Origin of the sequence: Vibrio sp. Isolate34, from assembly GCF_022397915.1 — a bacterium.
Taxonomy (GTDB): domain Bacteria; phylum Pseudomonadota; class Gammaproteobacteria; order Enterobacterales; family Vibrionaceae; genus Vibrio.
Window position 1 is genome coordinate 115,344 of record NZ_JAKEUO010000008.1, and the last position, 57,671, is coordinate 173,014.

General features: G+C 44.3%; 50 protein-coding genes (2 of these 50 cut by a window edge). 28 read left to right on the forward strand and 22 right to left on the reverse strand.

All coding sequences use genetic code 11. The annotated features are described in order from the left end of the window. Positions 1-307: the 5' end (the start) of a hypothetical protein gene (locus L1D22_RS10945; RefSeq protein WP_239829784.1), read on the reverse strand. The gene continues 509 nt to the left of window position 1, outside the view; only the first 307 of its 816 coding nucleotides appear in the window; its start codon is at positions 305-307; its stop codon lies off the left edge, out of view. A gap of 330 nt (positions 308-637) precedes the next feature. Between L1D22_RS10945 and potA the strand changes: the two genes are divergently transcribed. From potA to L1D22_RS10975, 6 genes are all read left to right on the forward strand, one after another. Next, a complete protein-coding gene (gene potA / locus L1D22_RS10950; RefSeq protein ID WP_239829785.1) occupies positions 638-1,753 on the forward strand; it encodes a spermidine/putrescine ABC transporter ATP-binding protein PotA in 1,116 nt (371 codons plus the stop codon). Further along, complete coding sequence (gene potB, locus L1D22_RS10955; RefSeq protein WP_239829786.1) at positions 1,737-2,594, forward strand: spermidine/putrescine ABC transporter permease PotB; 858 nt, start codon at positions 1,737-1,739, stop codon at positions 2,592-2,594. Before potA ends, potB begins: the two co-directional genes overlap by 17 nt. Next, positions 2,594-3,364, forward strand: coding sequence for a spermidine/putrescine ABC transporter permease PotC (potC, locus tag L1D22_RS10960; RefSeq protein WP_004742279.1), 771 nt, complete (start codon positions 2,594-2,596; stop codon positions 3,362-3,364). Before potB ends, potC begins: the two co-directional genes overlap by 1 nt. Positions 3,365-3,513: 149 nt before the next feature. Further along, positions 3,514-4,548: an extracellular solute-binding protein gene (locus tag L1D22_RS10965; RefSeq protein ID WP_239829787.1), complete on the forward strand. Its 1,035-nt coding sequence runs from the start codon at positions 3,514-3,516 to the stop codon at positions 4,546-4,548. A 180-nt stretch (positions 4,549-4,728) separates the two neighbouring features. Next, the gene (locus L1D22_RS10970; RefSeq protein ID WP_239829788.1) at positions 4,729-5,766 is read left to right on the forward strand and encodes an extracellular solute-binding protein; all 1,038 of its coding nucleotides are present in this window, start codon (positions 4,729-4,731) and stop codon (positions 5,764-5,766) included. A 95-nt stretch (positions 5,767-5,861) separates the two neighbouring features. Then, a complete protein-coding gene (locus tag L1D22_RS10975; RefSeq protein WP_239829789.1) occupies positions 5,862-6,650 on the forward strand; it encodes a GGDEF domain-containing protein in 789 nt (262 codons plus the stop codon). A gap of 120 nt (positions 6,651-6,770) precedes the next feature. Here the strand turns inward: L1D22_RS10975 and cobB are convergent, their stop codons facing one another. The 11 genes from cobB to L1D22_RS11030 form a co-directional block, all read right to left on the reverse strand. Further along, positions 6,771-7,505 (reverse strand): Sir2 family NAD+-dependent deacetylase, encoded by a 735-nt coding sequence (gene cobB, locus L1D22_RS10980; protein ID WP_239829790.1) that lies wholly within the window; start codon positions 7,503-7,505, stop codon positions 6,771-6,773. A gap of 259 nt (positions 7,506-7,764) precedes the next feature. Then, on the reverse strand, positions 7,765-8,985 hold the full coding sequence (locus L1D22_RS10985) for an ammonium transporter (protein WP_239829791.1): 1,221 nt from the start codon (positions 8,983-8,985) through the stop codon (positions 7,765-7,767). A 378-nt stretch (positions 8,986-9,363) separates the two neighbouring features. After that, positions 9,364-9,780 (reverse strand): hypothetical protein, encoded by a 417-nt coding sequence (locus L1D22_RS10990; protein ID WP_048658737.1) that lies wholly within the window; start codon positions 9,778-9,780, stop codon positions 9,364-9,366. Continuing rightward, on the reverse strand, positions 9,764-10,837 hold the full coding sequence (locus L1D22_RS10995) for a formate dehydrogenase subunit gamma (RefSeq protein ID WP_239829792.1): 1,074 nt from the start codon (positions 10,835-10,837) through the stop codon (positions 9,764-9,766). The genes L1D22_RS10990 and L1D22_RS10995 overlap by 17 nt, the downstream gene beginning before the upstream one ends. A 13-nt stretch (positions 10,838-10,850) precedes the next feature. After that, positions 10,851-11,459, reverse strand: a complete 609-nt coding sequence (gene fdh3B / locus L1D22_RS11000) for a formate dehydrogenase FDH3 subunit beta (RefSeq protein ID WP_004742271.1) — start codon at positions 11,457-11,459, stop codon at positions 10,851-10,853. A gap of 11 nt (positions 11,460-11,470) precedes the next feature. Next, the gene (locus L1D22_RS11005; protein ID WP_048665029.1) at positions 11,471-14,326 is read right to left on the reverse strand and encodes a formate dehydrogenase subunit alpha; all 2,856 of its coding nucleotides are present in this window, start codon (positions 14,324-14,326) and stop codon (positions 11,471-11,473) included. Between the two features lie 10 nt (positions 14,327-14,336). Further along, positions 14,337-14,537, reverse strand: a complete 201-nt coding sequence (locus L1D22_RS11010; RefSeq protein WP_239829850.1) for a twin-arginine translocation signal domain-containing protein — start codon at positions 14,535-14,537, stop codon at positions 14,337-14,339. A gap of 78 nt (positions 14,538-14,615) precedes the next feature. Continuing rightward, positions 14,616-15,254, reverse strand: a complete 639-nt coding sequence (locus L1D22_RS11015; protein ID WP_239829793.1) for a molecular chaperone TorD family protein — start codon at positions 15,252-15,254, stop codon at positions 14,616-14,618. 9 nt (positions 15,255-15,263) lie between these two features. Next, a complete protein-coding gene (locus L1D22_RS11020) occupies positions 15,264-16,931 on the reverse strand; it encodes a 4Fe-4S dicluster domain-containing protein (RefSeq protein ID WP_239829794.1) in 1,668 nt (555 codons plus the stop codon). A 301-nt stretch (positions 16,932-17,232) separates the two neighbouring features. After that, the gene (locus L1D22_RS11025) at positions 17,233-17,901 is read right to left on the reverse strand and encodes a DUF3306 domain-containing protein (RefSeq protein WP_239829795.1); all 669 of its coding nucleotides are present in this window, start codon (positions 17,899-17,901) and stop codon (positions 17,233-17,235) included. After that, positions 17,891-18,355: a DUF3305 domain-containing protein gene (locus L1D22_RS11030; protein ID WP_239829796.1), complete on the reverse strand. Its 465-nt coding sequence runs from the start codon at positions 18,353-18,355 to the stop codon at positions 17,891-17,893. Before L1D22_RS11030 ends, L1D22_RS11025 begins: the two co-directional genes overlap by 11 nt. 398 nt (positions 18,356-18,753) lie before the next feature. On the opposite strand from L1D22_RS11030, the gene fdhD reads away from it, so the two are divergent. Continuing rightward, positions 18,754-19,578, forward strand: a complete 825-nt coding sequence (fdhD, locus tag L1D22_RS11035) for a formate dehydrogenase accessory sulfurtransferase FdhD (protein WP_239829797.1) — start codon at positions 18,754-18,756, stop codon at positions 19,576-19,578. Positions 19,579-19,906: 328 nt separating this feature from the next. After that, the gene (locus L1D22_RS11040; protein WP_239829798.1) at positions 19,907-21,796 is read left to right on the forward strand and encodes a methyl-accepting chemotaxis protein; all 1,890 of its coding nucleotides are present in this window, start codon (positions 19,907-19,909) and stop codon (positions 21,794-21,796) included. Positions 21,797-21,929: 133 nt separating this feature from the next. Here the strand turns inward: L1D22_RS11040 and L1D22_RS11045 are convergent, their stop codons facing one another. Then, positions 21,930-23,513, reverse strand: a complete 1,584-nt coding sequence (locus L1D22_RS11045; RefSeq protein WP_239829799.1) for an ABC-F family ATPase — start codon at positions 23,511-23,513, stop codon at positions 21,930-21,932. 461 nt (positions 23,514-23,974) lie between these two features. Between L1D22_RS11045 and L1D22_RS11050 the strand changes: the two genes are divergently transcribed. Beyond that, positions 23,975-26,320 (forward strand): AAA family ATPase, encoded by a 2,346-nt coding sequence (locus tag L1D22_RS11050; RefSeq protein ID WP_239829800.1) that lies wholly within the window; start codon positions 23,975-23,977, stop codon positions 26,318-26,320. A gap of 1 nt (position 26,321) precedes the next feature. Then, positions 26,322-27,209: a mechanosensitive ion channel domain-containing protein gene (locus L1D22_RS11055; protein ID WP_239829801.1), complete on the forward strand. Its 888-nt coding sequence runs from the start codon at positions 26,322-26,324 to the stop codon at positions 27,207-27,209. Positions 27,210-27,344: 135 nt separating this feature from the next. Here the strand turns inward: L1D22_RS11055 and L1D22_RS11060 are convergent, their stop codons facing one another. The 3 genes from L1D22_RS11060 to L1D22_RS11070 all read right to left on the reverse strand — a co-directional run bounded on the left by L1D22_RS11060 (position 27,345) and on the right by L1D22_RS11070 (position 32,718). After that, positions 27,345-28,964: a methyl-accepting chemotaxis protein gene (locus L1D22_RS11060; RefSeq protein ID WP_239829802.1), complete on the reverse strand. Its 1,620-nt coding sequence runs from the start codon at positions 28,962-28,964 to the stop codon at positions 27,345-27,347. A gap of 273 nt (positions 28,965-29,237) precedes the next feature. Then, positions 29,238-31,265 (reverse strand): cache domain-containing protein, encoded by a 2,028-nt coding sequence (locus L1D22_RS11065; RefSeq protein WP_239829803.1) that lies wholly within the window; start codon positions 31,263-31,265, stop codon positions 29,238-29,240. Continuing rightward, positions 31,255-32,718 (reverse strand): sigma-54 dependent transcriptional regulator, encoded by a 1,464-nt coding sequence (locus tag L1D22_RS11070; protein WP_239829804.1) that lies wholly within the window; start codon positions 32,716-32,718, stop codon positions 31,255-31,257. Before L1D22_RS11070 ends, L1D22_RS11065 begins: the two co-directional genes overlap by 11 nt. Before the next feature lie 302 nt (positions 32,719-33,020). On the opposite strand from L1D22_RS11070, the gene L1D22_RS11075 reads away from it, so the two are divergent. From L1D22_RS11075 to L1D22_RS11100, 6 genes are all read left to right on the forward strand, one after another. Continuing rightward, positions 33,021-33,827, forward strand: coding sequence for a substrate-binding domain-containing protein (locus tag L1D22_RS11075; RefSeq protein ID WP_150878019.1), 807 nt, complete (start codon positions 33,021-33,023; stop codon positions 33,825-33,827). A 223-nt stretch (positions 33,828-34,050) separates the two neighbouring features. Then, complete coding sequence (locus tag L1D22_RS11080; RefSeq protein WP_239829805.1) at positions 34,051-34,749, forward strand: ABC transporter permease; 699 nt, start codon at positions 34,051-34,053, stop codon at positions 34,747-34,749. 10 nt (positions 34,750-34,759) lie between these two features. Further along, a complete protein-coding gene (locus L1D22_RS11085; protein ID WP_239829806.1) occupies positions 34,760-35,479 on the forward strand; it encodes an energy-coupling factor ABC transporter ATP-binding protein in 720 nt (239 codons plus the stop codon). Further along, complete coding sequence (mobA, locus tag L1D22_RS11090) at positions 35,457-36,041, forward strand: molybdenum cofactor guanylyltransferase MobA (protein ID WP_239829807.1); 585 nt, start codon at positions 35,457-35,459, stop codon at positions 36,039-36,041. Before L1D22_RS11085 ends, mobA begins: the two co-directional genes overlap by 23 nt. Further along, positions 36,041-37,858 (forward strand): bifunctional molybdopterin-guanine dinucleotide biosynthesis adaptor protein MobB/molybdopterin molybdotransferase MoeA, encoded by a 1,818-nt coding sequence (locus tag L1D22_RS11095; RefSeq protein ID WP_239829808.1) that lies wholly within the window; start codon positions 36,041-36,043, stop codon positions 37,856-37,858. The genes mobA and L1D22_RS11095 overlap by 1 nt, the downstream gene beginning before the upstream one ends. A 300-nt stretch (positions 37,859-38,158) precedes the next feature. Continuing rightward, complete coding sequence (locus tag L1D22_RS11100; protein ID WP_017063882.1) at positions 38,159-38,425, forward strand: DUF2960 family protein; 267 nt, start codon at positions 38,159-38,161, stop codon at positions 38,423-38,425. Between the two features lie 194 nt (positions 38,426-38,619). Here the strand turns inward: L1D22_RS11100 and nagK are convergent, their stop codons facing one another. Together nagK and L1D22_RS11110 are read right to left on the reverse strand one after the other, a co-directional pair. Next, entirely contained in the window at positions 38,620-39,528 is a 909-nt protein-coding gene (gene nagK, locus L1D22_RS11105; RefSeq protein ID WP_239829809.1) for an N-acetylglucosamine kinase, read from the reverse strand. A gap of 163 nt (positions 39,529-39,691) precedes the next feature. Beyond that, positions 39,692-40,432, reverse strand: coding sequence for a tRNA-uridine aminocarboxypropyltransferase (locus L1D22_RS11110; RefSeq protein WP_239829810.1), 741 nt, complete (start codon positions 40,430-40,432; stop codon positions 39,692-39,694). A gap of 78 nt (positions 40,433-40,510) precedes the next feature. Between L1D22_RS11110 and L1D22_RS11115 the strand changes: the two genes are divergently transcribed. Next, entirely contained in the window at positions 40,511-41,314 is an 804-nt protein-coding gene (locus L1D22_RS11115) for a sterol desaturase family protein (protein WP_239829811.1), read from the forward strand. A gap of 71 nt (positions 41,315-41,385) precedes the next feature. Here L1D22_RS11115 and L1D22_RS11120 read toward each other — a convergent pair whose 3' ends face one another. After that, positions 41,386-43,440, reverse strand: coding sequence for a methyl-accepting chemotaxis protein (locus tag L1D22_RS11120; protein WP_239829812.1), 2,055 nt, complete (start codon positions 43,438-43,440; stop codon positions 41,386-41,388). A gap of 104 nt (positions 43,441-43,544) precedes the next feature. Here L1D22_RS11120 and L1D22_RS11125 point away from each other — a divergent pair, with 104 nt between their 5' ends. Then, positions 43,545-44,030, forward strand: coding sequence for an NlpC/P60 family protein (locus L1D22_RS11125; RefSeq protein WP_017057292.1), 486 nt, complete (start codon positions 43,545-43,547; stop codon positions 44,028-44,030). 87 nt (positions 44,031-44,117) lie between these two features. Here the strand turns inward: L1D22_RS11125 and L1D22_RS11130 are convergent, their stop codons facing one another. Next, on the reverse strand, positions 44,118-44,462 hold the full coding sequence (locus L1D22_RS11130) for a DUF3802 family protein (RefSeq protein WP_017629902.1): 345 nt from the start codon (positions 44,460-44,462) through the stop codon (positions 44,118-44,120). Between the two features lie 812 nt (positions 44,463-45,274). Between L1D22_RS11130 and L1D22_RS11135 the strand changes: the two genes are divergently transcribed. Both L1D22_RS11135 and L1D22_RS11140 read left to right on the forward strand, forming a co-directional pair. After that, entirely contained in the window at positions 45,275-46,141 is an 867-nt protein-coding gene (locus L1D22_RS11135; RefSeq protein WP_239829813.1) for a fructosamine kinase family protein, read from the forward strand. A gap of 63 nt (positions 46,142-46,204) precedes the next feature. Beyond that, positions 46,205-46,408 (forward strand): CPXCG motif-containing cysteine-rich protein, encoded by a 204-nt coding sequence (locus tag L1D22_RS11140; RefSeq protein WP_017059600.1) that lies wholly within the window; start codon positions 46,205-46,207, stop codon positions 46,406-46,408. 100 nt (positions 46,409-46,508) lie between these two features. Here L1D22_RS11140 and L1D22_RS11145 read toward each other — a convergent pair whose 3' ends face one another. After that, positions 46,509-47,123, reverse strand: coding sequence for a riboflavin synthase subunit alpha (locus tag L1D22_RS11145; protein WP_239829814.1), 615 nt, complete (start codon positions 47,121-47,123; stop codon positions 46,509-46,511). A gap of 161 nt (positions 47,124-47,284) precedes the next feature. Between L1D22_RS11145 and L1D22_RS11150 the strand changes: the two genes are divergently transcribed. Further along, positions 47,285-48,655, forward strand: coding sequence for an MATE family efflux transporter (locus tag L1D22_RS11150; protein WP_176681209.1), 1,371 nt, complete (start codon positions 47,285-47,287; stop codon positions 48,653-48,655). 124 nt (positions 48,656-48,779) lie between these two features. On the opposite strand, the gene L1D22_RS11155 is transcribed toward L1D22_RS11150, so the two are convergent. Next, entirely contained in the window at positions 48,780-49,625 is an 846-nt protein-coding gene (locus tag L1D22_RS11155; RefSeq protein ID WP_345772807.1) for a DNA ligase, read from the reverse strand. 333 nt (positions 49,626-49,958) lie between these two features. Here L1D22_RS11155 and L1D22_RS11160 point away from each other — a divergent pair, with 333 nt between their 5' ends. The 7 genes from L1D22_RS11160 to L1D22_RS11190 form a co-directional block, all read left to right on the forward strand. Further along, positions 49,959-50,288, forward strand: coding sequence for an STAS domain-containing protein (locus tag L1D22_RS11160; protein WP_239829816.1), 330 nt, complete (start codon positions 49,959-49,961; stop codon positions 50,286-50,288). 61 nt (positions 50,289-50,349) lie between these two features. After that, the gene (locus L1D22_RS11165) at positions 50,350-51,183 is read left to right on the forward strand and encodes an OmpA family protein (RefSeq protein ID WP_239829817.1); all 834 of its coding nucleotides are present in this window, start codon (positions 50,350-50,352) and stop codon (positions 51,181-51,183) included. Next, entirely contained in the window at positions 51,180-53,279 is a 2,100-nt protein-coding gene (locus tag L1D22_RS11170; RefSeq protein ID WP_239829818.1) for an SLBB domain-containing protein, read from the forward strand. Before L1D22_RS11165 ends, L1D22_RS11170 begins: the two co-directional genes overlap by 4 nt. Next, positions 53,279-53,968, forward strand: coding sequence for a chromosome partitioning protein ParA (locus tag L1D22_RS11175; protein WP_239829851.1), 690 nt, complete (start codon positions 53,279-53,281; stop codon positions 53,966-53,968). The genes L1D22_RS11170 and L1D22_RS11175 overlap by 1 nt, the downstream gene beginning before the upstream one ends. A 553-nt stretch (positions 53,969-54,521) precedes the next feature. Continuing rightward, positions 54,522-55,514: an ABC transporter substrate-binding protein gene (locus tag L1D22_RS11180; protein ID WP_239829819.1), complete on the forward strand. Its 993-nt coding sequence runs from the start codon at positions 54,522-54,524 to the stop codon at positions 55,512-55,514. A 160-nt stretch (positions 55,515-55,674) separates the two neighbouring features. Then, positions 55,675-56,574: a proline/glycine betaine ABC transporter permease gene (locus L1D22_RS11185; RefSeq protein WP_239829820.1), complete on the forward strand. Its 900-nt coding sequence runs from the start codon at positions 55,675-55,677 to the stop codon at positions 56,572-56,574. Beyond that, positions 56,567-57,671 carry the 5' portion of a glycine betaine/L-proline ABC transporter ATP-binding protein gene (locus L1D22_RS11190; RefSeq protein ID WP_239829821.1) on the forward strand. 128 nt of this gene lie beyond the right edge of the window, so the window shows 1,105 of its 1,233 coding nt (coding positions 1-1,105); it begins with the start codon at positions 56,567-56,569; the stop codon falls past the right edge of the window. The genes L1D22_RS11185 and L1D22_RS11190 overlap by 8 nt, the downstream gene beginning before the upstream one ends.

Genomic DNA, 57,671 nt, shown 5'->3' on the forward strand with positions numbered 1-57,671 from the left:
TGATCACTTCATAGCTGAAGTTGGCAATAAAAATGGACTCAACGATTTGTGGCGTAAACGCCTCAGGGTCGATAACCGCGTCTAAGATAACCGCAGGGTCACCCAGTTGCAGTTTTAATGCGATATAAAAGATAGCCAGTTGCACGAACATCAGAGCAACAATCGCAGGGGAAAACGAAAGAAAGTGACTTATCGTATGTTTCCAAGCTTCTTGGAATACAGCCGTTGCTTTGAGCTCATAATCGCCAGAAAGTGCACGGTCGATACTACCGCCCAAATTAAAATCTTTTTCGATGTCGTTGTTCATAGTGATACCTAGGTGCGCCAATTAAACTGAGCCACCTAACTTATTGATAAAAAATTACCTTCATTATACTCATATGTCGGATACAAACTAAAATATGAATCTGTAACAAGGCTTGCTTTTGCGTCTTAATGGTTAATAATTAGACACTTGTTGGGGCGTAAACCCAGTAAATAACAGTATGGTAAAGGATGTTTACTTTTACCTGCGAAATTTTTTATCTTCGAATGGTAAAAAATGCTTTGATTTCACGTTTTTGGTGATTATGATGCGCGCCTCAAAGGTGTATAGCAACAGGTTCTCAAACAGAACCAAGGTGGAGAAAAACAGACGTTGAACGCTAAAAAATCAGTAGGAAAACCAGTAGTACAGCTAACTGGTATTAGTAAAAGCTTCGATGGTAAGGAAGTCATCGGCAATCTTGATCTAAACGTAAATCATGGTGAGTTTATCACGATTTTAGGGCCATCAGGTTGTGGTAAAACAACGGTACTAAGAATGATTGCGGGTTTTGAAACGGCAGATAGTGGTCAAGTACTGCTAGCTGAACAGAACGTAACCCACGTCCCTGCTGAACAAAGGCATGTTAACACTGTATTCCAAAGCTATGCGCTATTCCCACATATGACCGTTTTCGACAATGTGGCATTTGGCTTACGCATGCAGAAAGTTCCAAACAGCGAGATTGAACCTCGTGTATTGGAAGCTTTAAAAATGGTGCGCCTAGAGCAGATGGCACAACGAAAACCACACCAGCTTTCTGGTGGTCAACAGCAACGTATCGCAATCGCTCGTGCTGTCGTTAATAAGCCTAAAGTTCTTTTGTTGGATGAATCTCTGTCCGCTCTGGATTACAAACTTCGTAAACAGATGCAAATCGAGCTGAAACAACTTCAGCGCCAACTTGGTATCACGTTCATTTTTGTAACGCACGACCAAGAAGAAGCACTGTCTATGTCTGACCGTATTATTGTGATGCGTGATGGCGTGATTGAGCAAGACGGAACACCAAGAGAGATTTACGAAGAGCCTAAGAACCTTTTTGTAGCTCGCTTCATTGGTGAAATTAACGTATTCGATGCGACAGCGGCATCTCGTTTAGATGAGAAACGCATTGTTGCGACAATTGAAGGTGAAGAGTCGGTTATCTACCATGATAAAGACATCACCTCTGGTCAAAAACTGCAGGTATTGCTTCGTCCTGAGGATCTTCGTATTGAAGAGATTAAAGAGTCTGAGCAACGCGGTATTGTTGGCCACATTGTCGAGCGTACCTACAAAGGCATGACTTTAGATTCAGTCGTAGAACTAGAATCTGGCATGCGCGTAATGGTAAGCGAATTCTTCAACGAAGATGACCCTGATGTTGATCACTCGCTGGGCCAAAAAGTTGCAGTAACTTGGGTTGAGAGCTGGGAAGTGGTATTAGAAGATGAGCAAGAAGTTTAATTTACAAAACGCGATTGTTGCTTTAATCACAGGTTGGTTAGTGCTGTTCGTGATGATTCCAAACATCATGATCATCGGGACTAGCTTCTTAACTCGTGACGAAGCGAACTTGATCGAGATGACCTTCACTCTCGACAACTACGTGCGTTTGGCTGACCCGTTGTATTTTAAAGTGCTGATGCACTCTTTCTATATGGCGATTGTCGCAACCCTACTTTGTTTAATTATTGGTTACCCGTTCGCTTACATCGTGGCAAAAATGCCTGCGAAATGGCGTCCAATCATGTTGTTCTTAGTGATTGTGCCATTCTGGACAAACTCTTTGATCCGTACTTACGGACTAAAAGTGGTGCTGGGTACTCAAGGTGTGTTGAACAAGGGCTTGTTAGCATTAGACATTATCGATAAACCACTACGTATCATGTACTCAGAAACAGCAGTGATGATCGGTTTGGTGTATATCCTACTGCCATTCATGATTCTGCCGTTGTATTCAGCGATTGAAAAACTGGATGATACGTATTTAGAAGCCGCGAAAGATTTAGGTGCGAACAAACTGCAAACGCTATTGAAAGTGGTACTACCCCTAACGATGCCTGGCATCATCGGTGGTTGTTTATTAGTACTTCTTCCTGCGTTAGGCATGTTCTACATCTCTGACTTGCTAGGCGGCGCTAAGAACTTGCTGATTGGTAACGTGATTAAGAGCCAAGTACTCAACGCCCGAGATTGGCCGTTTGGCGCGGCAACGAGTATTGCGCTGACGGTTGCGATGGCAATTATGCTTTATGCCTACTACCGAGCAGGCAAGCTATTGAATAAGAAGGTGGAGCTAGACTAATGGGTCGCACAGTTAAGTTCAGCTTTATGGCGCTGGTATACGCTTTTCTATACCTACCTATTATCGTATTGATTGCGAACTCATTTAATGCCAATAAGTTTGGTATGAAATGGGGTGGCTTCACCACTAAGTGGTATGACGCGCTGATTAACAACGACAGCCTAATGCAGGCTGCGTGGCACTCGATTAACGTAGCGGTGTTCTCAGCAACAGCTGCAACGATTGTCGGAAGCCTAACAGCAGTAGCCCTATTCCGTTACCAATTCAAAGGTAAAGGCGTAGTCAATGGCATGCTGTTCATCGTAATGATGTCACCAGATATCGTAATGGCGATTTCTCTTCTTGCGCTGTTCTTGGTAATGGGTGTTCAACTTGGGTTCTTTACCCTACTTGCAGCACACATTACGTTCTGTCTGCCGTTTGTTGTTGTAACGGTCTACAGTCGCTTGAATGGCTTTGATGTGAAAATGCTAGAAGCAGCAAAAGATTTAGGTGCAAGCGAGTGGACGATTCTAAAACAGATCATCCTTCCCCTTGCTAAGCCAGCGGTGGCTGCGGGTTGGTTATTGAGCTTCACTCTGTCTTTGGACGATGTGATCATCAGTTCTTTCGTAACCGGTCCAACGTATGAAATCTTGCCACTGAAGATTTACTCTATGGTTAAAGTAGGTATCTCTCCAGAGGTCAATGCCCTAGCAACAGTGATGTTAGTGGTGTCGCTAATACTGGTGATTATTTCTCAGTTACTAGCGAGAGAGAAGATCAAGTAAGTCTCCTACTCTTTAACGAGGTTGACTTGATAAGAAGTTGAGAAACTTCATGTTCTATAAAAAGTGTTAATCATAAACAGAATGGTAAATCGCCATTCTGTTTTTCTATCTACTGCCTTCGGGCAACGTTTAGTTTGGAGCTAACGTCAATGAAAAAATGGGCTACTCTATTAGCTGGTAGTGCATGTGCGCTTTCAATGTTATCTGCACCGTCTTTTGCAAAAGATAACAAAGAATTGGTATTCATGAACTGGGGACCTTACATCAACAGTGAGATCCTAGAAAAGTTCACCGATGAAACTGGCATCAAGGTGATTTACTCGACTTACGAGTCGAACGAAACCCTGTACGCAAAGCTAAAAACACACAACAAAGGCTATGACCTAGTTGTGCCGTCGACTTACTTCGTATCTAAGATGCGTGATGAGGGTATGCTTCAAAAGATCGACAAGACCAAGCTGAACAACTTTAAGAATCTAGATACAAACTACCTAGATAAGCCTTACGACCCAAATAACGACTACTCTATTCCACACGTAGTTGCTATTACTGGTTTGGCTGTTAACACAGACATGTACGATCCAGAAGCTTTTCAAAGCTGGGCTGACTTATGGAAGCCTGAGCTTGAAGGTCAGCTGATGATGATGGACGATACTCGCGAAGTGTTCCACATTGCACTACGCAAGTTAGGTTACTCAGGTAACACAACTAACGAGAAAGAGATCGACGAAGCTTACGCTGAGCTGCAAAAGCTAATGCCGAATGTTCTAGTATTTAACTCAGACAACCCTGGCGCACCATATATGTCTGGTGAAGTTGGCCTTGGTATGCTTTGGAACGGCTCTGCAGCAGCGGCTCAAAACGAAGGTCTACCAATTAAACTGGTATTCCCTAAAGAAGGCGGTATCGGTTGGGTTGATAACTTCGCAATCAGCTCTGGTGCAACAAACGTAGAAGCGGCTCACAAGATGATCGACTTCCTACTGCGCCCTGAAATCGCTGAGCAAATCTCTCGTGATACTGGTTACCTAACCGCAGTGAAAGCGTCTAACGAGAAGTTCAAAGACAGCCCTGCTCTGTTCCCGTCTCAAGAAGACCTTGATCGTGTTGAATGGCAAGCTGCAGTCGGCGATAAGACCGTGAAGTACGAAGATTACTTCATGAAGCTTAAAGCGGGTCAATAACTGGCTTATTTGACGAGTCTTACTCGACAATCAATTGCTTAAAAACAACAATATCAATGAATAGGCAGCTTAGGCTGCCTATTTTATTATATCGCTGCTATAATATATCGCGATTTTTAGGAATCCTTTTACTTTGGGCTCACTACCCAACTTCAAATCAAACAAATGAACGGAACAGTAATGAAAAAAACACTGTATACCGGCGCATTGTGTGCTGCTACTTTACTTTCTACACCCTCTTTCGCAGCTGACCAAGAACTGTATTTTTACAACTGGTCTGAATATATTCCAAATGAAGTATTAGAAGACTTCACAAAAGAGACGGGCATTAAGGTTTATTACTCTACTTACGAGTCGAACGAAAGCATGTACGCTAAGTTAAAAACTCAAGGTACGGGTTATGACTTAGTGGTTCCTTCTACTTACTTCGTTTCTAAGATGCGTAAAGAAGGCATGCTTCAAGAGCTTGATAAAACCAAGCTAAGCCACTTTGCTGATTTGGATCCAAACTACTTAGATAAGCCATTTGACCCAAGCAATAGCTACTCTATCCCATACATTTGGGGTGCAACGGGCATTGGTATCAACTCAGACATGCTAGACAAATCTTCAGTGAAAAACTGGGGCGACCTGTGGGATACACAGTGGGAAGGTCAGCTGATGATGATGGACGACTCTCGTGAGGTTTTCCATATTGCACTATCTAAACTGGGTTACTCTCCAAATACAACTAACCCAGAAGAGATCAAAGAAGCGTACGAAGAACTTCGTAAGCTAATGCCAAACGTATTGGTATTTAACTCAGATTTCCCAGCTAACCCTTACCTAGCGGGTGAAGTGTCTCTTGGTATGCTTTGGAATGGCTCTGCTTACATGGCACGCCAAGAAGGTGCAACCATTGATATCATCTGGCCAGAGAAAGGCGCTATCTTCTGGATGGACAGCCTAGCGATTCCTACAGGTGCAAAGAACATCGAAGCGGCTCATAAAATGATCGACTTCCTTCTTCGTCCAGAGAACGCAGCAAAGATTGCTCTAGAGATCGGTTACCCGACTCCAGTTAAAACAGCTTACCCTCTTCTTCCAAAAGAATTTGCTGAAGATAAGAACGTTTTCCCACCACAATCAGTGATGGATAACGGCGTTTGGCAAGATGAAGTTGGTGAAGCGAGCGTTATTTATGACGAGTACTTCCAAAAACTTAAAGTAAACAACTAGGTTGTTACTGATAGGTTAACAAAGCGGCGCAAGCCGCTTTATTTTTATCTACACTTATAGAAGATTAAAGGACGCAATACGGAGGATTATTTGTTATGCCAACAAACGCTACTCTACTTGTTTTGATCTTAATGCTTCTAACGTCACTCCTTTTGTTTGGGCTGACCTCACTTATTCAGGTTGATTCTAATTACGATCTGTTCTTTGAAACTAATACGCTCGTCATTACGACGTATATCTGCTTTGTTGCTCGCCGCTCTATTCGCCGAAATAGAACACTTATGCTCGGCTCACTGCTACTTATCTTTAATCTATTTTATGATGTATCGAGTGAAGTTCAATATCTCGAAGAATGGGCTGACCGAAATGAACTCATTGATACCTTTCTCGAAGATGGCTTACTTCAAATTGCTTTTCTGTTAATCGCCGTCGGTATCACTAAATTAAACTCCCACTTAAAAGATCAAAGCAAGAAGGATGAGCTGACAGGCCTATATAATCGTAAAAAGTTAGATGCGATTAAGCTTGAAGAGTTTGAGTTGATTTATTTCGACTTAGATGGGTTAAAACAAGTGAATGATCGCCAAGGGCACCAAGAGGGTGACCTAATGATTGTCCGTTTCTCTCAAGCATTAAATCAGGTGGTACTTGAAGATGAAATGGTGTTTCGTGTTGGCGGCGATGAGTTTGTAGCAACCGTTCAACTTGGTCGCGGTGGGGAGTTTATTAAACAAGTTACTAACCTACTCCTCGATGAGGACATATCATTTTCATACGGTATTGAAGTTGCACAACGAGAAAACTTTAAACAAGCATTAATTGAATCTGATAAAGCGATGTATGTAATGAAAAAAGCCCAGCGATCTGACACAGACGAGTTTTAAGTGTTTTGTATGGATGTACACAAAACGATAACTACTTTTTTAACCTAAATGGTTTCAGGTAGACGCGACTCGGATAGAACTGGCTGAGCAACTCTCAGCCTGTCATCGTTTTATACTTTATTAAGCCGTTAAAGATCCTTGCTCCGTGCTCAGCAGTTCCTTAACGAGCTTGGGTACTTCGATGCTCGCTTTACCGTAACGCTTCTCTTCAAATTCGCTCTCTACTGCACTTGGCTCAAGGTTGATTTCGATCGTATGTGCGCCATGCATTTTCGCATCATGCACAAACCCAGCAGCTGGATACACCACCCCCGATGTACCTATTGAGATAAATAGATCCGCCTCTTCTAGTGCAGAATAGATGTCGCCCATTCTCAATGGCATCTCACCAAACCAAACAATGTGTGGACGCATTTGCGCGGGAATCTGACAGCAGTGGCAAAGCTCGCCTGTCTCGATGTTCTCTTTATGGTCGATAACCTGATTCGACTCGCTGCAGCGTGCTTTAAGGAGTTCACCATGCATGTGGATGATATTGTTGCTACCGCCTCTCTCATGCAGGTTGTCGATGTTTTGAGTAATGATGGTAACTTTGCCATCAAGCTTGTCTTCAAGCTCTCCTAGCGCCTTGTGAGCTGAATTTGGCTGGATGCTCTCGCTTTGCAGACCGCGACGACGTTTGTTGTAAAACGCTTGTACCAAGTCAGGATCTTTTGCAAAGCCCTCAGGTGTCGCGACATCTTCGATTTTATGGTTTTCCCATAATCCGTCTTGTGCTCGGAATGTTTGAATCCCCGACTCTGCAGAGATGCCAGCGCCAGTAAGAATTACGATATTTCGATATGGGAAATGCATATAACGTCCTTTTAGATATGTCACTTTGTAACAGCTTAGCACTGTTCAAATTCCAACAATAGTTTTAGGGATTAGACCATAGTCTTAGGCAACTGAATTCATTGGCTATTTGTGACATAACTCGCTTGATAGCTGTGACCGTTCCTACGCAAACTCTCTGTTTTACCATTCATAGAAACCAAAAAAGCGACCGAAGCCGCTTAGTTTTTATTTGAATGTTTTCTACTTGAAGAGCTTTAACTCTTCAAAGTGAACAAGGTTAGTCTTCGTTGATAGAAGAGATCTTATGGATTGAAAGATCCGCACCGTTGAACTCGTCTTCTTCACTCAAACGAAGGCCTGTTAGTTTGCTCAGCACACCATAAACAATGAGTGCACCAACCAAAGCTACAGTGATACCCGCCAAAGTACCGACAATCTGAGCAGCAAAGCTGACGCCCCCTAGCCCCCAGAATGCTTGTTGGCCGAAGATTCCGGCTGCAATACCACCCCAGGCACCACATACGCCGTGTAGAGGCCATACACCCAATACATCATCAATCTGTGTTTTGTTTTGCATGTAAGTAAATAGGTAAACAAACAAAGCGCCCGCCACGCCGCCAGTAATCAGAGCGCCTAATGGGTGCATTAAGTCTGACCCTGCACAAATTGCTACTAAGCCAGCCAAAGGACCATTATGAATAAAGCCCGGGTCATTCTTACCTGCAACAAGCGCCGCTAGAATACCGCCGACCATTGCCATCAGAGAGTTCATCGCTACCAAACCGCTGATACCATTGATCGCTTGTGCAGACATCACGTTAAAGCCAAACCAACCCACACATAATATCCATGAACCTAGAGCTAGGAAAGGAATGTTCGATGGTGCAAAGTTAGTGTGTTTACCCGCGCGGATACGACCTTTACGCATACCAAGGAAGTAAACCGCAACCAATGCAATCCAACCGCCAACACCGTGAACTACAACCGATCCTGCGAAGTCATGGAATCCATAGCCAAATTGACCTTCTAACCAATCTTGGAAGCCAAAATTACCATTCCAAATGATGCCTTCGAAAAATGGATAGATGAAACCGACCGTAAACAGTGTCGCAATCAAAATTGGATAGAAACGAGCACGCTCTGCGATACCACCAGAAACAATCGCAGGAATTGCGGCTGCGAAGGTCATTAGGAAGAAGAACTTAACCAGTTCGTATCCATTACCTTGTGAGAGCGTTTCAGCGTCGGCAAAAAAGTGAGCTCCGTAAGCAACCCAGTAACCGATAAAGAAATAAGCGATGGCGGAGACACCAAAATCGGAAAGGATTTTAACCAGTGCGTTGACTTGGTTCTTCTTTCGTACGGTACCGACTTCGAGAAACGCAAAGCCAGCGTGCATCAGGAAGACCATGATTGCGCCGAGTAATAGGAATAAAGTGTCTGAACTTTGGGTAAGGGTTTGTACTGCACTATGAACTTGAGTCACCGTTTCACTCATTAAAGCATTCTCCTTCGCTTTATCTGATTTGCACTGGTATCGTGCGATTCAATGTTGTAATTAATTAAAGACTCAACAGTAAACGCAAGATGCGTTCCAAGTGCGAAGGGTAATTTTCGTGCAACAGGTTTTCTTTTTAACTTATTGATTTTTTAGAGTCTAAATATTTAGGTGCACTTTTATGGTTCTTGAAAATAGAAAAGATCACACCGACAATTGCACCAAATAAGGGAGTTGCACCATATTGAAGCGGCGAATGAGTTAGTTCTGATACAGAGAGTGACTGACGACTATTTACTGCTCTAAAGGCTCAAAAACAAAAAGCCCAGTGAAATAAATCACTGGGCTTTCTTTAGGTATGTCGTTAAAGGGTTAGCGCTACAGGTTTGGTCCTGTAGACGGGTTTTGCGGTAGGTTTTGACTTAAACGCTGCATACCTTGATACATGCGGATAAACCAAACCACAATCGCAACACCACCGAACAACATGCCGACATATGGAATGTAGTAAGCGATGTCATCGATAATATGGTTTTGATACCAGTAATCGTTCACGCCAATTAACACGCCGTTTGAGGTTGCTACCGTTACGATAAGCACCACGAAGAAGGTCAGGTTCAAGAAGAACGAGCGAATCAAGCCGTAGTAATGGGTATCTACTACTTCGCCGTCTTCGCCTTTATCTAAACGATAGCCCGCGTAGATAATGGCAACCACACCAGAGAGAAGGCAAGTAAATGGTGTAAAGCAACTTAATATGTAAGCGACCCAAATACCTTTATGAGGTTTGTTCATTCTTATTCACCCCTTCCGTTTTCTCTGTTGTTGCGTTAGCGCTTTGTTCAACGCCATTTTTCTCTTGTTCCATCACTTCTTTGTACCAAAGGTCATGGTGCTCTTTAGCCCAAGTCTCATCAACTTCGCCTGTTACCATGCCTTCTAGTGCCCCTTCCATACCGAATAAGCCGATGTAGATGTGGAACACGAAACCACAGATAAGGATCAAAGCAGCTAACATGTGGACTAGGTTTGAAAGCTCCATATCTCGACGCGTTTGACCGAAGATTGGGAAGTCTAAAACCAAGCCACTGATCGCAGCCACACTACCCATAACAATCAATAGCCAGAACAGTGCTTTTTCACCTGCGTTCGAAAACTCTGCCGATGGATGAGAACCTTTATGTTTCCCGACCATGCCACCCAGTTTCATGAACCACTGGATATCAACCATCTTGAAGATAGACTTGCGCCACCACTTGATAAGAACAGCCATCAACAGCACATAGAAAATCGGGCCGATGTAGTTATGGTACTGCTTAGCCAGTAGAACGATAAAGCCCCATAGATCCGTTGGGATATAAGGTTTCAAGAAGTGTTTACCGTAAACCAACATCAAACCACTGAACGCCAGTGTTAAGAAGGTAAACGCCATGCTCCAGTGCAATGCACGATCAAGTCGAGACCAACGTTTGATCTTACGGCCTGTTCTTGGTGCACTTAGCATTAGCGGGCCAATCACAACGTACATCAAAGTCACAAAAGCAATACTGCCAAAAATAGCGACAGCACCGGCTGGTGACATCCACTTCTCTTTCAATATGTACCACGTTTGACCTGGAGCACTGATTAACACACCGTGCTCAGCCGATTGAGATGTGGTGTAACCTTCCTCTCCATTTCTTACTTGTCGCCAAAAATCGGCACCGGCAAGTTGTGTGATTTCTCGTTGAGCAGAGCTCGATTGAGTTTGTGATGAGTTCGTCTCAGATGCATGACTCATAGGAGAAAGCATTATTAGTGCTGCCAACATCGGCAGCACAACAAGGAAGAGACGCTTAAACATTGTAAGCATATGTCTCTCCTACTTAGCTCTTAGTCGCATCGTAAGAAAGGTCGTTGCCGTCTGTCCAACCTGCACCTTTCGCACCACGTTCAACAACACGCTGACGGAAAACATCAGAAACTTTCTCTGCGTCACCCGCTAGCAGTGCTTTGGTTGAACAAAGCGAAGCACACATTGGCAGTTTGCCTTCAGCAATACGGTTTGCACCGTACTTTTGGCGCTCTTCAACAGAACCTGGCTCTGTCTCTGGACCGCCAGCACAGAAGGTACATTTGTCCATCTTACCGCGCTCACCAAACGCTTCCTGTTTAGGGAATTGAGGTGCACCAAATGGACAAGCAAACAAGCAGTAACCACAACCGATACAAAGATCTTTATTGTGAAGTACGATGCCGTCTTCTGTATGTTCAAAACAGTCTGCAGGACAAACTGCCATACAAGGTGCATCAGTACAGTGCATACACGCTACTGAGATTGAGTTTTCACCCGGCTCGCCATCGTTCAGTGTGACAACGCGACGACGTTGAATACCCCATTCCAAAGCATCATCATTTTCATTCTTACATGCAGTGACACAACCGTTACATTCGATACAACGCTTGGTGTCACAAAGAAATTTCATTCTAGCCATTTTAAGACTCCTTACGCTTTACGAATATTACAAAGGGTTACTTTCGTTTCCTGCATCAACGTGACAGGGTCGTAACCATATGTGGTTGCTGTGTTAGCAGCTTCACCAATAACGTAAGGATCAGTGCCTTCTGGGTATTTAGAACGCAAATCTTCGCCTTGGAACTTGCCACCGAAGTGGAATGGAATGAACGCCAGCCCCGGTTTCACACGACGTGTAACCATCGCTTTCACCTTAATTCGGCCCTTCTCAGCACCCTCAACCCAAACATCATCACCGTCTTTAAAGCCGATGTCGTTCGCGTCTTTCGGGTTTACTTCAACGAACATCTCTTGTTGAAGTTCTGCTAGCCAAGGGTTAGAACGTGTCTCTTCACCACCACCTTCGTACTCAACCAGACGACCAGAAGTCAGGATAATCGGGTATTCACCAGATTTGTCTTGCTCTTGAATCGACTTGTAAAGCGTAGGTACACGGAAGATCGCCTCTTTGTCATCCCATGTTGGGTAGTCAGCAACTAGGTCGCGACGTGGTGTGTAAAGCGGCTCACGGTGCAGTGGCACGCGGTCTGGGAATGTCCAAACAATCGCACGCGCTTTTGCATTACCAAACGGGATACAACCGTGCTTGATAGCCACACGTTGAATACCGCCAGAAACGTCGGTCTTCCAGTTTTTACCTTCAGCAGAGGCTTTCTCTTCTGCTGTTAGGTCATCCCACCACCCCAGTTGTTTCAGTAGTTTGTCACTGAACTCTGGGTAGCCATCTTTGATTTCGCTGCCTTTCGAGTAGCTGTCTTCAGCCAGTAGGTTTTGACCTTCAAACTCAACACCGAAACGAGTGCGGAAGTTACCACCACCTTCAGCGACAGTCTTAGACGTATCGTAAAGGATATGTGTGCCTGGGTGTTTCATTTCTGGCGTACCCCAACATGGCCAAGGAAGACCGTAAGTCTCACCATTTGCAGGCCCGCCCTCTGCTTCCAGAGACGTTTTGTGGAATGTATGCCAGTTCTGTTGGTGCTCTTTCAAACGTTCTGGGCTTTGACCTGTGTAACCGATCGTCCACATACCTTTGTTGAATTCACGAGTAATGTCTTCAATCAATGGTTGGTTGTTCTCAACACGGATGTTTTTGAACAGCTGATCAGAGAAACCAAGCTTCTTAGAAAGAAGGTACATGATTTCGTGGTCAGGCTTAGATTCGAACAGAGGATCTACCACCTTGTCACGCCACTGTAGAGAACGGTTTGATGCCGTTACACTGCCGTAGGTTTCAAACTGAGTCGTCGCTGGTAGCAGGTAAACGCCGTCAGTACGATCATTCATTACCGCTGCAACCGTTGGGTATGGGTCAACAATAACCATCATATCCAGCTTCTGCATCGCTTTCTTCATCTCTGGACCACGAGTCTGAGAGTTCACTGCGTGACCCCAGTAGAACATGGCGCGGATGTTTTCACGTTGACGAATCTTGTCTTTGTCTTCAAGTACACCATCAACCCAACGAGAGACAGGAATACCTGCACTGTTCATTGGTTTTTGACCGCCGTATGCGTTGTCGTCGAAACGGCCTTTGATCCAATCAAAGTCGATATCCCAAACTTTCGACCAGTGACGCCAAGAGCCTTCAGACAAGCCGTAGTAGCCTGGAAGTGTGTCAGATAGTACGCCAAGGTCAGTTGCGCCTTGTACGTTATCGTGACCACGGAAGATGTTTGCACCGCCGCCTGATTTACCGATGTTACCTAGCGCAAGCTCAAGTACACAGTAAGCACGTGTGTTGTTGTTACCTGTCGTGTGCTGAGTACCACCCATACACCAAACGATACAACCCGGACGGTTTTCAGAAAGCAGTTTCGCTGTGTGGTAAACGTCTTCTTCGCTTACGCCTGTTACACGTTCAACTTCAGCTGGGCTCCACTTCGCGACTTCTTCACGGATTTCGTCCATGCCGAATACACGTTGGCGGATGAATTCTTGGTCTTCCCATTTGTTAGCAAAGACATGCCATAACACACCCCAGATAAACGCAACGTCAGAACCTGGGCGAAGTGATACATAGTGATCAGATTTCGCAGCAGTACGCGTACGACGCGGATCCGCAACAACGATCTTACAGTTGTTCTTCTCTTTCGCGATCAAGATGTGTTGCATCGCTACTGGGTGAGCTTCTGCAGGGTTTGAACCAATGAACAGCATCGATTTACAGTTGTGCATGTCATTGAACGAGTTTGTCATTGCACCGTAACCCCAAGTGTTTGCAACACCGGCTACTGTGGTTGAGTGACAAATACGCGCTTGGTGATCAACGTTGTTGGTGCCCCAAAGCGACGCCATCTTACGGAATGCGTAAGCTTGCTCGTTGCTGTGTTTCGCACTGCCTAGGAAGTAAACTGAATCAGGGCCAGACTCTTTACGAAGTTCTAGCGCTTTGTTACCGATCTCTTCAATCGCTTGTTCCCAAGAAAGCTTCTTCCACTTACCGCCTTCCAATTTCATTGGGTACTTAAGACGACGTTCACCGTGGCCGTGCTCACGAAGTGCTGCACCTTTCGCACAGTGTCCACCAGCGTTAAATGGGTGATCGAATGCAGGCTCTTGACCTGTCCATACACCATTTTGAACTTCAGCGTAGATACCACAACCCACAGAACAGTGAGAACAGATAGTGCGTTTCACTTCTGTTTTCGCTTCTGGATCGACTGATTTAGCCTGTGCTTTCTTCATCATGCCCGGTGCGAATAGACTTGCGCCTACCACTGCGCCACCAGCAGCTAATGAAGTGTTTTTCATGAAGGCACGTCGAGACACGCCTAGCTGATTGGTTTCTTTGCTCACACTATCGGAGCGTTTGACAAGTTTCATCCGTTATCTCCTAAAGTGTGTCGTAGTAATCGCGAATATGTTGCGTTTCACGATACCCAGTCTTCTTCACGTCTTCTTTCGAAATTTCAACAGTTTCTGAAGCGGTTGCCACTTTAGTTGTACCAGCGACAACGGCACCAGTTACGGCTGCAGTCGTCAAGCCTTTGAGTAAGTCCCTACGGCTTGTATTTATATCTTTATTATCTTTCATCATTGCTTCCTTACCTTACGGTAGATCTTTTTTTGGAGGCTTAATGCCCCTCTATCGATATAATCGCGTACTGCTCGATTACTCGTAATCAGTGACGTTTTTCACATCAATCTTTAATTTGTGCTTACTGCTTTTTGTATTCACGCTAAAACGCACTTGCTCTAGCGTTAGGAATGCTTCACATAGCTGAGCGGCCGACTTGTAGAAGTTCGCGCCTTCTGCCCCTTCAAGCTGACGCGTGAAAGAGTTAAACCAAGGGCCAAGGTGTTTATTGAATACCGCTTGTTGCAGGGCTTCTTCTTCAGCCGTTAGCATGGCCATCACTTCACACAATGCTGCGATGTGATCTTCTGGCTCTTTCACTTGATCATCACGCTCAATGCCTAAAAGCTCTAAATCATGACGAATCTCTGCCAATGGTTTTTCCATCATGGCGCCAGTGCGATGCCAAGAACCAAATGGAACGACCTCTCCACGACCAATACCGATGAACAGGTCTTGATATTCGTCTTCAAGAGCTTCACGGTTTGATTCTGTTGCCGCTTGTTGAATCGCAATCCAAGCCTTTTGCATTGCGCTTTCAGACGCTTCAATATCTAGTGTTTTAAGGAAGTCGATCACCTCTTCAGAAGGTGCGCTACGAAACAGCGCAGATAGAACTAAATAGATTTCAGTTCTTAGTGTCTGTTCTTGTGCCTGATCCAAATTCGTTTCCAAGGCTAACTCCTAGTATTTCAATTGTTTCAATGGGTCTTGAGCCATTGAATCGAACATATCCACCACACGACAGTCCTCACACATTGCAATACGATTAATCGCTGCTTCATCTGAAAAGTGAGAGTGACCGCGTAACTTGTTCTGTAACATGTCAATCATAGACTTAGGAGCGAATGGTTTATGACAACGCACACATTCCGCTGCTTTCTCTTCATGAATAACAACCGCTTTCTGACGTTCCTCTTTCACCCAGTTCATACGAGGAGTTAGAGTCAGAACATTCTCAGGACATGCTTTTTCACACAGACCACATTGAATACAGTCTTGTTCTACAAACTTAAGAGATGGAGAAGCACCATCGGTATGAAGTGCACGTGTCGGACACACAGCCACACAACTCATACATAACGTACAATCTTTGCTTTCACACGAAACCGTGCCATATGGCGCATTCGATGGAAGCTCAACAATGTTCTCAACTGGAATACGAGCCGAAGACATCGCATCAAGTGCAGTGAACAGACGTTGACGTTTATTACCGTGAAGATCGCCAAGTGCTAGGTCGAACGAATCAACACACAGTGTCGGAGGACCTTCACGTAGAGACTCTAAGTACAGAATATCGATGGTTTCTTTTGGAATACCGATTTGGTCTAGTAGCTCTTGTGCAATCCCTACTTCGTTATTCAGAACTCGAATGATCGTTTCTGGCATAAAGCGAGATGCGGCAAATAGAACCTGAGTCGCGCCATTGACGAGAGCTGCAAACCAAGTGTCGATACCAATAGAAGGTAGTTCTTCGACAACAATCGGAATCACGTTATCTGGTAGCGCTTTAAGCGCCATCACGTTGTAGGTTTCATGACGTGAGCTACAGATAAGTACGATTGGATCCAAACCGCCCGCTTGCTCGTAGTTAGCTAGCGTACGTTCAATGAATTTTTGAGTATCGTCAGGATTAGGCAATGCGTAAGAGATAGCTTCTGTCGGACAGCTCGTTGCACAAGTACCCACGCCTTGACATAGGTAAGGGTTAATCTCGATCTTGTGACCCGTCTTATCTGAGCCTTCACTTGAAAGCGCGCCAGCAGGACAAGCATCAACACAACGCTCACAACCTTTCACGCCACGAGAACTGTGCGCACATAGGTCTGTGTCTAAACGGAAGAATTTAGGCTTATCAAACGTGCCCATTAGCGTAGGAATCTCTTCTAACGCTTCAGCCAGTTTTGGATAACCGCGCCCTACTGGGTAATAACCAGGAACAGGCACTTCTTCAGTCATACAGCTGCTTAGGCATAAATCTAAAACCACATCGAAGCAGTCATGATTAATCGCCACTTTCGCTAGGTTATTGGTTAGGCCTTTGCTTTCGATAAGAACTTCGAACGTACCAAGGAAACCAGAAACTTGAACTGCGTTTGCGTAGTAAAGCTCTGACTCAGTATTCGTCGCTTTTACACCATCGGTTGAAAGCAGTGTCAGGCTTGTTAACTGAGGCAATTGCGCCGCAGCACTTTCTATGATCGCCGTTGGACCAATAATCAGCGTATTACCACCGCTTTCATAACTAACTGTCGGTGGAATCAGGTTTGTTAACTCAACTGTATTTTCAAATGCATACAGCCTTGCTTTCGCGTTATTTGAAGTTGCTTGTTCTAATAATTGTTTAAGCATTGCTCAGTTCCATCTTTGGATATGGATAGTCTGTACAACCTTCATTGTAGTTAGCGTTAGAGAACTTGCTGAGTAATCAGTTAACAACTAACGGTTTCGCTAGCTATTCATTATCCAGTCAACCTTACTCAGACTATCTACAAAAAAGTTGATAATGAACGATATTTAGCAAATGCCATGCCAATTTAATAATTCATTATTTTCAATGAATTAGCGTAAATTTAAGTCTGTTTGAACAATAAAAAAACCGCTTGGGACATTTTGTCGCAAGCGGCTCATTGAGTGTTTAGTCAAAATGTACCTATTCTTTGTGTGGTATATTTTGTCCCACCTCTTTTAAGTCATCTTCTATAGATTCGGTATCGTTATTATTCGGCACTGTGTTTTTATACAGTTCTTTTTCTTGCCCGGTAATTTCGTCACTTTCAGCAAGCTCTGATTCCGCTTCTTCAACGTTATCAACTGAGTCTTCTTCTTTATTTTCAATATCTTGAGACGATTCCTCAGCTGGTTCTTCTTCCGTCTTATCTTTGACCCAATCACGTAATGTTTCAGCGACATCTTCGGAAAGTGACTTAAGATTGCTGTAATCATCATCATAATCATCTAAGCCATCACGCACATTAAACTCCTCTGAGAGGAATAATTTACGCAATGCGGCTTTTTTTACGCTTTCTGAGGCTTCTGATACCAATAGTTGAGCAACAGACAAATCTTCACTTGCTTCTGTTACTCCATCTTGTGTGGCTTCAATCTCAGTATCTGGAGCGTTTTCTAATGACTCAGATGTTTCTACGTCAGCAGAAGAAAGTGCATCAGACGAAGTTTCAGAAGTTGGAGTCTCTGAGGGCGTCACTTGAACATCTTCAAGCTTTTGTTCGGTTTCTAATGTTTGTTCTGCTTGTGGCGCTTGATCGGCAGAGTCATCGAGTTTTCGTTGAGACCAACGGCTAAAGAAATTAGTTGCCATTTGATCTGCCCGCCCCTTTGCGTTTCTTACGTCTTGCCTCTAACAACTCACCATGACGGCCGATAAAGGCTTCCATCCAGGCCTGTACAGGCAAAGGCATGTCGTAAGACAGTACTTGGTTATCTCCGTCCATGTATTGCCCTGCAACGGTTTGTGAGGCTGTCAGCAATTGAATGATTGGCTTAACGCCTGAATCGACATTATCCATCACTAAGAAAAGCTTTGGCTGCTGAGAGCTTAAATTGAATCGGTAGTCAGTACGCTCGTCTTTGTGTAACTGAAGCAAACACACGTCTTGAGTATCGTCTTCTGGTGACAGTTCAAATCCGGTCAATTCCCATTGAGTGGTAACCCAGATACCCGTTTTGATCTCTTTCTCTATTCTTTGGACGCCGATAGGCCAAGCTGCTTCTGTTTTCTCATATTGTTCTTTGAATTCTTTTGTCTCAGACATACTTCACCCAATTGATTTTCTTTGGTCTGAACGCACTTAGGACATTTTGTACTGAGCGCAATCATATAAGCCCTATAAAGCAATAAACACGCCAATAACCGCTAACCTATATCAACAAACATCGCTGCTTTTGTTAATCAGTCACCCTTATAACGGTAGTCGATACGCGCAAATTCAGACAGCTCTACCCGTGAACTCTCATATTTTGCTCTATTTTAATCGAATGCTTCATGTTTTCTCGAATAGCCGCTATTTTGGAATGAGAATTGCTAAATGCTTGAGTTAAAGCTAAGACTGACTAAGAGACAGAGAACGCATGTATTCTAAAGAGTCGTATGATGACTCTTGCCTAACTTCTTATCTCTTAAAATCGCTATCTCATTAAGTAGGACGTGACTGTGGTAAAACCAAACATAATAAAAACCAGTGAAAACCCACTTCAGACCATCGAAGTTGAAGTGTTTGATGAATATGGCGAAAAGCTAACAAAACAAATTGCGTGCGAGCGCCCTCTTACCGTGATGTTGAACTGGAAAGAGATCGTAACGCTGATGACATTAGGCTCGCGCCCGGAAGCGTTAGTCCTAGGTTATTTGAAAAACCAAAGCTTCCTGTCTGACCCAGAAGCCGTTGAATCAATCATCATCGATTGGGAAACCAGCTCTGCAGCGGTTATTACCAAAGAAGATACCAGCCAACTTGAACAAGCATTGAAGAAGAAGACCGTAACGTCTGGTTGTGGCCAAGGCACCATGTATGGCAACGTGATGAAGCAGTTGGAAGATTACCAAGTGCCTCAAACCAAGATTAAGCAATCTGAAATCTACACAGCTCTAGAAGCGCTGACTCATTACAACGACACCTACAAAAAAGCGGGTGCCGTTCATGGTTGTGCTGTTTGCAAAGACGATCAAGTGTTGTCGTTTGTGGAAGATGTAGGCCGTCACAATGCGGTTGATACCCTAGCGGGTGAGATGTGGCTTAACAAAGAAAATGGCGCAGATAAGATCTTCTACACCACAGGTCGTCTAACCTCTGAAATGGTCATCAAAGTAGCGCAAATGGGTATTCCTGTTCTGCTATCACGTTCAGGTGTCACACAAATGGGCTTAGACTTAGCACAGAAGTTTGGCATTACGACGATCGCTCGTGCTAAAGGCTTGCGCTTCCAAGTATTTACTGGTGCAGACAAGGTTAGCTTTGATGTCAAAGGCGATCAGTAAACCACCAGTAAGCGTCAAATAGTGCTTATCTAATGATTAATGGTGCAGATTCGTATCAGAGGCTGCACCTCTTGTTTGCCATTTATCCTACTTTCCTCCTTATCCGATTCTCTCATACCCTTATAACTATTGACCTACCATCAAGATTATCTACTTTCTATAATGCGCCTACAAAACCTTTGAATTAATAAGGTGTTAATCCTATTCAATCTAATTTCTTGCTTTAACAACCCCATAGGCTATTAGTTACATATCCATCACTTAAATGTATCTTATAACTATTAAACATAGATGGATATGAAATGTCATCGGCTAAAGGGAGTTAACCATGAACAATCCATTGGAATCTCAGCATCGTTTGCTGTCTCTTTCTATTCGCAGTAAGTTTATTTTAATCAACCTCACCCTGTTTATTTCTGTTTTTATCTATGCCATCTACGAGCAATTCAGCTTAGACAAATTGGAATCATTGGAGATCGCTGCGACCGAAAACCTCAGAAGCTCAGTTGATTTATTAACGCTTAGGCGACATGAGAAAGACTTCTTGTCCCGACACGATCAAAAATACGCAGAGCGTTTCGATAAAACCGCCGACACATTGAATCAAAGATTGGTGACGTTGAACCAAACCTTAACCTCGCACGAACTTCACCTGACCGATAAAATGACAAAGATCTCCGATACCCTTCATCAGTACCAGAAACAGTTCCACCAGATCGTCAATCAAGTGAACGACATTGAACGCACAACCCCACCTTTGGGCTTTGTCGCAGCTCTCGATGGAAAAAGAACAGCGCTGAAATCAGTAATCGAATCAGAATCAAGTTTGGCACTAGAACTTGCGTTATTAGAGCTGACCGAAAAAGACTTTCATTACCTCGCACATATTAATAGCCAAACGAATGCAGCGTTAACCAACGCTCTTGTTGAGTTTGAACCCTACTCCCAAACTTCGATTGCGACTGAACAAGCCTATTCCGAATATAAGGCTGCGGTTGAAACGTTGTTGATTGCTAACAGCAATCTAGGTTTGTCTGCAGAGTTGGGGCTTAGAGGCGACTTACGTAGCAATGTTCATCAAACGGAACAAGCCATTGAAGAAGTGCAGAATGAGATAAGCCAAGCGATTACAGCAGCAGTTAAGCACACACAAAACATGTTGCATCTGTTTGGCGCCGCTATCGTCGCTCTGCTTTCTCTGTTATTGGTGTTCATCGGTCGCAACATCCTAGGTCGTATCAAAGCGATAAACGTGATGATGGAGTCAATTGCCAACGGAGATGGCGATTTAACGGTTCGAATGAATGCTAAAGGCACCGACGAGCTAGCGCAACTAGCGCATTCGTTCGATACCTTCATCAATAAGCTGCATGGCAATATTAAAGAGTTGTCTGGTGTGATGACGGTGTTGACCGATAGTTCGTGCAGCTCTGAAGAAGCGGCAATCAAAAGTATGAGTAATGCTGAAAAGCAGAAGCAACAATCTGAATCAGTAGCGACGGCAGTTAATGAGCTGGTGATGACCAGCAATGAGGTTACTGCGAACATAGAAAATGCAGCAGCCAATGCCGAGAAGATCAAAGACAACGCACATCAAGCGCTTCAAGAAACACAATCAACCAACGACAGTATTAATGTCTTGGTAGAAAACATCGCAGAATCGCAAGATTTAATTGTGCAGTTGGAAGAGCAAAGCCGTGAGATCAATCAGGTCGTTACGACTATTCAGGGGATTGCAGAACAAACCAACCTACTTGCCCTTAACGCCGCGATTGAAGCAGCACGTGCTGGCGACCATGGACGAGGCTTTGCTGTCGTGGCGTCTGAAGTGAGAGAGCTTTCACTAATGACTAACGACTCGACTCATCAGATTGAATCGACTATCCATGGTTTGACGTCCGGTATTGCCAAGACTGTCGCTAAGATGTCGGCAAGCTTAGAACAAACCGAACAAGTTAAGCACCAAACTAAAGATGTGGTTAACGCGATTGAAGGAATACACTTTCAGGTTGGGGAGATGTTCGACTTGAACAGCCAGATTGCGACTGCGTCTGAAGAGCAATCCATGGTATCTGCGGAGATCGACCGAAACATCAGCGACATCGCTCACCTTGCCAGTGATACCTATACCGTAGTTTCTGGATCAGTACGTTGCAGTGAACAGGTGTCAAACGTTAGTGTGAAGCTAGAGAAGATTGTCGCGCAGTTTAAGTACTAGTGATTAACGCAAGCAAGTTGATTTATTGGGAATCGAAAAACAAAAGGCCTCTACCTGATTGCTAAGATAGAGGCCTTTCTAATTTTGAATACGCACTAACGTGTTATTACGTATCAGCTCTCGCTACACGGTATTAGCCACGTGCTTTCAAGAACTCAGCGTAAGTGCCGCGGAAATCGTTGATCTTGCCATCTTTGATTTCAAGGATACGAGTTGCTAGAGAGTCTACGAATACACGGTCGTGAGATACGAAGAACAATGTGCCTTTGTAGTTCTCAAGAGCCAAGTTAAGCGCTTCGATAGATTCCATATCCATGTGGTTCGTTGGTTCATCCATAAGAAGGATGTTTGGCTTGTGCATCATGATCTTACCAAGAAGCATACGACCTTGCTCACCACCAGAGATAACCTTTACAGACTTCTTGATGTCGTCTTGGCCAAACAGCATACGACCTAGGAAGCCACGAACAACTTGCTCGTCTTCGCCTTCTTGGCGCCATTGGCTCATCCAATCAAACAGGTTCATGTCTGTCTCGAAATCGTGTGCGTGATCTTGATCGTAGTAACCGATGTTTGAGTTTTCAGACCACTTGTACTCACCAGTGCGTGGCTCTAGAGCGCCAGCTAGCGTGTTAAGTAGTGTTGTTTTACCTACACCGTTTTCACCGATGATAGCAACACGCTCACCTACTTCGAAAATACCGTCGAACTTGTTGTATAGGTCTTCTTCAAAACCTTGAGATAGGTTTTCAACCACAAGTGCGTTACGGAATAGCTCTTTAGACTGTTCGAAACGGATGAATGGGTTTTGACGGCTAGACGCTTTAACTTCGTCTAGTTGGATCTTGTCGATTTGCTTAGCACGAGACGTTGCTTGCTTCGCTTTAGATGCGTTAGCAGAGAAACGAGAAACGAACGTTTGAAGTTCAGCAATTTGTGCTTTCTTCTTAGCGTTGTCAGACAGTAGACGTTCACGCGCTTGAGTCGCAGCCGTCATGTACTCATCGTAGTTACCTGGGAATAGACGAAGTTCGCCGTAATCAAGGTCAGCCATGTGTGTACAAACAGAGTTTAGGAAGTGACGGTCGTGCGAAATGATGATCATTGTGCAGTTACGTTGGTTTAGCGTATCTTCCAACCACTTGATGGTGTCCATATCCAGGTTGTTCGTTGGTTCGTCAAGAAGCATGATATGCGGGTCTGCAAACAGTACTTGAGACAATAGAACACGAAGTTTCCAACCTGGTGCTACTTCGCTCATCAGACCGAAGTGCATAGATTCTTCAATACCTACAGCAAGAAGAAGCTCACCCGCTTTCGCTTCTGCCATGTAACCGTCCATTTCAGCGAACTGAACTTCAAGGTCGGCTACTTTCATGCCGTCTTCTTCGCTCATTTCTGGCAAAGAGTAAATGCGGTCACGCTCTTGCTTAATAGCCCAAAGCTCTTTGTGACCCATGATAACCGTGTCGATTACCGTGAATTCTTCGTAAGCAAATTGGTCTTGGTTTAGCTTAGCAACGCGCTCGTTTGGATCGTAGCTTACGTTGCCAGAAGTCGGCTCTAGTTCACCAGATAGGATCTTCATGAACGTCGATTTACCACAGCCATTCGCGCCGATTAAACCGTAGCGGTTGCCTTCGCCGAACTTAACTGAAATATTTTCGAAAAGTGGCTTAGCGCCGAATTGTTGGGTGATATTTGCTGTGGAGATCAATGCCTTTACCTTTTTAATGTGAAAAACGCCGCAACGTTACTTGTTCAGGGCTTTAACTGCAAGTATTGATTGCAATTACCCGCTAATAAGTGAGCGATAACCTAGCTAAATCATAGTTTGAGATAACTCACATTTTTGATTTCTATTTATAGAGCGATAAATAGACAAACTGTGCAACATATAAAGTATTAAGCCACTGAGTAAAATCCGCCTTATATAAAGACATATCTCTTATAAATAATTCAATATATCGCATAACAATCCGTTAAAACCAAAGCTTCTTTATACATAGCTATTCACAGCACCCTCTAATGCACAAATACTAGTCTAACGCCTGACAGTTTCATGATAAAACACCAAGATTCGGGGATAAAGTACTCGCCCTCATTAATGCATGAGATTTCACAAAGCTAGATTATCTAACTATAGTAATCCTAACCTCATAATTCTAAGAGACTTTTATGCGTTCATTACCGCGCTTCTTATTCCTCATATTAGCCATGCTCTCATGGCCGAGTCATGCCAACTTGGAATATGAATTACAATCACAACCTCAGGTCTCTCACATTGCCCAAGATCTGAGTAATCGTATCGATGAGCTTCCCGACCTTCTTTTTATGGAGGCGTCAGATAAGCGCAAGGTAAACCTATTGCTCGCTGAAGTGCTACGTGTTCAGAATCAGCAAATAGCAACGTTCGATAAACGACTTAAGGCCTATCGTGAAAACAGCGAGCCAAAACAGTGGTTCGATGTAGAGTCTAGCTACGTCACGTTGAACAGTTTGAATGTGAGCAAGCAGCACTTATTGGAGCAAAGCACCACAAGCAACAGAGAACGCTTGACCGGTTTTGGTCCTTACGGTGTTACCCAGTTCAAGCAAGAGTGGGAACTGACAAAGCTAAACGTCGAATACTTGGTGTATTTCCAAATACGCAGCTTCAAAGCGCTTATTAAAGACATCTTTATTTCTCCGGTTCCTGTGATTGGTGCAGCGTTAAAAGTGCTGTTCATCTATTTTGCGCTGGTGTGGTGGCTAGCGAACAGTAAAAGGTTGATCGAACTGTTTCGTGTTAACCTGCTTGAAGCGAAACCAAACCCTCCATTCCTGATTCGTTTAATTTGGTATGTGAGCCGTGCGGATAGAGCCATTGCTTGGTTAATTGCTATCACCCTGTCTCTGCGTGTGCTATCAAGTATCCCTAGCCTGCAACATCTGATATTCCTTGAGATCTTCACGTGGTGGATTTTAGGTGGCTCGATCGCAATCAGCTTCATTCTTGAGTTTGCATACCGCATGGGACGTACCTCAAACAAAGAAGTCATTGCGCTACGTCTTTCAACGATTCGCCGTTACGTATGGAGTTCCATTGTTGCTGGTGTGATTCTGCAAATCTCAAGCATCACGCTGGGTAAAGGCACCATCTACAGTTGGATTTACAGCGTTCTATTCTTTTGGTTTGTGTTGGTGACCATCTCGGTACTTCGATTATGGAGAGCGAAGGTATTCAATAGCCTAGAACATATCTCTGATCGCCCCGTGTGGGTTAATTGGGCGGTGAATCGCCAAGATACTTTTTTACTTAATATCATCGCGACTACGCTTGGTATTGCTTGGTTGAGTGTTTATCACTTCCAGCATCGCATCATGTCGCTGCTTTCAAACTACACAGTATTCAGTCAAGCACTGGCTTATCTGTTTAGGATTGAAGTCGCTAAGCAGTCTGACCTCGATAAGAATCAGAAAAACTTAGTGCGTATTAAAGGCGATCAAACATACGAATACATTCTACCTGGATCCATCGACAGTGAGCTGATTGACTATGCGGGCGATGAAGTGAAACAGTTGTCTCGCTATCTGATGTCTGACAGCCCTGCGATTTGTATTTTGTCGGGCGAGCGTGGCGTTGGTTCAACGACTTTACTTTACACCCTATTGCACAAGGTATCGAACGCAGAGCCTATCTACGTAAGTTGCCCTTATGCGGGTTACCAAGAGCTGCTTTGTCACCTAGCGGTGAGTATTGGTTTAGAAGAGGAAGCGACTGAGATTCAAATTTTGGCGCACCTACGTAAGAGTGAAACAACTTACTTAATCGCAATTGATAATGCGCAGCGCCTTGTTAAACCTATGGTTGGCGGCCTATCTGATTTGATTCGTTTAACCAACTTGTTGCGTCGTTCTAAAAAGAACCACCGCATTGTGATGTCGATTGCGAAATCGAGCTGGCGCTTTGTAGACAGAGCGCGTGGTGAGCGTCTGTTGTTTGATTTGGTGTGCTTCCTACCTCGCTGGACAGAGAAGCAAGTCGGTGAACTGCTAACAAGCCGTATTAACACACAATTAGAAAAGCCACTGTCGTTCGATGGTTTGGTCGTTCCTAAACAGTGGGACCAAGATGAGATGTCAGAGGAAGAGCGCGCGCGCCAAGGCTTCTATCGCATCTTGTGGCACTACTCAGACGGTAACCCGACTGTGGCACTGCGTTTCTTCCGTTTGTCTTTGAATCGAAACAAAGAGACGGATCAGGCCGTCGTGAGACTGTTCCACGTGCCTGAAGCACAAGAGTTGGAAAACATGCCGAAGCCTATGTTGGCTGTGTTGCGCTCTATCGTGCAACTGGAGATTGCGTCTCCTGAGGTACTGTCTGAGTGTACTCAGTTAAGCATTGCGGAAATAACCGGGATTCTGCGCTACTTTGAGAGCCGTGGTTACATTGGTTGGAATGAAGACAAGGCAAGAATCTCTGATCACTGGTTCCGTCACATTACTAACGTTCTCGACCGTCAACATTTATTGGTGAAGTAAAATGAAGAAGTTATTTGTCCTATTACTTGTTGGCTTGGCGACGGCGGTAAGTTTCCCGACTTACGCAACGGAAGAGTTAGCCAATGTAGAAAACATCTCGAAGATTGCTAGCTTGATAAGGTGGAGTGGCGTGTTCTTCTCCATCCTCGTCATTGCCGCGATGTGGTTATTGCTTAAGTTCATCAACTCGATGGTGACGAGCTTTGGTAGCCAGTTCGTGCAATACCGAATGCTGCTGCAAAAGCTTCAGTCGTTTATGCAGTTCTTCATCTATGTGAGCACGGGTCTTATCGTGTTCATGATGAGCTTTAGAATCAATGACCAAATACTGGCTCTGATTGGTGGTACCCTCGCCGTGTCTGTCGGTTTTGCACTGAAAGATTTGGCAGCATCATTCATCGCCGGTATCACGGTAATGATTGATAGACCGTTCCAAGTTGGTGACCGCGTCACGTTCGAAGGTAACTACGGCGACATTATCACTATAGGCTTACGTTCTGTGCGTATGAGAACCTTGAATGACGACATCATTACAATTCCGAACAACAAGTTCTTAAACGAAGTGACCACCAGTGGTAACTATGGCGCGTTGGATATGCAAGTGGTGATTCCGTTTTACGTCGGTATGGATGAGGACATCACCCTCGCCCGTGATCTGATACAAGAAGCGGCCTCTTCAAGTCGCTACATCCACTTACCAAAGCCCGTGACTGTTCTGGTTAAACAGACGATCACCGACAACTACCTTGCGATACAGTTGACGTGTAAGGCTTATGTGGTGGACACCATGTATGAGAAATTGTTTGAAACCGACATTACCCTGCGTGTAATGAAAGAGTTTAAGAAGCACAACATCAACCCACCGAAGATTTCAGTGGCAGCGCATTAATTGCAATTGGTTTAACGCTTGGAGAGTGAATTAATCTCCTAGTCAGCGACAAACGAAAACACCTCCGAACTTATCTCAAGTGCGGAGGTGTTTTTTATGAGGCTTTATCTGTGGTAACGCTTAGTGGTTTTGGGTTTACACCTTAAAGTACTTTAACTGTTCAGTTAGGTGCTCTGTGGTATTGGCCATTTTTTGGCTGTCTTCCGCGAGCGATTGTGAGGCTTGCAGAACTTCATTAGCCGCTAAGTGAATGCCAGTGACACTTTCACTCATTTCCGTCGCTACTGTGCTCTGTTGTTCCGACGCTGCGGCAATCTGAGCCACCATGTCATTAGCGTTGTGCAGTTCATTCACTATGACATCCAGTTGTTGCCGTGTTTCGTTAGAAGCGACGACACTGTGATCGACTTTCTCATTACTGCTTTGCATCGCTTTAAAGGTACGTTCAGCTTGCTGAGTCAGCTTCTCAATAGTTGATTGCACTTCATTGGTCGAGTTCTGAGTACGACTCGCAAGGTTACGCACTTCATCAGCCACAACCGCGAAGCCCCTACCTTGCTCACCCGCACGTGCCGCTTCTATTGCTGCATTCAGTGCCAACAAGTTTGTTTGTTCTGATACATCACGAATCACACCAACAACTTGGCTAATCTCAGTCACACCAGATTGCAGATCTTTGACTAGGTTATTCGCTGTCGAGATGTTCTCTGAAACCTGAGAGATGGTTGTCGACGTAAGCTGCATGTTCTCGTCGTTCTGATTTGCATGGTCGACGACCTTATTGGTGCTTGCGGCTGTGTTCTCTGCATTGACTGCTACATCTGAGATAGTCGCACTCATTTCTGTCATCGCCGTCGACAGTAATTCCAGCTGCGCATGTTGCGAGTTAACACTGGTTGCAGCCTCTTCACTGGCTTGTGCAATGTGACTTGCCATGTTGCTCGATAAGTCCGCCGATTCATTGGCAGTGCGAAGTGTGCTTTGCAGTTTATCAAGCATGGTATCGATTTGATGGCTCATATCACCTAGCTCATCTTTACGTGTCATGTTCATGCGTACACGAAGGTCGCCATCAGCGATCTTATGGGTGTTATCGATAAGCTTATTTAGTGGCACAAGGATGTTGTTGGAAATCGCGTAGCCCATCGCGAACAGTAAGCCTGACAAAACAACCGCTACCATTCCTTCCTTAATGGCTAAGGCATAAAACGCCTCTTGGATATCCGCGACTAAGATTCCAGAGCCGATAACCCAGTTCCATTCTGGAAACAGCTGAACGTATGAGATCTTGTCTTTGAGTTCGCCTTGAGGGCTCATCCATTGGTAATCAAGAAAGCCTTTCTCTTCTGGTGTACGAGATATGGTGACCATTTCTCGCCAGTGATGCTTACCTGCGCCGTCTCTCAGGTTGCCGGCATTGGTGCCATTGAGTTCTGGCTTTAACGGATGGCTGATGATGTTGAGCTGCTGGTTAAGAATCCAGAAGTAATTGGTGTTGTCATAGCGAAGCGTCTTGATGGCTTGTAGCGCACGATCCTTTGCGACCTCTTCACCCAGTATACCGCGTTGGCTGTAATAATAGCTTGCCAAACTTACCGCGGTTTCGACTTGTGCACTGAGTTTATCTTGTCGCTCTTCCATAGAGCTCGCTCGCTGCTGCATTAAATTAAAGGTTGATGCCATTACCAGTAGAACGACCGATAAAATGACGATGGAGACGAGTTTTGACTTGATAGATAGGTTACTTAATTTCATAGCTGACTGACTTTATTATTTGTTTTGATTATGGATTTTCGACCAAGTTATCAAAAATTCGTACAGTTCAGATGATATGCTTCAAGATCGAAAGATATACACTGTGTTACATAACCAAAAAGAGGTATACGTCAAACAGGCAGAGGTTGAGGTTTGGCTAGCGATAGATTAGTAGTGCGGAATTTTCGTGCTTGGGCTAAAACGTTCATGTAATAGCCCAAGCGCGTTAGAAATATTATCGGGTGATAATATCGGTGAATTGGTATTTAGAACTTATAGATTTGATACGAGCAATTGAGGTGTGGCCTTTTGTTGAAGATAGATACTAAAGCGGCTTCCTTTACCGACTTCAGATTCAACACGGATCTCGCCGCCGGTTTGGCTCAAGATACTTTGAGAAACCGATAGGCCTAAGCCTGTACCATCTCTCTTGGTCGTATAGAAAGGCGAGAAAATACGTTTCAGCTGCTCTTCCTTGATGCCGCAACCTTCATCTTCCACATGAACAATCGCACCATGAGACACGCCATTCTCTACCCAGTCTTCACTTGAGATCGTCAATGTGCCCTGTCCGTCCATTGCGTGAATCGCGTTCATCTGGAGGTTAACCAGAATTTGCAACAATTGGTTGCGGTTAACTTCGACAGACGTTTTCGCGTGCAACTGTGATACGTACACAATGCCTTTCTTTTTGGCGCCCGTTTTTACAAGCGTAATGCTCTCATCAACGATTGGGTTGATGTGTTGCCAAGTGATCTCATCTTGTACACCGCCATGTCGGCTGTATTGAAGCAGGCTTCGTGTGATGTTTCGGATACGGTCAATCTGCTCCATGATGGCGTGGACTTCTTCTTCCACACGGCTCACTTCATCACCCAACTCAAATTTCATGAGTTCAACGTTGCCAAGAATCACAGCGGTTGGGTTATTGATCTCATGGGCAATGCCCGCGGTCAATTCACCTAGCGCAGCTAACTTTTCATTCACCACCAGCTTATCTCTGGCTTGATTGAGCAGTTTGATGTGCAGTTCGAGCTCTTCAGTTTTCTCTTTCAAGCTCGCCGTACGTGAGTGAACTTTGCATTCCAGTTCAGAAGCCGCTTGTTGAATCTCTTGATTACGTTCATGGAGTAAGTCCAACATTTTGTCGAACTGCTTAGCAAGCAATGTGAGCTCGTGTTGATCATCTAACCCGAGTGTGCCAATTCGTTTGTCTTGCCCCATCTGGACTAGTTTGACTACTTTATGGATGCGTTCGATTGGGTTGAAAAGATCACGTGCACCGCGGTGAACGATCAAACCGGAAGCCAACAAGAGCAGCACAATGGTAATGCTGATTTCGCCAAGGTTAGTCAGATACGTTTCGATAAGCGGCCAAATCAGATAACCGGTATAAAGCATGCCAATCACGTTATCGAACTGGTCATGTATGGGTTGATAAGCGGTGATGTACCACGCGTCATAAACATACGCACGATCTAACCATTCTTTGCCTTCGTTTAAGACTTTGGAATGAACTTCGTGCGAGACTCGCGTACCAATCGCGCGCCCTGCGCTGTCTTCACTGCTTAAAGGTACATTGGTGCTTACACGAAGGTCATCAAGGAACACGGTCACGGTACCAATACGGCGGTTGAACCCATCGCGCTGCGGATAGATCAGGTTGCTGATTTGATCGACAAGCTGTGTGCTGTTGTTGAGCAGAATACCGCCATCAAGAAATCCAATCACATGTTCGTTCTTATCTCGAATGGAAACTACGGTGCGACTGACCAAGCCTCGTGTTTCAACGCTCTTCCCTTTGAGCATTGGCACTTCAGCTTTCTTTGCGAGATCACGATCTAAGGTATTGAGTTCATCTTGACTCAATACGCTGAAAAACGATTCTTTGTGGGTCAGGTTTAAGTATTCGAGCTTTTTCTCCATGCTCTCGACACTGCGCCAGCGAAGAAAGTCGAGTTCATAGCGAGATTTGTTTTCAGAAACCCAACGAATAAGATCCTCTTGCGAAAGATCACTCGCGAGTTTGACTCGGAAATTGTAAGACTCGGCAAATGCTCGAACGTTGTAAGCCTGTTGGCTTTGAATCAGATGAATACTGTTATCCGCTACGTCTAGGCGCTCTTCGACATCGATCAACGCACCCTGCCACGTGTAATGAACCGACCAATACAGCGTGATAGCAACAAGTGCACACAACGTAAGAATGATCGGCGCAGATGTCAGAAACAATAAGCGGTAACGTACCATGGTCTTGAAGCGGAACGCCCACTTTGACCACCACTGACGTCTAATCGGCATATTCAGAGCCTTCTGTATTCCAATCTTTGTATTTACGCTCTAGCGTTTTACGTGCAACGCCAAGATCTCTTGCTGCAGCAGACTTATTGCCATCATGGAAACTTACCAACTGTTCTATATGAGATTTTTCCACTTCTTTGAGCGTCCAAGTGTTTGGGTAGCCCTCTGCGGCGTCTGCGTTATTCAAGTTTGGCACTTCCGCACCGTGTGACACTGTCACTGAAATACTAGCAGGAGCCGGGTCGCCATTCACTTCACGCCAATAGTGAGCTGGTGGCTTGTCTAATAGAATGCAGCGTTCTACTAAGTTCTTAAGCTCACGGACATTACCCGGCCATTCGTATTCGTTCATCGCCAAGATGTCTTCATGTGCCCAGTTTGGAACGGGCATGCCAAGCTCACTCGATAATAGACGGGTGAAATATGGAACCAGCTCAATCAGATCCGATGGACGCTCTCTTAGTGGCACTACATCAATCTTCAATACATTCAATCGATAGAACAGATCGCGACGGAAGTGTCCTTTATCGACCTCTTCTTGAAGGTTACGGTTGGTCGCTGCAACGACACGTACATCAACTGCGATCTCTTTTTCACTGCCGACAGGTCGGATTGTGCGTTGTTCTAACACACGTAAAAGCGCAGCTTGCATTGGCAGTGGCATTTCACCAATCTCATCAAGGAAAAGTGTGCCGCCGCTCGCCACTCTGAATAAACCTTCACGGTTCTTCTTGGCACCAGTAAACGCGCCAGAGGTGTGACCAAACAATTCACTTTCGAGAAGTTCAGGAGCAATAGCACCACAGTTAATTGGTACAAACGGCCCTGTTCGCTTGCTGGCTTCATGCACGCCACGTGCAACCAATTCTTTACCCGTGCCCGACTCACCTTCAATAAGAACCGATGCTCTTGATGGCGCGAACTGGCTGATAAGTAGCTTTAGCTGTTTGGTTTTGTCGGAACTGCCGATTAGCTCGGTTTTAATATGACGGCTAACATCGCGCTTCAACGCGTATTGCATTCTTTGGTCTAAGCGTTTGTCCATGCAGCGAAGAACAGCTTGTATCATCTGCTCTAGGTTGAACGGTTTTAGGATGAAGTCAGAAGCGCCAAGCTTCAGTGCCGAGATGGTCATCTCTAAATCGGCATAGCCGGTCATGAAAATCACATCAGCTTTTCGGTCACTGTCGTTAAAGGCTTCTTCCCATTCAATACCAGAACGGCCTGGAAGGTTGATATCGAGAACAATGAGGTCGAAGTGTTCGTTACAACGCAGAACTTCAGCTTCTTCTACTGAACCAGCGCTCGACACCTTGCCAAAGTACTTACCTAGTGCTTTCTTAAGAATTGCCTGCATCCCAATTTCATCATCAACAACCAAGACAGAAAATGCCTGATATTGAGTCAATGTGCTTGAATTGAGATGGGACGTACTTGAACTAGGTAAAGACATAATGATCAGCCGATAGGGAAAGTTGGGACAGAGTGTACCAATTAACCTTTTGATCAACAGGGTCAAAGTGCGACATTTTGTCCTAGCTCATGTTTTGATTCATTTTATAGGGTCAAATGGCGCAGTTTTGTCCGAAATAACAGCAATTTAATGAAATCTGATGCATCATTTATTGGCATTAAGCTTGCTTATAAGGTGATGATTTCTAATTACAAGAATTAGCATCTTATGTACATGCCCTTCCTTGAGCCCTTTAAAACGAAGGCATGTCATTCATTTATAACAGAATGGACATAATAATAATGAAAGCAATTCCCCTAACTATTGCAGCTCTATCTATCGTCAGTTACTCGGCTAGCAGCGCAGAAGACACCACGCATATCAAGCTTGCGACAACGACAAGCACATATCACTCTGGCCTACTGGATTACCTACTGCCTGAATTCGAAAAAGATTCTGGCATTAAAGTAGATGTTCTAGCTGCGGGTACCGGTAAATCTCTTCGCATGGGTGAAAATGGCGATGTAGATTTGGTGATGACTCACGCACCAAAGGCTGAAGCGAACTTTGTTGAAAAAGGCTACGGCGTTTTACCTCGTAAACTGATGTACAACGACTTTGTGATTGTAGGCCCTCAAAGCGACCCAGCAAAAATTGAATCTCAAAAAGCGGTAGCTGATGTGTTCAAAGCAATCGCAACCAACAACGTGACGTTTGTGTCTCGTGGTGACGATTCAGGTACGCACAAGAAAGAGATGGGCATTTGGGCACAGACCAAAATGGAACCAAACTTTGGTGGCTACCGCAGTGTTGGTCAAGGCATGGGCCCTACTCTGAACATGGCGTCTGAAATGCAAGGCTACACCATGACAGACCGTGGCACGTGGTTGGCTTACCAAAACAAACTGGATCTTAAAATCCTTTTCCAAGGCGATAAGAACCTATTTAACCCTTACCAAGTAATCCTTGTTAACCCAGAGCGCTACCCAAGCATTAACTACCAAGCAGCGAAAGTATTCAGTGATTGGTTGGTGAACCCTAAAGGTCAGAAACTGATTAACGACTTTAAACTGCACGGCAAACAGCTGTTTGTAGCCAGCGCAGAGTAGTTTTTCGTCAGCGTAGATTCGTTTATAGCAAGCTGAGAATGGTTTGTTGTAAGTGCTAATTCCAATCAGCACTGCGCTTAACTAATCCGTTAACTGAAGAAATTAACTGAAGCGATTAAAGAAACAATAGCTGGCCAATATAGGCTCAATAATATTGAGTCAGCTATGATTAACATCAGTCATTACCGATAAAGACCTATTATCGATTCATACGAGATACTTCATGACCCTATGGCAAACAACGCTTGATGCATTGAATTTACTAGTCAGTTTTGACCACGAATTGTGGCAAATCGTCGCGGTATCCTTCAGCGTATCTTTGTCCGCCATTTCATTGGTGATTATTCCTGCAATCATCATGGCTTTCATCTTGGCTTATACCGAATTCCCTGGTAAATGGGCGCTGCTGTCGGTGATAAACACCTTACAAGCTATCCCTACCGTGGTTATTGGTTTGCTAATGTACATGATGCTGTCTCGTTCCGGCCCATTAGGTGATTGGCAATTGCTGTTCACTCAAAAGGCGATGATTCTGGGTCAGATGCTGATCTGCTTCCCAATACTAGTTGCTATGATGCACGGTGCGCTGCAAGCCAGTGACCGCCGAGCGGTAGAAACGGCGCGCACTCTTGGAGTTTCAACCACTCGAGTTGCGTGTACCTTGATCTGGGAAACCCGTTTTCCTCTACTTGCAGCTGCCATTGCGGCATTCTCTCGTATCGTAACTGAGGTGGGTTGTTCAATGATGGTCGGTGGCAACATTATGGGAATGACTCGAAATATCCCAACGGCTATTGCTATGGAAAGCCACAAAGGCGCATTCGCTCAAGGTGTCGCGCTAGGCATGGTTTTATTGGCATTGGCATTAGCCCTTAACTTTTTCCTTTCCAGTGTGAGAGGAAAAGGCTATTTAAGAACTTAGGAACGCTGTCATGAGTATAAAAATAACAACGCAGCAAATTTCAATGCGTTACAAAGAGCGTGTTTTGTTCCATATCCCTGAGCTGTCGATCGGCCCTAACGATGCTATTTATCTGAAGGGTGACAACGGTGTTGGCAAAACGACCCTACTTAAAATCTTGTCAGGTTTGATCAAACCAAGCTCTGGCCGTGTTCAATGCCCAACACAAAGTTGGCAACATAACCTGTTTCCTAGACTAAAATTCAAAGACATCATCTATCTCCATCAAACCCCTTACCTATTTGATGGCTCTGTGTACCAAAATGTCGCTTATGGCATTCGCTTTAACAAAGAGAGCCAAAAAGATAAGCGAGCTCAAATAATTAATGCTTTGAGGATGGTAGGTTTAGAAACCCTAGCAGACGAGCACATTTCTGTGTTGTCTGGTGGTGAGCGTCAACGCGTAGCAATGGCAAGAGCTTGGATTCTTAAGCCTTCAATCTTGCTGATGGACGAACCAAGTGCTTCTTTAGACAAAGAATCTATTGAAAGATTGGTGATTATGGCCGAAGATCTTCTTCAGAGAGGCGCGAGTTTAGTCATTACCAGTCACCAAACCAACGCGTTAACCGATTTGTGCAAGAAGCAGTGGTGGATTAAAGACAACACCTTGACCGAATCACCGCTTCTGCAAGTAATTAAAAAGAACAAAGCACAAGAGAATATTTATGCTGCTTCCAACGCAAACTAGTTGGGTTATTTTGGCTGGCGGACAAGCCAGTCGCATGGGCGGAAAAGATAAAGGACTCGTTGAGCTCAACGGTTCCCCGCTTATTCAATACGTTATAGACAAGCTGTCACAACAAGATGTCAGCATCACCATCAATGCGAACCGTAACCTCGACAGTTACCAAGCATTCGCTCCCGTTGTTTCAGATTCCTTCCCTGATTACCCAGGTCCTTTGGGTGGTATTCACGCTGGCCTTAAAAACGCGGCAACAGATTGGGTAGGCTTTGTTCCTTGCGACAGCCCGCAAATCAGTGACGACCTTGTCGAGCGTTTTTGCGCTGCGGTAAAAGAAGACAGCGATATTCTTGTGGCTCACGATGGTGAATATAAACAGCCTGTGTTTACCCTATTTCACAAGCGAGTACTTCCAAAGTTAGAAGCCTTTTTAGAACGTGGCGACCGCAAGATCATCTTGCTGTACAAAGAGTGTGTGACTGAGTACGTCGATTTTAGCGACGCACCAAACTGCTTTGTAAATCTCAATACGCCAGAAGAACTCAACCAATTCGGAACGCTTCAATAATGAAAGATTCAAAACAACGCCCTAACCTGCCTTTATTAGGTTTTGCTGCTTACAGCGGTACAGGCAAAACAACCGTACTTGAAGCGTTACTGCCTTTGCTTACCAGCGCAGGTTTGAAAGTGGGTGTTCTTAAACACGCTCACCACGATTTCGATGTCGATAAGCCGGGTAAAGACAGTTACCGCCTACGTAAAGCGGGCGCTAATCAAATGTTGATCGCTTCGCGTAACCGTCATGTCATGATGACAGAAACGCCAGAAGCCGAAGCAGACTTTGATTATCTGCTTACACGTTTCGATACCAACACGCTGGACTTAATTTTGGTTGAAGGCTGCAAGAACATCGCCTTTCCTAAGATTGAGCTTCACCGAGAAGAAGTGGGCAAACCTTGGCTTTATCCAAACGATGACAACATCATTGCTATCGCAGCGGACAGCAAAGTTGAATCTGACCTGCCACAAATGGCGATCAGCGACTTAGAAGCGATTCGTGATTTCATCATCGACTATGCTCAATCGTTCGACCCTGCTTCGAAAACAAGTAAAGTCGCTTCGTGTGCATCATCAAAAGACAACACGCCAGTTGTCTGTTGTGACTCCTTATCTCCAGCCGGTTTAACGGTAACTCAAGGTCAGCAAAAAATTGTTGATAGCATTGATGCACTAGAGCTGATTGAATCTGTTGCGTTAGAGCAAAGTTATGGTCGTGTATTGGCTGAAGATGTTATCTCGCCAATCAACGTGCCTCAGAACACAAACTCTGCAATGGACGGCTACGCCATTCGTGGTGAAGATTTAGAGCTAGATAGCTACCACGTTGTTGCTGAAGTGATGGCAGGACACAGCTATGATAAAGCCGTTCAACAAGGCGAAGCCGTTAAGATCATGACAGGCGCGCCAATGCCTGAAGGTGTTGATGTGGTTGTGATGCGTGAGCAAGCCGTTCAAGAAGGTGACACAGTTAGCTTCCCAGATGCGAAAATCTCAGTAGGACAAAATATCCGTATGGCGGGCGAAGATCTAGAAATCGGTCAGCCTGTCTTTACTCGTGGCACACGAATCGAAGCACCAGAAATGGGTATGATGGCGTCACTGGGTTTCGGTACCTGCCCTGTTCTGCGTAAAGTGAAAGTGGGCGTGTTCTCGACGGGTGATGAAGTTCAAGCGCCGGGTAGCGAACAAAAACCAAACTCTATCTACGATTCAAACCGTTTTACTATTATCGGAATGCTGCAAAAACTTGGTTGTGACATCGTCGATTACGGCATCATTGAAGATGAAGAACAGAAGATGATGGATGTACTTCACGCGGCTTCTTTAGAAACTGATATGGTTCTGACGTCTGGTGGTGTGTCTGTTGGTGATGCTGACTACATCAAACTTGCGTTGGACAAATTGGGTGAGATTAATTTCTGGCGTATCAACATGCGTCCGGGGCGCCCTCTTGCTTACGGTAAAATTGAAGACAAACCTTTCTTCGGTTTACCGGGCAACCCAGTTGCGGTAATGGTGTCGTTCATTAACTTTGTAGAGCCTGCAATTCGTAAGCTACAAGGTCAAACTAACTGGACACCAGTGAAAGCGAACGCGGTTGCGACGGAGCAATTACGTTCTCGCCAAGGTCGCACTGAGTTCAGCCGTGGTGTGTTCTCAATGAACGAATCTGGTGTGCTTGAAGTGAAGACGACGGGTAAACAAGGCTCAGGTATTCTGCGCTCAATGAGTGAAGCAAACTGCTTAATCGAAATATCACCAGCGGTTGATACGGTCAAAGTCGGTGAGACAGTGACGATCATTCCACTGCAAGGTCGTGTTTGATTCAAAGCTCAAACACCTAAATTGATTTACCAGATCTTTAATTGACTTGGCTGCTTTTCAATTGATTTGGAAGATCTTCGCCAAGACATAGACTAGGTCCCTTATATCGAGGTTTCGATGTTATGGGGCTTTTTGTTCTTTGCGTTTCGTGAAAACAACCTGTTCATTTCCTAAAGACAAATAATTTAAATTACGCTAAACGTTTAGGACGATAATCTTAAGATTTCTTACCATTACCTTGAGCCATGTACGGTTTTTATGTAGAGTGCGCGCAAAGTAATAATTCTATTGGAGAGCATCATGGCTCGTACCATTCTGTATACCTATAAAGACGAAGACAAAGAGTTACTGTTTTCTAAACAAGAACACCGCACGATCCAAGAAGCTGTAGCTGCAGCGGAAGGTATCGATATCTCTGAGTATCTTAAAACTGAGCAACAGCTTGAGTTGATTTCTGATACGAAAGCGGTTCGTAACTACCAAGATAACTACTTCCGTAAGCTTGGCTTTACAAAGCTTACGTTGAAGCAAAAAGACAACCTTGGTGTTGGTAAAAAGAAGAAGTAAGCCCTCTGGCTTTTTTTCTTGATATTTAGCTTCTAGGCTCTAGCTTCAAGCTTTTCGTTTTGGTGTTATTAGTTAAGAGTTAGTAGTTAAGACTTAAGAAACGAAAACACCAAACCATAAAAAATGCCGCAACCTCTTTCGAGATTGCTGCATTTTTATTTATGCTTTTCAACTAGTTCAACGTTAAGTCGCGATTACTTAATGTTAAGGAATGCAGCACCACGAACGCCGCCTGAATCACCGTGTTTCGCTTTGATGATCTTAGGACACTTCGCTACAGACAGAAGGTACTTAGGTACACGCTTTGGCATCTCTTCGTAGATAAGCTCGAAGTTTGAAAGACCGCCACCCAGTGCAACAACATGTGGGTCAAGACCAGTAAACAGGTTCGCGAAACAGATAGCCAATAGTTCCATGAAGCGATCAACGTGCTCAGCCGCTTTTGCTTCGCCTTCGTTGTATGCTTGAATGATCTCAATCGCTTTCTTCTTCTCGCCGTAGTAGTGCTCGTAAATCAACTCAAAGCCACGACCAGATAGGTAGCTGTCTAGACAACCTTTCTTACCACAACCACAGCCTAGTAGTGGCGCGTTGTCGCCAAGGTGGAACCATGCATCAATAGGAAGACGCATATGGCCTAGCTCGCCTGCAACGTGGTTACGTCCAGAGAAAACTTTACCTTCATAAACTAAACCACCACCGAAGCCTGTACCTAGAATTAGGCCAGCCACTGATGGTTCATCTTTAAGTTCATCATCCCATGCTTCTGAAAGTGCAAAACAGTTCGCATCGTTCTCAATTTTTACACTACGACCAATAAGCACTTCTAAGTCTTTACGTAGTGGCTTGCCTGTTGAAGCCGGTACGTTAACAACCAGCATTGTGCCGTCGTCTGCGTTTTCCATGCCAGGAAGACCAAGGCCAATTTTGCCTTCGCAAGAGAATTCGCTATCGTATTTTTTAACCAAGCCAGCAATCGTATCAAGCAGTAATTGATAATCGTCTGTTGGTGTTGGAACACGCTCTGTTGCTACTCGTTCGAGTTTTTCATTGAATGCACCAAACTCAATTTTTGTGCCGCCAACATCGAAGCCGTAATACATGAAATCTCTCCAATTTTTCCCTAAATTCGGGCAAATAAAATTTTTAAATTAAACAACTAAGGAGCATTATCCATAACACTCCCCCTACAAACCGTGATAGATAACAAACTTATCTCGTGTTCGAGTCTGTTTGAACAACAAGTCAGCACAAAGCGGTTAAAGGTTAGAGTGACGTCTCACTTTTACTGTGCTCTATGAAAGCGTTCAGGCTAGGTTTGGTCGGATCTGATTTATAACGCGTCTTACTTAGCATGTAGCTTTCGCGAAATGCTTCAAACCAAAGTTGTAAAGTCTTCGCGCCCTGCTCTTCACCTGCTTGTTTTAATACCAAGCTCGCCACTTCTGCTGTAGATAGATGTTGGTCGTTGTCTGACTTACGCATCATGTATTGAGAAACCGACTCAGGCTCAATCGATAACACAGGTAAATCTTGAAGGTACTCAGAACGTCTAAAGATGCGTCTTGCTTCACGCCAGCTACCATCGATGAAAATCAGCAGCAGCTTTTTATTTGGGTCACGCATTTGTGGTAAGTCTTGCACCACTCGCGTTTTGTCATCGGTGTAGTCTTCAGGGAACACAATGATAGGCTGATACTTGTCGTCTTTCAGTACATCCAACATCTCTGCGTTGGGTTCAGTTCGATGCCAAAGGTAAACATGGCTGTCTTTTACGGTATCCACAATCAATCGGCCGGTGTTACTTGGCTTTAAGATTTCGTTGTCTGACAAGATCAACATGGTCGCGACGTTCGTATCTATGTTTGGTTGATGTTCACAGATACAACTGTCTTGTTTGATTTTGCAATACTCACATCGCACAACTTTACATCCGCGCGCGTTAAACGGTTTGGTAGAAAGAGATAAACGGTGTTGGTACAAACGGTGGAAAGCGTGGATTCTCATGGATAATAACGACAGATAGAACTAGAAAAGTGGCACGATTGTACTTACAGTGGCTTGATAATGATAGAAGGAATTCTTATGCAGGACCCATCGCTACTTCGCCTTGTCTGTTTTATCACCGCTTTCATCTTGTGTGCGTTGTGGGAGTACCGTGCTCCTAGAAAAACACTGACTCAAAACAAGTGGTTTCGTTGGGGCAACAACTTCTCATTGATGGCGGTTAACAGCGTATTGTTGGCAACATTGATCCCCGTAGCAGCGTTTCAAGCGGCTTTGATTGCTGAGCAAAACCAATGGGGCTTGTTTAATAACATTACGCTTCCTTTTGAAATCACCGTGTTTCTCTGTGTCGTGTTGTTAGACCTTGCCATTTACACTCAGCATCTCGTCTTCCACCGTATTCCCCTGCTTTGGAAACTTCATCGTGTTCATCACGCAGATCTGGATATTGACGTAACGACAGGCACACGCTTTCACCCGATTGAGATGATCTTATCGATGCTGATTAAAGTCGCATTGATTTTCGTACTCGGCGTACCGGCTTTAGCGGTGGTGATATTTGAAGTGGTGTTGAATGTGAGTGCGATGTTCAACCATAGTAATGGTCGTTTGCCGTTATGGTTCGATAAGCAATTACGCAAAGTGATTGTCACGCCTGACATGCATCGAGTTCATCACTCTGTGATCGTCAAAGAAACGCATTCGAATTTTGGTTTCTTCTTATCAGTGTGGGACATTTGGTTCAAAACCTATCGCGCTCAACCTAAGCTTGGTCACGACAAGGTAAGCATTGGCGTTCCAGAAATACGCGATGGAAAAGAACAAAGGCTAGATAAGTTGATTACCCAGCCATTTAGATATAATCAGGAAAATAAGAACTAACAAGCTATCCGAAAGTTTTGCTTTATTATTGTGGTTCAGTTTTTAAGTTCTTAAGGCACTAGCAATATTCGCTATTTTTCTGCATCAAACTGGTACTTATGAAGCATAGCTTGTTGGTGGCCCGCGATTTCTGCCACCTGCTCTGAGCTTTCAATCATGGATTCAAGTTGTAACTTAGTATTCTCACCCTGTTCAGAAACACGGGTGATCGAATGTGTTACATCAACCGTTGCACGTGCTTGTTGCTCTGTTGCCACCATGATTTGTTCAACACGTCCTTTAATCTGGCTAACTGCAACCTCTATTTTTTCAAAAGCTTGTTTCACATCGCCACTGGTTTGCAGTGCATTGGCCATTTCACTTCGAGATTCAGTCACAGACGTTCGAGAGCGATCAGCCGCAGCCACCAGCTCATTCATCATATTGCGAATATTGGTGGTTTGTTGAGATGTGCCACTCGCCAATTTGCGTACTTCGTCGGCAACGACAGCAAAGCCGCGACCTTGCTCTCCTGCTCGTGCTGCTTCAATGGCCGCATTCAGTGCTAACAAGTTAGTGTTTTCTGCAATACCGCTGATCATATCGACCATTTCACGAATCTGTTTCACGCGGCCATCAAGGTCGGCCATTGATTCTTCGTTCATGCTTAGTGAATGTTCTAACGCTTGCAAACGTTGCTGGTTCAGCCCAACCACCTGACTACCATTGACTGACTCGTCTTCTGCAACTTGTGCATCGTCATTGGATGCATTTGAAATACGTGCAATTTCACCGATTGACGCTTCAAGTTCAGTGATCGTAGTGATCATATTCTGTAGCGATTCGTTTTGCTCGTTCAAGCTAGAATTAGTTTGCTCTGCAGCGTCGTGGCTTACCTCAGCCGTTTGGTAAAGCGTTTCACAGTTACGAGTCACCAAGCGAACCGAGTCAGCGGTTGAATCGACAACGGTATTCAGTTTCGAGGCAATCACTTGTAACTCTAATGGCCCCACCAATGCACTGTGCTTCGAGAAATCGTGGTTTGCGAGCAAGCTTAATTGCTGAGTAATGTTTTTCAATCCTTTGTTTACCCAGCGGCGCAGTACTAACCATGAGATCACAATGATCACGGCAATCACTAGGCCACTAATAAACAACACACGATCAATGTTGGTGATGGTTTGGGTGACGACCAGTTCGCTTTCGTCAATCAGGTGCGCAGCGGTCGAAGATAGCTGGTTCAATGTATTAATAACGGTATTCGCCAAGGTAATCACTTGGGCTAGGTTCTGCTCTTGCTGCTTAACCAGTTCCAATTTAAGCAGTATTTGTCTAATCACACCTTCTTCTGTAAAGCCTTCTTTTACCATCTCATAAGGTGCAGTAAGGCTTGCGAACTCCGCGATGTCTGGATGCCAATCAGCAAAGTCACTGTAAGCTAAGTTAAGGCCAGCGATTCGGTTTCTCAGTTGACGGTACTCGTCTTGGGCTTTATCGATGTCAGATTGCATCATTAACATCAAGAATGTATTGGCCATTGCTGACGCGCTTGATGTAAACCGGTTCGCAGCGTCACTGGCTTCTGGATTGTCTTCGACTAAAAACGAACTGATACGGTTCATTTCCGGTCCGATAGAGCCGACACCATAACGAAACTCGCCCATTTTACTGTCGATCAGATTCTGTTTACTTTGAATATCAATTTGCGCCAACAGAACCGTATTGGTCATCTGTTGCAGCTGCGCCATATCATCAATAAGGATTTGTTGCTGTTCTAAAGAGATCGCATCAGGAAAAGACTGAGAGATAAAAAGGAGTTCCTCTAGGATTGCGTTACTCTCGGAAGCGAGTTGATCAACGGAGCCTCTTGTTGCGTTAAGCGTGTCTAAATCGGTTGATTGGGTGCTGTAAGTGAGAAGTTTGACTTGTTCTAATACGCTTTGCGTTAATTCTGCGTTGTGAAGTGCGAGTGGTAACGCCTGTTCCGATAGCGTATCGAAATACCCTCCTACTCGCTCAACCCCTCTTATACTGACCATAGATAAAAAGCTGACAAGTAACAGAATGGAAATAAAGACCGCACTAACGGTTTGAATGAGCGAGAATGTATAACGTGAGGGTTTTATTGATAAATTTGTGTCGGGCATGTGAAATCCAGTTTGACTACGAAAAGAGATATCCTTAAGTTAGTCCGTATACTAGAAGTCCTTGATGACGTTTTTATTTCATTTTTTTTTCAGAAGAGTTACATATGAAATTCAGAAAAATGCTTGCAGTTACAATAACTTTCGCAACATTAGCCGCATGTAGCTCGACCCCGTCTCCTTCTCAGCTTAGTCAAACCGCACAGAAACCTTTATCAAAGTCAGAACAATTGACTAAAAATGCTTATATGAGCGTGTATGAGCAGTGGAAAGGCGTGCCCTACCATTTCGGTGGAACCTCATTTAGAGGTGTAGATTGCTCTGCTTTTGTGCAGATTGCCGTCCAAAATGCGACCCAACAAGCCCTACCAAGAACCACAAAAGACCAGAGCCAAAAGGGAAAAGAAATTGCGTATGAACAGGCAACGAGTGGTGACTTAGTGTTTTTTAAGACATCGATGACAGTGCGACACGTGGGAGTTTACCTAGGAAATAATCAATTCCTACATGCTTCTACATCGAAAGGGGTGATTATATCGAGGCTGGACAACCCTTATTGGGCTTCCAAGTTTTGGCACTTCAGGCGTTTATAGCAGTTCAAGAGATTCACCGCTGAACGACATAACATCAAATGTTACGGCTTAAACGCCCTTTACTATTTTAGATTGATACGCGAATAGTTAGTCGTATTTAGCGACAGCCGTATCAAACAAGTTTTTCACTAACGCGATGTACTCGTCTAGGAATACGATCTGTTCGTTAGTCGCCTTCTTAGCCCACACACCGGCTAATACTTCACCTAAATCTGCAACAACGGCGTCTGCTTCTTTCAGCAGTTGAAAACGTACACTGGCGTGCAGTTCAGGGTTTTGTTCGAAGATAGCCATGATGTTCGTTGAAATCATGTCTGTAATAATGTCTTCGACACTTTCATTTCCTGTATCACCATTACCATTGGTAAATACATCTAGGTTGAATGATAGGTGCTCGATTAAAGCTAGATAGCCATCGGTTTCTACAACCACAATAAATCTCCGTTTTAAGCTCTTAAGCAGATTAACACGTTCTAAGCTAATACTATGTAAATGAAGTCATTTGTCATCATTTTATTGCTAAAAGTAATATTAAAATAATCTTTGCTAGCATTTAAGCTCAAAATTGAATCAATCTACAAACAAAGCAGAGAAATAAGACTTAACAACGGTTTCAAGTGCCATCTTGATGGGCACTCACCCCGCGTTTCACACGACGCAATTTCTGGACTATTAGGGCGTGTTGATCTTTCGAGCTGATTTTTGCAGCGAGTTGCTGGGTATTTATGCAAGGCAGAGGCTTCGATGTGTAGCTAGCCTACATGAGAAGCCGATAACGTAGTAGAAATGACCAGCAAACGCTGCCCAAAGGGTTCGGCTAAAAGCGTTTTACTCTTTGTTGAGGGAGATTTGCTTAGAATGACTAGGCTACTTCCCCCTCGCCGCGATTAATACGCTTTTATCTCGAACAAAATTTAACCACGAAAGGTCAACACGCCCTAGTAATAGCTAAAATTTAAGCGTAGACAATAGCAACCCACCTGTGATTTTCTAGTGAACGACCTCTAATTCGATGTCGAATGTGAAGCTAGTTCCAAACTGATACTCATTGCCATGCAACATTTTTTGTCGATTAATCAAAGGCATTGAATCAGTGTCAGTTCACAAATCCGCTAATTGATTCATATTGATATGAATTAGAGCTGAGAACATTGACCAGTACGTCTATAAATTACTCAGATTTATCCTAAACTATTGCTATTAAGCGATAGTATTTCAAATCAACAGTTCTGTGAGGATTTCCTATGTGGCAGGCCATTTCTCAACAGCTTTCAGATACGCTTTTGTTCAACTTTCAGATTACTGAACGCACGAAAGTCTCTGGTGGTGACATTAACGATTGCTATATGATCAGTGATGGTAATGAACGTTACTTTGTTAAAGTGAATCAGCGTGAATTTCTACCCAAGTTTGAAATTGAAGCTGAGAATCTGCGTTTATTAAGAAATACTTCCACCGTGTATGTGCCCGAGCTTGTTCTTATTGGGAAAACCAAAGAATGCTCGTTCATTATCCTCAATTACTTACCAACTAAACCACTAGAAACCGGCAACAACAGTTTCGATTTTGGTGTTCAACTCGCCCAGCTGCACCAATGGGGAGAGCAAAAAGAGTTTGGTTGCGATCAAGACAACTACATCGGCAGTACCCTTCAGCCTAATCCGTGGCATAAAAAATGGGGACGCTTTTTCTCAGAGCAACGCATCGGTTTCCAACTTCAATTGTTGAAAGAGAAAGGCATTGAGTTTGGTGACATCGACGATATTGTCGATGTGGTGAATATGCGACTTGCAGGCCACAACCCTCGCCCTTCTTTGCTTCATGGTGATCTTTGGAATGGTAACGTTGCTAACTCTGCGTTTGGCCCAATTTGTTACGACCCTGCTTGTTACTGGGGTGACCATGAGTGTGATTTGGCGTTAACCGAATTGTTCGAAGGTTTCCCTAAAGAGTTTTATGAAGGTTACCAAAGCATCATGCCGCTCGACGTTGGCTATACTGATCGAAAAGATATTTATAACTTGTACCATCTTCTCAATCACTGTAATCAATTTGGCGGTCATTACTTGGCACAAACCGAAGCGTGTATTCAGAAGATTCAAGCCGTTTAATACCAATTACAGCTGTTTATAAGCGAATACGATTGGTATCAGTTACAGTGAGGAGAATTTGCAATGCATAAATACACAGAGAAACATGTCTCCTGTCCGCATTGTGGACACGGTATCAACATCACGCTTGATGCATCTAATGGTAGCCAAGACTTTTATGACGATTGTCCAGCGTGTTGCAATGCCATTCATTTGGATATGCAGGTCGACGAGGTAAGAGACAGAATCAACCTTTCGATTGATGCCGATGACGAACAAGTATTCTGACAATCAGTTTCTCGTTTAAACCACGATCAAAGAAGAGCACTTCATGTGCTCTTTTTTAATTTGGTCATCGGTGTGATATTATCGATACAAATTCAATGACTTACTGGCTTTTTTGGCTCGCTAATACTCGCTCTACAGTATCAACAATTGCCTGTGTTTGAGGATCGAACTCAATGTTTACTTGATCGCCGACTTCACGGCCGCCAAACAGAGTACGATTCAGCGTTTCTGGGATCAGGTGAACAGAGAAACGGTTATCTTCCACTTCGCCAATCGTCAATGAACAACCATCCACGCCAATATAACCTTTGCTCAACACGTACTTCATCGATTCTTCTGGTAGTTCGAACCAAAGTGTACGGTTGTTTTCTGTTTTAATCACATCGACTAGGTTAGCCATCAAAGTAATGTGGCCCGACATGCTGTGCCCGCCAATTTCGTCACCAAACTTTGCTGCACGCTCAACATTCACTTTGTCACCAACATTCAATTGGCCTAAGTTCGTCAATCGCAATGTCGCTTGCATTAAATCAAAAGCAATCTGGTTACCTGAAATTTCCGTTACCGTTAAGCAACAACCGTTATGAGCTACTGAAGCACCAATGGCTAATCCTTCAACCATTTCGTCACTTAACTCAATGGTATGCGTTTGAAACGACTCTTTTTTGTTGATAGCAACGAGTGTTGCCATGCCTTGAACGATACCTGTAAACATAAGATTCCTATTTATCATTCTAATAACAGTTTTTCATAGCAGTTATTGTGACATTTCTTTATGATTCGTCCAGTGGAAGCTTAAGATCATTGTCTCTGATTCCTTCAGAATGTCCTTTCCTACACTATTATTCTAATTTTCCCTCTTATTTGGAGTTGTTTGTGCATCGTTACAAAGAAGAATCCTCGAATCTAATCAAGCTTGCGACTCCAGTATTGATCGCATCCGTTGCACAAACTGGAATGGGTTTTGTTGATACCGTAATGGCCGGTGGCGTAAGTGCTATCGATATGGCGGCGGTTTCGATTGCAGCAAGTATCTGGCTACCATCAATCCTATTTGGTGTTGGCCTATTGATGGCGTTGGTTCCTGTCGTTGCACAACTGAATGGTTCTGGTCGACAAGTAAAAATTCCATTTGAAATTCAACAAGGCGCATTTTTAGCGCTCGTCATCTCCCTTCCAATCATTGGCGTACTTTTTCAGACACAATTGATATTGGAGTGGATGGACATTGAACAACTCATGGCAGAAAAAACCATCGGTTATATGAATGCGGTGATGTTTGCTGTACCCGCTTTCTTGCTGTTCCAAACCTTGAGAAGCTTTACCGATGGTATGTCTCTAACTAAGCCTGCAATGGTGATTGGTTTTATTGGCTTGCTATTAAACATCCCGCTTAACTGGATGTTCGTATACGGAAAGCTTGGTGCTCCTGCATTGGGTGGTGTTGGCTGTGGCGTTGCAACGGCTATCGTATATTGGGTGATGTTTGCATTGCTGTTCGCTTACGTTTTAACTTCAAAACGTTTAGCGAAAATCAACATCTTCGGTACGTTCCATAAGCCGCAACTTAAAGCTCAAATTCGCTTGTTTAGACTTGGTTTCCCAGTCGCAGCCGCTATCTTCTTCGAGGTAACCTTGTTTGCGGTTGTTTCCTTGTTGGTTGCCCCACTTGGCTCATTGATTGTTGCCGCGCACCAAGTCGCGATCAACTTCTCTTCACTGGTCTTTATGATTCCAATGAGTATTGGTGCCGCCGTGAGTATTCGTGTCGGCCATAAGTTGGGTGAAAACAATACCGAAGGTGCGAAGATCGCGACACACGTGGGTATCATTGTTGGTTTAGTGACTGCATTGATGACAGCGGCGTTGACGGCAATTTTCAGAGAGCAGGTTTCATTGCTGTACACAGAGAATACCGCGGTAATCACGGTTGCAATGCAATTGCTTTTGTTCGCGGCGGTTTATCAATGTACCGACGCCATCCAAGTTATCGCCGCAGGTGCTTTGCGGGGCTACAAAGACATGCGTTCGATCTTCAACATTACCTTTGTGGCTTACTGGTTGCTTGGTCTTCCTATTGGCTACATCTTAGGTATGACAGATTGGATTGTTGAGCCTATGGGGGCACACGGTTTCTGGGTTGGCTTCATAATTGGTCTATCTTCAGCAGCGACTATGCTTGGTATGCGCCTTCATTGGATGCATAAACAAAGTGATGAAGTACAACTGGAGTTCAGCTCTCGATAATCTAGCTAGCAACAATTGTTATAACTAGCATTCGTGTAACCCGCTAAGACATAAAACAAAAAAGAGCTCTGATTTTCAGGGCTCTTTTGCTTTCTAACTTATTGAAATCAGATAATTTAGCGACTCAATAGTCACTCTTCTCTCTAACAAACCTTGCGAACTTTGGTTTACCGTTTTGAGTAAGGCCGTTGTAGCGAAAAGTAATACGGCTGCCAATCTCGGGTGGCGACAATCTCATTTTGTCACTGAACCCGCTGCCAATGTAAAACTCTACGCCCTGTTCGTTGCGAACTAAGATGGAACCCATCATTCCTTTGTATTTGCCCGTTCCGGTTTTATAACCAATCACTGTCGCTTCAGCATCATGGTGCCTTTTGAGTTTTAATAAGTCATTGCTACGACCAGCTTGATAGCGGCTCGTGATCTTGCGAAGCATCAAACCCTCGCCGTGTCGCTCATCTACATTGTCAAGCTCGTGAAACAACGTTTCTTCACTCTTAATGGGAGAGTGTTCAACATAACCGATGTGTGACTCATCGATCACGCTCACCCAATGCAATATGTTGTAATAACGCTTTTGGTAATCTCCGGCAGCACCTGGCATATCGAAGAGCATGAAGTCGATCTGTCGCCAAGCGGTATCGCTAGGTATGTGGTCTAACACTGTTGATTGAACAAGATGAAATTTCCCTCGTCCAGCCCACAACTCTCCTTCTAAGTGCACTTCTGGCAAGCTCTCCGTAAACCACTTTGGTGCGTAAATTCGATTACCATTTCTTGTATAAAGATGCTTTCCATCCCATAAGGCTCGGATACCATCGAGTTTCTCACTCGTCCAATACTCAGAGACGTCTATTCCCTGTTTATAGGTATTGGCTAATACTAACTGTTCAGGTGGTAAATAAGATGAGTGAGAAGGCAATGAAAATGCCCAGAGTGTAGCAACTGCCAATTTGGTTAATCTCATCATCTGCTCCCTATTCGCTCACTGTCTAGATTTGCTCTTTACTCGAGTACTTTTTCCTCAAAGTATTTTTATCCTATGTGGTATCTCGTTAAGGTACGTGAGATTTCATTAGAGATGCGATCCAATCTTCAGTCTTATTTAACTTAACGTTTCATTCGCAATGTCAATCAATTGTGACTCTCAAAAATTCATTCATTTTTAATTCTCATATTGAGAAGTGGCGTTTCTCAATATGACACCCTTCTAAGCTAAAACTCTAACTTATTGAAAATAAACAACATAAAAGTTGGCACATTCAGTGCAATTGTAAAATCATGCATTCAAGGAGATATCATTATGGAATTACGCAAAATTGAGCTAAACACAACAACGCTGACTCTTTCTATTTTCGGTGACTTAGACGCAGCTGGCAGCCGCCACGCACAGACAGATATTGATGATGTGATTTCAAATTATGGTCACAAAGAGATTGAAGTGGACTTCCGTAAAGTGCAGTTTTTAGACTCTTCAGGCATAGGCGCCATTGTTTATATGTTCAAACGCCTAACTGAACGTGAAAGAAACATGCGCTTGGAAAATGTATCAGGTCAGCCATTAGAGATTATGAATCTGCTGCGTATTGGCCACGCTATCCCTGTTAACTCAAAAAATCCTACCAATTCATGAAGATCCACTAAGCTAGAAGTAAGTAAAAATAATAATAAAAAGAAAAACAAAGGACGTTGGCATGAAAAAAATTAAAAACTATATAGCCCTTTCTCTGTCTGTCCTAGTTCTAGGTTGCACGAGTTACCCGGAACAAGGTACAGGGGGAATGGCTGAAAGTTACGATTCTATCAACTACCAAAACTCAGACTTCTCTCCTGTCATGCCCGATGAGCCGCTTGGTCCTGAACACGGACTGCGTTTTGATTGGCAACTAGCAAAACTGCATTTAGATGCCTTAATCCAAGAAGGAGCACGCTGGTGCTTCCCCGCTGCTGTTGTTCAAGCCATTCAAAAACAAAACCGAATCGCACGAGAACTGCAAGGCGGTTTGTTATTGGATGCAGCCAACGACCTTGTTATCCAAAGAAAACGTCTTAACGAACTTGAAGTCCAACTCGACTATGTTACGTCGCAAGCACGCTGTGAACCGCCAAAAAATGAAAACCAATTCCGTATGCAGTTGTCTGTGATTGAACAGCTGTATGACCTGTTAAATGTTGATAACCAATTTGCGCAAGACTCTACCGAAGTGAATCCTAAGTACATGGGGAAACTGGCTGAAGCGTCTTACATTCTAAAAGAAAACAAATCGTTAGACTTAATTGTAACCGGACACGCAGATGCGACTGGCACTGAAGAGTACAACGATAAGCTAGCACTTGGGCGAGCAAAGCAGGTCGAACGTTACCTAACCATCTTTGGCCTTAGCCCACAACGAATCAAGGCTGTGTCTGTGGGTGAAACAGTACCGCTTTTTGAAGGTGAAACCGCAGGTACCCTACTAACTAACCGCCGAGTGAGCATTGAAATTATCTCGCCTAAGAACGCAGCGAAGATGGGAGGTGCACTATGAAAACACTAATTACTTTTTTCATCACAGTCTCTCTTTTCTTCGTGCACTTCGTTCAAGCTAATGATGAGTTTTCAGATGCTGTGCAAGTCGGTGACCTTATACAAGTCAATTTACCCGGCGAAAGCAGCCTAAACACTGGCTTTCAAGTCGATAAACGTGGACGTATCACTCTTCCAGAAGTGGGGACAGTATTCGTTGCGGGGTACGATACTGAGCAGCTAAACAAAGTTGTCCTAGAGGCTCTGGCTACGGCTTATAAAGATCTGTCGAGTGCATCTGTATATGTGAAAGAGCAGCAAATCATCATTTATGTTCAAGGTTATGTACAACAGCCAGGCGAATACACGCTTGCGTTAGGTTCTAGTATCCAAATGGCGTTGTATGCGGCTGGCGGTTTACGTCCGGGGGCACAACTCGACAAGCTGATCTTAAAACGTGGTGCCGACAAAAAAGAGTTCAACTACAAACGTTTTCTAGATTCCGGTGACGAAGCTAACCTACCGACCCTGCAATCGTTAGACTCTCTGTTTGTTCCAGCGTCTCCACTAGTAGGCAACATCGAGCAAGAGTTTGATGCAGCAAAACTTGCTAACTCTGGTGACAGTGCCGATTCTCGCAACGCCATCAAGGTGTTTGGTGAGGTGAACGCACCCGGCTCGTTTACTTACAAAGAAAACACTGACCTAGTTGATGTGCTGATGCGCTCTGGAGGCGTAACCCGTTATGCCAGTGTCGAGCAAATTCGCGTCATTTCGAACAACACACCCACTCTGTTCAACCTTAAGCGCTACCTGGATTCTGGCGATGAAAGCTTGTTGCCAACTCTGCAACCCGGCTCAACCATTTTTGTTCCGAAACAAGAAGAAGAGATTAAATCGGGGGCGAACATGGTTTACGTAATGGGTGAAGTTGCTGCTCCCGGCGCTTTCGAAGGCAAACGCGATGCGACCTTCATGGACATCCTTGCGAACGCAGGCGGCCCAACTCGATTCGCAGAGTCACGACAAATCCGAGTAATTAAAGCGGATGGCAGAGTGCTTAAGTTTGACTTAGCGGCTTACACAGAAGGCCTACCGAACTCTAACCCACCGAGCATAAAAGCGGGTGACGCGATTTTCGTTCCTGAGAAAACCGACATGAATGAGAAGTCTTGGTTGAAGATTACCCCAGACAGAGCGGTTAATGTTATTGGTGAGGTAAACCGACCTGGCCGTATTGAATGGTCAGATGAAATGAACTTCATGGGACTATTGGCTCACGTTGGTGGCCCTACGCTACGTGCTGACACCTCGAAAATTGAAGTTGTGACGGGTAGAAAATTAGTTGTGTTTAACCTAGATGATTTTATCCGTAATGGTGCACCACGAGACCAAATGCCTCAAATTCGCGCGGGTTCTATTGTGCGTGTTCACGACTTACCACAAGATCCTTCAGACAATAAATCACAATGGGTTCGTCAAAGCTCTGATGCTTCGATTTACATCTTCGGACAAGTGAATGCACCTGGTCGCTACCGTTTCACCAAAGATATGCACTTTCTAGATATCTTGTCAGCAGCCGATGGCCCAACTAAAGATGCCGACATACACAATGTTCGTGTGACACACCGTGATAAAACCTACTCTCAAGTCAGTAAACTAAACCTATCACTGTACTTCGAAACGGGTGATGAATCATTGCTGCCAAACGTTACCACTGGCGACACCATCTACATTCCTGAGAAAGGCAAAAACTGGTTAGATACACCGAAAGAAGAAACGGTTCGAGTACTGGGTGCAATCAACAACCCGGGTCGTTACGTGTTTAACGACAACATGACCATCTTAGATATCTTGGCAGAGGCTGCAGGCCCTACTGACAATGCTTACGTAGAGAAAATTACTATTGTGAACATGTCTTGTTGCCAAGGCCAAGCTCGAACCTTCGACCTTGTAGAGTTCAGTAAAACGGCGAACATCTACAACCTACCAGTGTTACGTGCAGGTGATACGATTTACATCCCAGACCGTCGCGAAAGCTTTATAGAGAAAGCCCGCGTAGGCTTAGATGACATCCTGCGTATTACGACCACCATCGTGTTAATAGGAGCATTATGATGACTATTTCAGCAACGCATGCCGAAGTTGAACAACTGTACTTAGCTTCTGAACTGAATGGGCAACGCTCAATCTGTGTGACGGCTTGCCATTCAGGTGACGGCGTAACATCTATCGCAACAGCATTAGCCGAACGCTTCTTGTTAGCGGGTCACTCTACCTTGTATGTTGACCTCAACCTTTTCAACTCTGCGTTTAAGAACTTGCATATGCTTGAAGAAGAACACACAGCGCAGCTTATTGAGCACGTAGAATCTCAACGAACGTTTATTGGTGTCCCTGCTCCACAAGTTACATCAACTCAGTTAGCTTACAAAGATCCAGCGACGCTTAAAAAAGCGGTGACCCAGTGGTTAAGTAAATACGACCGTGTCGTCATTGATACGTCGCCACTACTTAATATCAACAAAGGTAATATTCCTGCTCAATCTGTGGCGAGCGCGTGTGATTGTGCGTTAATTGTCGTTGCTTATGGTGAAACGTCGAGTCATCACCTAGAGCAAGCTAAGAAGCTTCTCGATGCACAAAGCATTTCACTGATGGGTTGTGTGATGAACATGAAGAGCAACCCAAGCTTCGCTCAAGAGCTGATTCGACAAATTAATCGAATGAAGTTTCTGCCGTCTAAGCTTCGTGACCGCCTAGCCAACAAGCTTTATCAAAATGAGTTTTTGAATCTACCTATGTAGCATCCCCTATAAGGTATGGCAGCTGTCATTTTAAAAATGACAGCCTCCACTCTGATTGGCTTTAGAAGCAATTCCCGCTCTGTCTGAATAAATCTTAGTTTGTTATTTTTGACGAAATTAATGCTAAAAATAAGATTTTTAAGAACATTCAACGCATTTCACACACGCCAACTATGGTCTTACCACCTTCAACTCCCTTCAAAGATCAACAGCCCAAGCCTAACTTTCGCGGTAATGTGACACAGACTGTTAAAGCGCCATGTAAATCGCATCAAAGATGGAATTCGTACGATTATTCCCTAAGATTATAAATAGAGGTGGTTTTTGACGAATTTGTAATAGTTTGACAAAGTTATCCGATGGCTGTGAAACACAGTGGATAAATCAAGCAAATCACACTTTATGCTTTGTTGGTTTAGCTACTCATACTCCCGTCGTCCCTCCTTCTGCTCAAATGGTTCAAATACACGGAAAGGATCACCATCGAGCAATTTAGTTAATCAACAGACCTTGATTAGCTTGGTTGTATTATTAAAGAGAAAGGAAACTCAATATGAAATACAAGTTAAGCTCCGTATTTTTGTTAGTTGCAGCAGCCAGTGGTCATGCTAACGCTGGAGAATGTGGCAGCGTAACAATCGCAGACATGAACTGGAACTCTGCAACTTTAATCGCCAACATTGACCAATTTATCCTAGAACACGGATACGGTTGTGATGCTGAACTTATCCCTGGCGACACAATGCCAACCGGCACGTCGATGATTGAGAAAGGCCAACCGGATGTTGCACCAGAACTTTGGAGTAACAGCCTAAAAGATGCCCTTGATAAAGGTGTTGAAGAAAAACGTCTTCGCTACGCAGGTAAAGCACTTGTGAATGGTGGTGAAGAAGGTTTTTGGGTTCCAGCCTACCTCGTTAAACAAAACCCAGAAATGGCAACTATTGAAGGTGTACGTAAAAACGCATCTTTGTTTAAGCACCCTGAAGACCCAGATACATCCGCATTTTACAGCTGCCCAGCAGGTTGGAACTGTCAAATCAGTGCCGCTAACTTGTTTGACGCACTTAACCTAGAAGACAGTGGCTTTACTATTGTTGACCCAGGCTCGAGTGCCGGTTTATCTGGTTCTATCGCGAAAGCTTACGAACGTGAAGAAGCTTGGTTTGGTTACTACTGGGCACCGACTGCGGTTCTTGGTAAGTACGACATGGTGAAAGTTGACTTTGGCAGTGGCGTTGATAAAGAAGAGTTCATCAACTGTACAACTCAAGAAGGCTGTGAATCACCAAAAGCGACCATGTACCCGCCTTCACCGGTTCACACTATTACCACTGAAAGCTTTGCGTCACGTGCACCTGAAGCGTATGACTACTTTACTAAACGTGGTTTTACCAACGACAAAATGAACTCGCTGCTTGCTTGGATGGAAGACAACCAAGCCGATGGTGAAGAAGCGAGTATACATTTCTTAAGCGAATACCCAGAAGTATGGCACCCATGGGTTTCAGACGAAGTCGCTAAGAAAATCGAAGCTGAGCTGTAATTGCTAGATTTTAAAACTAGCTATATTTCAGCAAAAACTAGACTTCACTAAAACGGAAATAACGTCGCTATACTTGATGTTATTCATAATTCGGAACCTTGTTCTTACTCATATTCAACGAATGGTAAGGACAGGTTACTCCGAACTATAAGGATATAAAATGGCCGACAGCAATTGGTTATCAAGCTTTCCAGAGATGGAACGCTCTGATTTACGAGCAATAAAAAAAGCACTAGATGGTGCTTACCGTGAATTTTCCCGTGAATACGGCGAAACGATTGAATCATTATTTGACCCTCTTCTCTCTTTCCTTGTTTGGTTTGAAAAACTCCTCATTTCTACTCCATGGCTGATCGTTCTTGGTGTGTGTACCGCATTGGTGTACGCCGCGAGCCGATCATGGAAACTGGCATTAGGTTGTGTCGTTTCACTACTTCTCATTGGTTACTTTGGAATGTGGGAAGATACCATGCGGACACTGAGTATCATCACTGTGTGTACCTTAGTCTCGATTTTCCTCGGTATCCCGATTGGCATTGCGATGGCACGTTCTAATCGTGTGCAATCCGTCGTGACCCCGTTACTCGATATCATGCAGACCATGCCTGCATTCGTTTACTTGATCCCAGTGGTTATGCTGCTTGGTATTGGTAAAATCCCAGGCCTAATCGCGGTAGTCATCTACGCAATCCCTCCTGTAATTCGCCTAACTAACTTAGGTATCCGCTTGGTTGATAAAGAAGTGTTAGAAGCGGCAACCGCATTCGGTGCAAGCAAGAAACAGCGTTTGTGGGGTGTTCAATTACCGCTAGCCATGCCAACGATTATGGCGGGCATCAACCAAACTATCATGATGGCACTGTCGATGGTGGTCATTGCATCTATGATTGGTGTTAAGGGCTTGGGCCAACCGGTTCTTAAGTCCATAACCAACCAATACTTCACTTTGGGCTTGATGAACGGTTTTGCCATCGTGGCACTTGCGATCCTATTTGATCGAGCTTCACAGGCTTATGCGCAACGAACCAATGCGCACCTAGGAGGATTCAAACATGACTAAACCATTAATCGAAATTAGTGGCCTGTTTAAAGTGTTTGGCCCTAAGCCACAGTCGGTGATGAACCGAGTTAAGAACGGTGAACACAAAGACGAGATTCTTGCAGATACTGGCCATACGGTTGGCTTGAAAGAGATTAACCTTGAAATCAATCGTGGTGAAATATTCGTTATCATGGGCCTTTCAGGTTCTGGTAAGTCGACTTTGATTCGACACTTCAACCGTTTGATTGACCCAACTGAAGGTAAGATCACAGTTGAAGGCATTGATGTCATGAGCCTCAACACTAAAGAACTGGAAGAGTTCCGCCGTCATAAAATGTCGATGGTATTCCAGCGCTTTGGCCTAATGCCTCACCGAACTGTGGTCGAAAACGTTGCATACGGATTGGAAGTTCAAGGCATCAAGAAAGAAGAGCGTTTAGCGAAAGCCAACGAGTGGTTAGAGACTGTGGGGTTGAAAGGTTACGGTAATCAGTACCCTGCTCAACTTTCTGGTGGTCAACAACAACGTGTCGGCTTATCACGCGCTCTGTGTACCAACGCTGAAATCTTGCTGATGGATGAAGCCTTCTCGGCTCTCGACCCTTTGATTCGTAGCGAAATGCAGGACCAACTTATCGAGCTTCAAGAAAAGCTTCATAAGACGATTGTTTTTATCACCCATGACTTGGACGAAGCTCTGCGTTTAGGTGACCGAATCGCAATCCTTAAAGACGGTGAGTTAGTACAACAAGGCACACCACATGAGATTCTTTTGAACCCTGCCGATGATTACGTGGAAGCGTTCGTGAAAGACGTTAACCGTGCGCGAGCATTGACTGTAGAAACAGTGATGCAACCTCCTCTATACCGAATCACATCAGAAACCATTGAAGGCGCGCTAGCGCAAATGAAGATGCTTAAGCACGATTACGCATACCACGTAACTGATGATGGTTATCAAGGGCTTGTGACCAAAGAGAGCCTGCAAGATGCGGTAGAAGATTCAACGGTGCACGACTTCAGCGATGAGATATATGAAGAAGTGCCAGCAGTTCTGCCTGATGCGGTGATTGAAGAGGTACTGCCAGACACCATGTCTTGTGACTACTCTCTTC

Coding starts and splice junctions, on each gene's coding strand:
- L1D22_RS11110 (WP_239829810.1), bottom strand. CDS start 40,432: ATGAGAATCCACGCTTTCCACCGTTTGTACCAACACCGTTTATCTCTT.
- L1D22_RS11170 (WP_239829818.1), top strand. CDS start 51,180: ATGAAAACACTAATTACTTTTTTCATCACAGTCTCTCTTTTCTTCGTG.
- L1D22_RS11175 (WP_239829851.1), top strand. CDS start 53,279: ATGACTATTTCAGCAACGCATGCCGAAGTTGAACAACTGTACTTAGCT.
- L1D22_RS11160 (WP_239829816.1), top strand. CDS start 49,959: ATGGAATTACGCAAAATTGAGCTAAACACAACAACGCTGACTCTTTCT.
- L1D22_RS10965 (WP_239829787.1), top strand. CDS start 3,514: ATGAAAAAATGGGCTACTCTATTAGCTGGTAGTGCATGTGCGCTTTCA.
- L1D22_RS11095 (WP_239829808.1), top strand. CDS start 36,041: ATGAAAGATTCAAAACAACGCCCTAACCTGCCTTTATTAGGTTTTGCT.
- L1D22_RS11075 (WP_150878019.1), top strand. CDS start 33,021: ATGAAAGCAATTCCCCTAACTATTGCAGCTCTATCTATCGTCAGTTAC.
- L1D22_RS11050 (WP_239829800.1), top strand. CDS start 23,975: ATGCGTTCATTACCGCGCTTCTTATTCCTCATATTAGCCATGCTCTCA.
- L1D22_RS11165 (WP_239829817.1), top strand. CDS start 50,350: ATGAAAAAAATTAAAAACTATATAGCCCTTTCTCTGTCTGTCCTAGTT.
- L1D22_RS11040 (WP_239829798.1), top strand. CDS start 19,907: ATGAACAATCCATTGGAATCTCAGCATCGTTTGCTGTCTCTTTCTATT.
- L1D22_RS10990 (WP_048658737.1), bottom strand. CDS start 9,780: ATGAACAAACCTCATAAAGGTATTTGGGTCGCTTACATATTAAGTTGC.
- fdh3B (WP_004742271.1), bottom strand. CDS start 11,459: ATGGCTAGAATGAAATTTCTTTGTGACACCAAGCGTTGTATCGAATGT.
- L1D22_RS11010 (WP_239829850.1), bottom strand. CDS start 14,537: ATGAAAGATAATAAAGATATAAATACAAGCCGTAGGGACTTACTCAAA.
- L1D22_RS11115 (WP_239829811.1), top strand. CDS start 40,511: ATGCAGGACCCATCGCTACTTCGCCTTGTCTGTTTTATCACCGCTTTC.
- L1D22_RS10995 (WP_239829792.1), bottom strand. CDS start 10,837: ATGCTTACAATGTTTAAGCGTCTCTTCCTTGTTGTGCTGCCGATGTTG.
- L1D22_RS10975 (WP_239829789.1), top strand. CDS start 5,862: ATGCCAACAAACGCTACTCTACTTGTTTTGATCTTAATGCTTCTAACG.
- L1D22_RS11005 (WP_048665029.1), bottom strand. CDS start 14,326: ATGAAACTTGTCAAACGCTCCGATAGTGTGAGCAAAGAAACCAATCAG.
- L1D22_RS10970 (WP_239829788.1), top strand. CDS start 4,729: ATGAAAAAAACACTGTATACCGGCGCATTGTGTGCTGCTACTTTACTT.
- L1D22_RS11145 (WP_239829814.1), bottom strand. CDS start 47,123: ATGTTTACAGGTATCGTTCAAGGCATGGCAACACTCGTTGCTATCAAC.
- L1D22_RS11080 (WP_239829805.1), top strand. CDS start 34,051: ATGACCCTATGGCAAACAACGCTTGATGCATTGAATTTACTAGTCAGT.
- cobB (WP_239829790.1), bottom strand. CDS start 7,505: ATGCATTTCCCATATCGAAATATCGTAATTCTTACTGGCGCTGGCATC.
- L1D22_RS11020 (WP_239829794.1), bottom strand. CDS start 16,931: ATGCTTAAACAATTATTAGAACAAGCAACTTCAAATAACGCGAAAGCA.
- L1D22_RS11185 (WP_239829820.1), top strand. CDS start 55,675: ATGGCCGACAGCAATTGGTTATCAAGCTTTCCAGAGATGGAACGCTCT.
- potB (WP_239829786.1), top strand. CDS start 1,737: ATGAGCAAGAAGTTTAATTTACAAAACGCGATTGTTGCTTTAATCACA.
- potC (WP_004742279.1), top strand. CDS start 2,594: ATGGGTCGCACAGTTAAGTTCAGCTTTATGGCGCTGGTATACGCTTTT.
- L1D22_RS11155 (WP_345772807.1), bottom strand. CDS start 49,625: ATGATGAGATTAACCAAATTGGCAGTTGCTACACTCTGGGCATTTTCA.
- L1D22_RS11100 (WP_017063882.1), top strand. CDS start 38,159: ATGGCTCGTACCATTCTGTATACCTATAAAGACGAAGACAAAGAGTTA.
- L1D22_RS11140 (WP_017059600.1), top strand. CDS start 46,205: ATGCATAAATACACAGAGAAACATGTCTCCTGTCCGCATTGTGGACAC.
- mobA (WP_239829807.1), top strand. CDS start 35,457: ATGCTGCTTCCAACGCAAACTAGTTGGGTTATTTTGGCTGGCGGACAA.
- L1D22_RS11180 (WP_239829819.1), top strand. CDS start 54,522: ATGAAATACAAGTTAAGCTCCGTATTTTTGTTAGTTGCAGCAGCCAGT.
- L1D22_RS11060 (WP_239829802.1), bottom strand. CDS start 28,964: ATGAAATTAAGTAACCTATCTATCAAGTCAAAACTCGTCTCCATCGTC.
- L1D22_RS11025 (WP_239829795.1), bottom strand. CDS start 17,901: ATGGCAACTAATTTCTTTAGCCGTTGGTCTCAACGAAAACTCGATGAC.
- L1D22_RS11055 (WP_239829801.1), top strand. CDS start 26,322: ATGAAGAAGTTATTTGTCCTATTACTTGTTGGCTTGGCGACGGCGGTA.
- nagK (WP_239829809.1), bottom strand. CDS start 39,528: ATGTATTACGGCTTCGATGTTGGCGGCACAAAAATTGAGTTTGGTGCA.
- L1D22_RS11085 (WP_239829806.1), top strand. CDS start 34,760: ATGAGTATAAAAATAACAACGCAGCAAATTTCAATGCGTTACAAAGAG.
- L1D22_RS11070 (WP_239829804.1), bottom strand. CDS start 32,718: ATGTCTTTACCTAGTTCAAGTACGTCCCATCTCAATTCAAGCACATTG.
- L1D22_RS11125 (WP_017057292.1), top strand. CDS start 43,545: ATGAAATTCAGAAAAATGCTTGCAGTTACAATAACTTTCGCAACATTA.
- L1D22_RS10985 (WP_239829791.1), bottom strand. CDS start 8,985: ATGAGTGAAACGGTGACTCAAGTTCATAGTGCAGTACAAACCCTTACC.
- L1D22_RS11120 (WP_239829812.1), bottom strand. CDS start 43,440: ATGCCCGACACAAATTTATCAATAAAACCCTCACGTTATACATTCTCG.
- L1D22_RS11135 (WP_239829813.1), top strand. CDS start 45,275: ATGTGGCAGGCCATTTCTCAACAGCTTTCAGATACGCTTTTGTTCAAC.
- L1D22_RS11030 (WP_239829796.1), bottom strand. CDS start 18,355: ATGTCTGAGACAAAAGAATTCAAAGAACAATATGAGAAAACAGAAGCA.
- L1D22_RS11065 (WP_239829803.1), bottom strand. CDS start 31,265: ATGCCGATTAGACGTCAGTGGTGGTCAAAGTGGGCGTTCCGCTTCAAG.